Source organism: Achromobacter sp. T5-5 (genome assembly GCF_055397965.1).
Genome location: NZ_AP027919.1, coordinates 2,038,438 through 2,093,035, shown reverse-complemented (window position 1 = coordinate 2,093,035; position 54,598 = coordinate 2,038,438). Strand labels below are relative to the sequence as shown.

56 protein-coding genes (1 of these 56 cut by a window edge) are annotated in these 54,598 nt (G+C 66.7%); 32 read left to right on the top strand and 24 right to left on the bottom strand.

Features of this window, described 5'->3' with window-relative positions; translation table 11 throughout:
• Together ACZ50Q_RS09325 and azu are read right to left on the bottom strand one after the other, a co-directional pair.
• Positions 1-1,057, bottom strand: partial view of a TerC family protein gene (locus ACZ50Q_RS09325; protein WP_464081292.1) — the 5' portion only. Its footprint begins 530 nt before the window's first position; 1,057 of the gene's 1,587 nt are visible here — the first part of the coding sequence; it begins with the start codon at positions 1,055-1,057; its stop codon lies off the left edge, out of view.
• Positions 1,058-1,297: 240 nt separating this feature from the next.
• The gene (gene azu / locus ACZ50Q_RS09320; RefSeq protein ID WP_464081291.1) at positions 1,298-1,747 is read right to left on the bottom strand and encodes an azurin; all 450 of its coding nucleotides are present in this window, start codon (positions 1,745-1,747) and stop codon (positions 1,298-1,300) included.
• Between the two features lie 363 nt (positions 1,748-2,110).
• Here azu and ACZ50Q_RS09315 point away from each other — a divergent pair, with 363 nt between their 5' ends.
• The 7 genes from ACZ50Q_RS09315 to ACZ50Q_RS09285 are packed head-to-tail and all read left to right on the top strand — an operon-like array spanning position 2,111 to position 10,878.
• The gene (locus ACZ50Q_RS09315; RefSeq protein WP_464081290.1) at positions 2,111-4,321 is read left to right on the top strand and encodes a 4Fe-4S binding protein; all 2,211 of its coding nucleotides are present in this window, start codon (positions 2,111-2,113) and stop codon (positions 4,319-4,321) included.
• Between the two features lie 53 nt (positions 4,322-4,374).
• Complete coding sequence (gene nosZ, locus ACZ50Q_RS09310) at positions 4,375-6,291, top strand: TAT-dependent nitrous-oxide reductase (RefSeq protein ID WP_464081289.1); 1,917 nt, start codon at positions 4,375-4,377, stop codon at positions 6,289-6,291.
• Between the two features lie 6 nt (positions 6,292-6,297).
• The gene (locus ACZ50Q_RS09305) at positions 6,298-7,599 is read left to right on the top strand and encodes a nitrous oxide reductase family maturation protein NosD (protein WP_464081288.1); all 1,302 of its coding nucleotides are present in this window, start codon (positions 6,298-6,300) and stop codon (positions 7,597-7,599) included.
• On the top strand, positions 7,596-8,498 hold the full coding sequence (locus ACZ50Q_RS09300) for an ABC transporter ATP-binding protein (protein WP_464081287.1): 903 nt from the start codon (positions 7,596-7,598) through the stop codon (positions 8,496-8,498). Before ACZ50Q_RS09305 ends, ACZ50Q_RS09300 begins: the two co-directional genes overlap by 4 nt.
• The gene (locus ACZ50Q_RS09295) at positions 8,495-9,325 is read left to right on the top strand and encodes an ABC transporter permease (RefSeq protein WP_464081286.1); all 831 of its coding nucleotides are present in this window, start codon (positions 8,495-8,497) and stop codon (positions 9,323-9,325) included. The genes ACZ50Q_RS09300 and ACZ50Q_RS09295 overlap by 4 nt, the downstream gene beginning before the upstream one ends.
• Complete coding sequence (locus tag ACZ50Q_RS09290) at positions 9,322-9,822, top strand: nitrous oxide reductase accessory protein NosL (RefSeq protein ID WP_464081285.1); 501 nt, start codon at positions 9,322-9,324, stop codon at positions 9,820-9,822. The genes ACZ50Q_RS09295 and ACZ50Q_RS09290 overlap by 4 nt, the downstream gene beginning before the upstream one ends.
• A gap of 57 nt (positions 9,823-9,879) precedes the next feature.
• The gene (locus tag ACZ50Q_RS09285; RefSeq protein WP_464081284.1) at positions 9,880-10,878 is read left to right on the top strand and encodes an FAD:protein FMN transferase; all 999 of its coding nucleotides are present in this window, start codon (positions 9,880-9,882) and stop codon (positions 10,876-10,878) included.
• Positions 10,879-10,943: 65 nt separating this feature from the next.
• Here the strand turns inward: ACZ50Q_RS09285 and ACZ50Q_RS09280 are convergent, their stop codons facing one another.
• The gene (locus ACZ50Q_RS09280; RefSeq protein WP_076520042.1) at positions 10,944-11,729 is read right to left on the bottom strand and encodes an inositol monophosphatase family protein; all 786 of its coding nucleotides are present in this window, start codon (positions 11,727-11,729) and stop codon (positions 10,944-10,946) included.
• Between the two features lie 129 nt (positions 11,730-11,858).
• On the opposite strand from ACZ50Q_RS09280, the gene ACZ50Q_RS09275 reads away from it, so the two are divergent.
• On the top strand, positions 11,859-12,635 hold the full coding sequence (locus tag ACZ50Q_RS09275) for an RNA methyltransferase (protein WP_464081283.1): 777 nt from the start codon (positions 11,859-11,861) through the stop codon (positions 12,633-12,635).
• Between the two features lie 101 nt (positions 12,636-12,736).
• Here the strand turns inward: ACZ50Q_RS09275 and ACZ50Q_RS09270 are convergent, their stop codons facing one another.
• Positions 12,737-13,726 carry a tripartite tricarboxylate transporter substrate binding protein gene (locus ACZ50Q_RS09270; RefSeq protein WP_076520040.1) on the bottom strand — a complete coding sequence of 330 codons (990 nt, stop codon included), beginning with the start codon at positions 13,724-13,726 and terminating at the stop codon, positions 12,737-12,739.
• A 161-nt stretch (positions 13,727-13,887) separates the two neighbouring features.
• Here ACZ50Q_RS09270 and ACZ50Q_RS09265 point away from each other — a divergent pair, with 161 nt between their 5' ends.
• Entirely contained in the window at positions 13,888-14,649 is a 762-nt protein-coding gene (locus tag ACZ50Q_RS09265) for an IclR family transcriptional regulator (protein WP_464081282.1), read from the top strand.
• 106 nt (positions 14,650-14,755) lie between these two features.
• Here ACZ50Q_RS09265 and ACZ50Q_RS09260 read toward each other — a convergent pair whose 3' ends face one another.
• The 5 genes from ACZ50Q_RS09260 to ACZ50Q_RS09240 form a co-directional block, all read right to left on the bottom strand.
• Entirely contained in the window at positions 14,756-15,592 is an 837-nt protein-coding gene (locus tag ACZ50Q_RS09260; protein WP_464081281.1) for a mechanosensitive ion channel family protein, read from the bottom strand.
• A 203-nt stretch (positions 15,593-15,795) separates the two neighbouring features.
• Positions 15,796-16,905 (bottom strand): DUF1513 domain-containing protein, encoded by a 1,110-nt coding sequence (locus ACZ50Q_RS09255; RefSeq protein WP_464081280.1) that lies wholly within the window; start codon positions 16,903-16,905, stop codon positions 15,796-15,798.
• Complete coding sequence (locus tag ACZ50Q_RS09250; protein WP_464081279.1) at positions 16,895-17,983, bottom strand: imelysin family protein; 1,089 nt, start codon at positions 17,981-17,983, stop codon at positions 16,895-16,897. The genes ACZ50Q_RS09255 and ACZ50Q_RS09250 overlap by 11 nt, the downstream gene beginning before the upstream one ends.
• Positions 17,983-19,497, bottom strand: a complete 1,515-nt coding sequence (locus tag ACZ50Q_RS09245) for a di-heme oxidoreductase family protein (RefSeq protein WP_464081278.1) — start codon at positions 19,495-19,497, stop codon at positions 17,983-17,985. The genes ACZ50Q_RS09250 and ACZ50Q_RS09245 overlap by 1 nt, the downstream gene beginning before the upstream one ends.
• Positions 19,494-20,792 carry an imelysin family protein gene (locus tag ACZ50Q_RS09240; protein WP_464081277.1) on the bottom strand — a complete coding sequence of 433 codons (1,299 nt, stop codon included), beginning with the start codon at positions 20,790-20,792 and terminating at the stop codon, positions 19,494-19,496. The genes ACZ50Q_RS09245 and ACZ50Q_RS09240 overlap by 4 nt, the downstream gene beginning before the upstream one ends.
• Before the next feature lie 203 nt (positions 20,793-20,995).
• Here ACZ50Q_RS09240 and ACZ50Q_RS09235 point away from each other — a divergent pair, with 203 nt between their 5' ends.
• The 3 genes from ACZ50Q_RS09235 (at position 20,996) to ACZ50Q_RS09225 (ending at position 23,869) form a co-directional block, all read left to right on the top strand.
• Positions 20,996-21,922 carry a LysR family transcriptional regulator gene (locus ACZ50Q_RS09235; RefSeq protein ID WP_076520033.1) on the top strand — a complete coding sequence of 309 codons (927 nt, stop codon included), beginning with the start codon at positions 20,996-20,998 and terminating at the stop codon, positions 21,920-21,922.
• A gap of 106 nt (positions 21,923-22,028) precedes the next feature.
• Positions 22,029-22,829, top strand: a complete 801-nt coding sequence (locus ACZ50Q_RS09230) for a class II aldolase/adducin family protein (protein WP_076520032.1) — start codon at positions 22,029-22,031, stop codon at positions 22,827-22,829.
• A gap of 80 nt (positions 22,830-22,909) precedes the next feature.
• Positions 22,910-23,869, top strand: coding sequence for a Bug family tripartite tricarboxylate transporter substrate binding protein (locus ACZ50Q_RS09225; RefSeq protein ID WP_076520031.1), 960 nt, complete (start codon positions 22,910-22,912; stop codon positions 23,867-23,869).
• A gap of 33 nt (positions 23,870-23,902) precedes the next feature.
• On the opposite strand, the gene ACZ50Q_RS09220 is transcribed toward ACZ50Q_RS09225, so the two are convergent.
• On the bottom strand, positions 23,903-24,571 hold the full coding sequence (locus ACZ50Q_RS09220) for a hypothetical protein (RefSeq protein WP_464081276.1): 669 nt from the start codon (positions 24,569-24,571) through the stop codon (positions 23,903-23,905).
• Positions 24,572-24,695: 124 nt separating this feature from the next.
• Positions 24,696-25,607: a LysR family transcriptional regulator gene (locus ACZ50Q_RS09215; protein ID WP_464081275.1), complete on the bottom strand. Its 912-nt coding sequence runs from the start codon at positions 25,605-25,607 to the stop codon at positions 24,696-24,698.
• Between the two features lie 264 nt (positions 25,608-25,871).
• Here ACZ50Q_RS09215 and ACZ50Q_RS09210 point away from each other — a divergent pair, with 264 nt between their 5' ends.
• The 6 genes from ACZ50Q_RS09210 to ACZ50Q_RS09185 are packed head-to-tail and all read left to right on the top strand — an operon-like array spanning position 25,872 to position 30,897.
• A complete protein-coding gene (locus ACZ50Q_RS09210; RefSeq protein WP_092581998.1) occupies positions 25,872-26,879 on the top strand; it encodes an ABC transporter substrate-binding protein in 1,008 nt (335 codons plus the stop codon).
• Between the two features lie 2 nt (positions 26,880-26,881).
• Positions 26,882-27,730 carry an ABC transporter permease gene (locus tag ACZ50Q_RS09205; RefSeq protein WP_092581999.1) on the top strand — a complete coding sequence of 283 codons (849 nt, stop codon included), beginning with the start codon at positions 26,882-26,884 and terminating at the stop codon, positions 27,728-27,730.
• Positions 27,731-28,552: an ABC transporter ATP-binding protein gene (locus ACZ50Q_RS09200; protein ID WP_076520026.1), complete on the top strand. Its 822-nt coding sequence runs from the start codon at positions 27,731-27,733 to the stop codon at positions 28,550-28,552.
• A 28-nt stretch (positions 28,553-28,580) separates the two neighbouring features.
• On the top strand, positions 28,581-28,763 hold the full coding sequence (locus tag ACZ50Q_RS09195) for a DUF4089 domain-containing protein (protein ID WP_076520025.1): 183 nt from the start codon (positions 28,581-28,583) through the stop codon (positions 28,761-28,763).
• A complete protein-coding gene (locus tag ACZ50Q_RS09190) occupies positions 28,760-30,148 on the top strand; it encodes an AtzE family amidohydrolase (protein ID WP_464081274.1) in 1,389 nt (462 codons plus the stop codon). Before ACZ50Q_RS09195 ends, ACZ50Q_RS09190 begins: the two co-directional genes overlap by 4 nt.
• Before the next feature lie 41 nt (positions 30,149-30,189).
• Positions 30,190-30,897, top strand: a complete 708-nt coding sequence (locus tag ACZ50Q_RS09185; RefSeq protein ID WP_464081273.1) for a GntR family transcriptional regulator — start codon at positions 30,190-30,192, stop codon at positions 30,895-30,897.
• A gap of 33 nt (positions 30,898-30,930) precedes the next feature.
• Here ACZ50Q_RS09185 and ACZ50Q_RS09180 read toward each other — a convergent pair whose 3' ends face one another.
• Entirely contained in the window at positions 30,931-31,470 is a 540-nt protein-coding gene (locus ACZ50Q_RS09180) for an antibiotic biosynthesis monooxygenase (RefSeq protein WP_092582001.1), read from the bottom strand.
• Between the two features lie 203 nt (positions 31,471-31,673).
• Here ACZ50Q_RS09180 and hpxZ point away from each other — a divergent pair, with 203 nt between their 5' ends.
• Complete coding sequence (hpxZ, locus tag ACZ50Q_RS09175; protein ID WP_092582002.1) at positions 31,674-32,048, top strand: oxalurate catabolism protein HpxZ; 375 nt, start codon at positions 31,674-31,676, stop codon at positions 32,046-32,048.
• 93 nt (positions 32,049-32,141) lie between these two features.
• Positions 32,142-32,696: an NADPH-dependent FMN reductase gene (locus tag ACZ50Q_RS09170; protein ID WP_076520020.1), complete on the top strand. Its 555-nt coding sequence runs from the start codon at positions 32,142-32,144 to the stop codon at positions 32,694-32,696.
• Between the two features lie 149 nt (positions 32,697-32,845).
• Here ACZ50Q_RS09170 and ACZ50Q_RS09165 read toward each other — a convergent pair whose 3' ends face one another.
• A complete protein-coding gene (locus ACZ50Q_RS09165) occupies positions 32,846-33,676 on the bottom strand; it encodes an AraC family transcriptional regulator (RefSeq protein WP_464081272.1) in 831 nt (276 codons plus the stop codon).
• A gap of 279 nt (positions 33,677-33,955) precedes the next feature.
• Between ACZ50Q_RS09165 and ACZ50Q_RS09160 the strand changes: the two genes are divergently transcribed.
• Together ACZ50Q_RS09160 and ACZ50Q_RS09155 are read left to right on the top strand one after the other, a co-directional pair.
• Positions 33,956-35,629 (top strand): 2-isopropylmalate synthase, encoded by a 1,674-nt coding sequence (locus tag ACZ50Q_RS09160; protein WP_464081271.1) that lies wholly within the window; start codon positions 33,956-33,958, stop codon positions 35,627-35,629.
• A 66-nt stretch (positions 35,630-35,695) separates the two neighbouring features.
• A complete protein-coding gene (locus ACZ50Q_RS09155) occupies positions 35,696-36,295 on the top strand; it encodes a BPSL1445 family SYLF domain-containing lipoprotein (RefSeq protein ID WP_092582005.1) in 600 nt (199 codons plus the stop codon).
• A gap of 719 nt (positions 36,296-37,014) precedes the next feature.
• Here ACZ50Q_RS09155 and ACZ50Q_RS09150 read toward each other — a convergent pair.
• Together ACZ50Q_RS09150 and ACZ50Q_RS09145 are read right to left on the bottom strand one after the other, a co-directional pair.
• Positions 37,015-37,230, bottom strand: coding sequence for a dodecin (locus ACZ50Q_RS09150; RefSeq protein ID WP_076520016.1), 216 nt, complete (start codon positions 37,228-37,230; stop codon positions 37,015-37,017).
• A 167-nt stretch (positions 37,231-37,397) separates the two neighbouring features.
• Positions 37,398-38,300: a LysR family transcriptional regulator gene (locus tag ACZ50Q_RS09145; protein WP_464081270.1), complete on the bottom strand. Its 903-nt coding sequence runs from the start codon at positions 38,298-38,300 to the stop codon at positions 37,398-37,400.
• A gap of 120 nt (positions 38,301-38,420) precedes the next feature.
• On the opposite strand from ACZ50Q_RS09145, the gene ACZ50Q_RS09140 reads away from it, so the two are divergent.
• Positions 38,421-39,215 carry an SDR family NAD(P)-dependent oxidoreductase gene (locus ACZ50Q_RS09140; protein ID WP_464081269.1) on the top strand — a complete coding sequence of 265 codons (795 nt, stop codon included), beginning with the start codon at positions 38,421-38,423 and terminating at the stop codon, positions 39,213-39,215.
• A gap of 28 nt (positions 39,216-39,243) precedes the next feature.
• Positions 39,244-40,257: a zinc-binding alcohol dehydrogenase family protein gene (locus tag ACZ50Q_RS09135; RefSeq protein ID WP_464081268.1), complete on the top strand. Its 1,014-nt coding sequence runs from the start codon at positions 39,244-39,246 to the stop codon at positions 40,255-40,257.
• A 26-nt stretch (positions 40,258-40,283) separates the two neighbouring features.
• On the opposite strand, the gene ACZ50Q_RS09130 is transcribed toward ACZ50Q_RS09135, so the two are convergent.
• The 4 genes from ACZ50Q_RS09130 to ACZ50Q_RS09115 all read right to left on the bottom strand — a co-directional run bounded on the left by ACZ50Q_RS09130 (position 40,284) and on the right by ACZ50Q_RS09115 (position 42,427).
• A complete protein-coding gene (locus tag ACZ50Q_RS09130) occupies positions 40,284-40,640 on the bottom strand; it encodes a hypothetical protein (RefSeq protein WP_464081267.1) in 357 nt (118 codons plus the stop codon).
• A 75-nt stretch (positions 40,641-40,715) separates the two neighbouring features.
• Positions 40,716-41,618 carry an aldose epimerase family protein gene (locus tag ACZ50Q_RS09125; RefSeq protein WP_464081266.1) on the bottom strand — a complete coding sequence of 301 codons (903 nt, stop codon included), beginning with the start codon at positions 41,616-41,618 and terminating at the stop codon, positions 40,716-40,718.
• 70 nt (positions 41,619-41,688) lie between these two features.
• Positions 41,689-42,048 (bottom strand): STY0301 family protein, encoded by a 360-nt coding sequence (locus ACZ50Q_RS09120; RefSeq protein ID WP_464081265.1) that lies wholly within the window; start codon positions 42,046-42,048, stop codon positions 41,689-41,691.
• Between the two features lie 19 nt (positions 42,049-42,067).
• Positions 42,068-42,427 (bottom strand): BPSL0067 family protein, encoded by a 360-nt coding sequence (locus ACZ50Q_RS09115; RefSeq protein WP_464081264.1) that lies wholly within the window; start codon positions 42,425-42,427, stop codon positions 42,068-42,070.
• Between the two features lie 562 nt (positions 42,428-42,989).
• Between ACZ50Q_RS09115 and ACZ50Q_RS09110 the strand changes: the two genes are divergently transcribed.
• The 5 genes from ACZ50Q_RS09110 to ACZ50Q_RS09090 all read left to right on the top strand — a co-directional run bounded on the left by ACZ50Q_RS09110 (position 42,990) and on the right by ACZ50Q_RS09090 (position 48,054).
• Positions 42,990-43,244 carry a type II toxin-antitoxin system RelE family toxin gene (locus ACZ50Q_RS09110; RefSeq protein WP_464081263.1) on the top strand — a complete coding sequence of 85 codons (255 nt, stop codon included), beginning with the start codon at positions 42,990-42,992 and terminating at the stop codon, positions 43,242-43,244.
• Positions 43,245-43,256: 12 nt separating this feature from the next.
• On the top strand, positions 43,257-43,616 hold the full coding sequence (locus tag ACZ50Q_RS09105) for a helix-turn-helix domain-containing protein (protein WP_464081262.1): 360 nt from the start codon (positions 43,257-43,259) through the stop codon (positions 43,614-43,616).
• A gap of 156 nt (positions 43,617-43,772) precedes the next feature.
• Positions 43,773-46,427 carry a DNA mismatch repair protein MutS gene (gene mutS, locus ACZ50Q_RS09100; protein ID WP_464081261.1) on the top strand — a complete coding sequence of 885 codons (2,655 nt, stop codon included), beginning with the start codon at positions 43,773-43,775 and terminating at the stop codon, positions 46,425-46,427.
• Positions 46,424-47,617 carry a JmjC domain-containing protein gene (locus ACZ50Q_RS09095; protein ID WP_464081260.1) on the top strand — a complete coding sequence of 398 codons (1,194 nt, stop codon included), beginning with the start codon at positions 46,424-46,426 and terminating at the stop codon, positions 47,615-47,617. The genes mutS and ACZ50Q_RS09095 overlap by 4 nt, the downstream gene beginning before the upstream one ends.
• A gap of 218 nt (positions 47,618-47,835) precedes the next feature.
• Positions 47,836-48,054, top strand: coding sequence for an endopeptidase (locus ACZ50Q_RS09090; RefSeq protein WP_076519999.1), 219 nt, complete (start codon positions 47,836-47,838; stop codon positions 48,052-48,054).
• A 92-nt stretch (positions 48,055-48,146) separates the two neighbouring features.
• On the opposite strand, the gene bamC is transcribed toward ACZ50Q_RS09090, so the two are convergent.
• The 4 genes from bamC to ACZ50Q_RS09070 form a co-directional block, all read right to left on the bottom strand.
• Positions 48,147-49,271 (bottom strand): outer membrane protein assembly factor BamC, encoded by a 1,125-nt coding sequence (bamC, locus tag ACZ50Q_RS09085; RefSeq protein ID WP_464081259.1) that lies wholly within the window; start codon positions 49,269-49,271, stop codon positions 48,147-48,149.
• Positions 49,272-49,287: 16 nt separating this feature from the next.
• A complete protein-coding gene (gene dapA / locus ACZ50Q_RS09080) occupies positions 49,288-50,193 on the bottom strand; it encodes a 4-hydroxy-tetrahydrodipicolinate synthase (protein WP_076519997.1) in 906 nt (301 codons plus the stop codon).
• 88 nt (positions 50,194-50,281) lie between these two features.
• On the bottom strand, positions 50,282-50,929 hold the full coding sequence (locus ACZ50Q_RS09075) for a site-2 protease family protein (RefSeq protein WP_076519996.1): 648 nt from the start codon (positions 50,927-50,929) through the stop codon (positions 50,282-50,284).
• A gap of 69 nt (positions 50,930-50,998) precedes the next feature.
• Complete coding sequence (locus tag ACZ50Q_RS09070; RefSeq protein ID WP_076519995.1) at positions 50,999-51,625, bottom strand: L-threonylcarbamoyladenylate synthase; 627 nt, start codon at positions 51,623-51,625, stop codon at positions 50,999-51,001.
• 86 nt (positions 51,626-51,711) lie between these two features.
• Here ACZ50Q_RS09070 and ypfJ point away from each other — a divergent pair, with 86 nt between their 5' ends.
• The 3 genes from ypfJ (at position 51,712) to ACZ50Q_RS09055 (ending at position 54,106) form a co-directional block, all read left to right on the top strand.
• Positions 51,712-52,563, top strand: coding sequence for a KPN_02809 family neutral zinc metallopeptidase (ypfJ, locus tag ACZ50Q_RS09065; protein ID WP_092582014.1), 852 nt, complete (start codon positions 51,712-51,714; stop codon positions 52,561-52,563).
• Between the two features lie 245 nt (positions 52,564-52,808).
• Positions 52,809-53,345, top strand: a complete 537-nt coding sequence (locus ACZ50Q_RS09060) for a hypothetical protein (protein WP_464081970.1) — start codon at positions 52,809-52,811, stop codon at positions 53,343-53,345.
• Positions 53,342-54,106 carry a DUF1828 domain-containing protein gene (locus tag ACZ50Q_RS09055; RefSeq protein ID WP_464081258.1) on the top strand — a complete coding sequence of 255 codons (765 nt, stop codon included), beginning with the start codon at positions 53,342-53,344 and terminating at the stop codon, positions 54,104-54,106. The genes ACZ50Q_RS09060 and ACZ50Q_RS09055 overlap by 4 nt, the downstream gene beginning before the upstream one ends.
• A 43-nt stretch (positions 54,107-54,149) precedes the next feature.
• Here ACZ50Q_RS09055 and ACZ50Q_RS09050 read toward each other — a convergent pair whose 3' ends face one another.
• A complete protein-coding gene (locus ACZ50Q_RS09050) occupies positions 54,150-54,425 on the bottom strand; it encodes a hypothetical protein (protein WP_076519991.1) in 276 nt (91 codons plus the stop codon).
• Positions 54,426-54,598: the final 173 nt, after the last annotated feature.

The following is a 54,598-nucleotide window of genomic DNA, read 5'->3' as shown; positions in this document are numbered from 1 at the left end:
TCAGGTCCTTGGCCCGCCCGATGCCCACGACCTCATCCAGCGAACCGCGGCAGACCGGGAAGAAGCTGTGCGGCGCGTCGGTGAGCTGGCGGCGGATGGTGTCGGGATCGTCGTCGATGTTGATCCACGACACGTCCGTGCGCGGCGTCATGATGGACCGGATGGACCGTTCCGCCAGGGTCAGCACGCCGCTGACCATGTTGCGCTCTTCCACGCCGAAGGCCTGGACGGCCGGGCCGTCGGCATGGGGCAGGTCGGGCTCGTCGCTGGCGGGCGGGCGCTTGCCCAGCATGCGCAGCACGGCGGAGGCGGTGCGCTCGCGCATCGGGCGGCGGGCGTCCAGCTTGAGCAGGTTGCGGCGGGCCACCTGATTGAGCGCCTCGATGGCCACCGAGAAACCGATGGCGGCATACAGGTAGCCCTTGGGGACCTTGAAGCCGAAGGCTTCGGCCAGCAGCGAGAAGCCGATCATGAGCAAAAAGCCCAGGCACAGCACCACCACGGTGGGATGGGCGTTGACGAAGCGCGTCAGGGGCTTGGACGCCAGCAGCATGATGCCGATCGCGATCACGACCGCGATCATCATGATGGCCAGGTGATCCACCATGCCCACCGCCGTGATGACGGAGTCCAGCGAGAACACCGCGTCCAGCACCACGATCTGCGTGACGATGACCCAGAAGCTGGCATAGACGCGCGGGCCGGAAGAGCCCGCGTGCACGCCGCCTTCCAGGCGCTCATGCAGTTCCATGGTGCCCTTGAAGAGCAGGAACAGGCCGCCCACCATGAGGATCAGGTCGCGCCCAGACGGGGAAAGGGGTCCGATGTTGAACAGCGGCGTGGTCAGCGTGACCAGCCATGACATGACCGACAGCAGGCCCAGGCGCATGATGAGCGCCAGGCTCAGGCCCATGATGCGTGCGCGATCGCGCTGCGCGGGAGGCAGCTTGTCCGCCAGGATGGCGATGAAAATCAGGTTATCAATGCCCAGGACGATCTCAAGGACGACCAGGGTAAGCAAGCCGACCCACGCAGCGGGGTCCAGCAGCCACTCCATCAGGAGCTCCAGAAGTTACACGACCGGTAATCGTACATGGAAAATCCGTGACATGCCGGTGACGCATCCCGTCCGTAAGCCTGATGGACAGCCGCTTTGGGCCGTAAGGACTAAGACTTGCAAGCGCCTGAACACGAGCGGGGCGCGGCGGGTCGCGCAGGGTCCGCAGCGGGCGCGGTGGGCAAGAAAAAGCCGGCCGCCCGGCCGGCTTCTGCCCGTTTCAACAGACCAGTCGGGGAATCAGGCGCCGACTTTCAGCGTGCCCTTCATGATGGCCCAATGGCCGGGGAAGGAGCAGAAGAACGCATAATTTTCGCCTGCGGCGAGCTTGGACACATCCAGTTTGACGGTGTCGGATTCGCCGCCGCCGATGACCTTGGTGTGCGCGATGACGCGGGTGTCGCCCGCCTTGACGTAGTCCTGGGCCAGGCCCGCGCCCATGCCGTCCGTGGCGACGCCCTGCTTGTCGGCTTCCTTAGTGAGCACCCAGTTGTGGCCCATGGCGACCTTGGGCATCTTGCCCACGTGCTTCAGGTTGACGGTGAATTCCTTGCAGCTCTTGTCGACCACGATTTCCTTGACGTTGAACTGCATGGCGTCGTTGCTTTCGACGGTGGCTTCACATTGCGCGGCCAGCACGGGCAGGCTGGTGGCAGAAAGAAGGAGGGCGAGGGTGGCTTTTGCCAGCATGAATTTCTCCGATGACACAGCGGTCGTTGCACTTGCGCCAGCCATATGCAGACGCCGTTGCCGCCGCGGACCAGTGTAGGAGCGCCCTGCTTCGGCGCCCTTGACCTTCATCAAGCCTCCCCCCTCATTTCACTGGAAAATCCGGAACATCCCCTACGTTTTGTAGGGGTATTCGCCGTTGACATGGCGCGATTGACAAACCGCAATCCCCCGCCTGTTGCATGTTCGTAGGATGCCTGCACGCAAACACGACAAGCAGAGCTCAGCATGCGCGGCAGTACGGCAGCAACGGCAGCGGCAACATCCACAACAACAGCCATAAACAACCGGTTCGCACGATGCCTGCTGGCCGCGTTGCTTGCGATGTGGCTTTCCTGTCTGGCCGTCGCGCAGGACGCGCAAGCGCAGCGCCTGCCCGAGTTCCTGGCGGCCACGCCCATCGGCGAGGTGTTCCCCGGCGCCGACCGCACCGGCCCCGTTGAAGGCAAACCGGCGGCGGCGCGCGTCTACGCGGGCAACCGGCAACTGGGCCTGGTCTATCTCACCACCGACGTGGTCAACACCCGGGGCTATTCCAGCAAGCCGATCGACGTGCTGGTCGGCCTGGCGGCGGACGGGCGCATCGTGGGCGCCAAGCTCGTGGAGCATCACGAGCCCATCGTGCTGATCGGCATCCCGCAGTCCAAGGTCGACCATTTCATCCAGGGCTACGTGGGCCTGAACTTCGTCGACGCCCCGCCGCGCCACGGTGCGCCGCCGCCCGTGGATATCGTCAGCGGCGCCACCGTCACGCTGATGGTGATCGGCGACACCATCACCCGCTCGGCCATCGCGGTGGCGCGCGCCCATGGCATCGGCAAGGCGGGCGCGCCGCGCCAGACCGCACAGCCCGCTGCCGCGCGCGTCCTGGACGAAGACAGGAACGATGTGCAGAGCTGGCAGGCACTGCTCGATGCGGGCGCGGTCAAGAACCTGCGGCTCACGCCCGAAGACGTCAACCAGGCGTTCCTGCGCTCGGGACGCCAGGACGCGGCCGAGCACGGCGAAGGCGGCCCGGACGACACCTTCATCGACCTCTACGCCGCGCTGGTCAGCGCGCCGTCCATCGGCCGCAGCCTGCTGGGCGACAACGGCTGGCAGCGCCTGAAGGAACGGCTCAAGCCCGGACAGCAGGCGGTGCTGGTCGCGGGCAATGGCCTGTATTCGTTCAAGGGCTCGGGCTATGTGCGGGGCGGCATCTTCGATCGCATCGAGGTCGTCCAGGACGAAAGCGCCTTCCGCTTCCGCGATCGCAACCACCAGCGCCTGGCGGACGTGAGCGCCGCGGGCGCGCCGGCGCTGCGCGAGGTCGCCCTCTTCGTCGTGCCCGAAGACGCCGCGCTGGACCCCGTCAAGCCCTGGCGCCTGCAGCTCATGGTGCAGCGCGTGCTGAGCGTGTCCGACAAGGCGTTCGTCACGTTCGACCTGCCCTATGAACTGCCCGCGGCCTATACCCGCGCCGTCGCCGCAGGCCCCGCGCTGGCGCAGCCCGCGGCCGCCGATGCCCCCGCCGCCCCGCCGGCCGCGCAAGCGCAAGCCGAAGCCGAAGCCGCCCCGCCCGCCCTGTGGAAGCAGATCTGGCAAGGCAAGGCCGGCCAGATCGCCATCCTGACCGTCGCCCTGGCGGTGCTCGTCGGCATCTTCTTTTTCCAGGACCAGCTTGCCGCCCGCCCCCTGCTGCACGACCGGCTGCGCCTGGCGTTCCTGGCCTTCGCGCTGTTCTGGATCGGCTGGTATGGCCAGGCGCAACTGTCCATCGTCAACGTGCTGACGTTTTTCTCCGCGCTGCGCACCGACTTCCGGTGGGAATATTTCCTGATGGACCCGCTGGTGTTCATCCTCTGGTGCGCCACCGCCATCTCCATGGTGTTCTGGAACCGGGGCGCGTTCTGCGGCTGGCTCTGCCCGTTCGGCGCGCTGCAGGAATTGACCAATCGCATCGCGCGGCGCCTGGGCGTGCGCCAGTTGAAGATCCGCCATGGCGTGGCCCAGCGGCTGTCCACGCTCAAGTACGTGATCTTCCTCCTTCTTTTCGGGTTCTCACTGTATGACCTGGCGGTCGCCGAACAGCTCGCCGAAGTCGAGCCGTTCAAGACAGCGATCATCCTGCGCTTCGTGCGCCACTGGCCCTTCGTGCTGTTCGCCGTCGCGCTGCTGGCCGCGGGCCTGTTCATCGAGCGCTTCTTCTGCCGCTACCTCTGTCCGCTGGGCGCCGCGCTGGCCATTCCCGCCCGCCTGCGCATCTTCAACTGGCTCAAGCGCTACCGCGACTGCGGCAATCCCTGCCAACGCTGCAACATCGAATGCCCCGTGCAGGCCATCGACCCGTCCGGCGAGATCAATCCGAACGAGTGCATCCAATGCCTGCACTGCCAGATGCTTTACCACCACCAGGAGAAGTGCCCTCACCTGATCCAGAAACGGTCCAGGCGTGAGCGGCGCCCGGCTCCGCCTCCCGAGCCGGCGGTGCAGGAAGTCGTGCTGCACCGCATGCCCAGCTTGACCCCGGCGAATCGCCCCAACCCGGAATCGTGAAACACGGTTTCCGTACGGCGGCGCCCCGCGCCGTCACAAACCAGGAGTTATCCATGTCCGACAAGACCCCCGAAAAAGCCGGCCTCAGCCGCCGCAGCTTCCTGGGAACCGCCGCCATCACCGGCGCGGCCGGCCTCGTGGCCGGCGCGCAGATTCCCACCGCCCACGGCAAGGAGGGCAAGTCCGGCGGCGGCGCCGTGCTCGGACATGTCGCGCCGGGCGAGCTGGACGAGTACTACGCGTTCAACTCCAGCGGCCAGTCCGGAGAGGTCCGCGTGCTGGGCCTGCCCTCCATGCGCGAACTCGTGCGCATTCCGGTGTTCAACCAGTGCAGCGCCACCGGATGGGGCCGCACCAACGAAAGCCGCAAGATCCTGACCGAAGGCCTGACGCCTGAAACGCGCGAATTCCTGAAGGACAAGGGCGGCGTGTTTCCCAACGGCGATGCACACCACCCCCATCTGTCGTTCACCGACCAGACCTACGACGGGCGCTATCTCTTCATCAACGACAAGGCGAACAACCGCGTGGCGCGGATCCGCCTGGACGTGATGAAGACCGACAAGATCACCGAACTGCCCAACGTGTCGGGCGTGCACGGCCTGCGCCCGCAGCGCTACCCGCGCACCGGCTATGTGTTCGCCAACGGCGAGCACATCTCGCCGCTGCCCAACAATGGCAAGGTACTGGACGATCCCAAAAAGAACTTCTTCGCCGTCTACACGGCCCTCGACGGCGACACGATGAAGGTCGCCTGGCAGGTGCTGGTGGACGGCAACCTGGACAACGGCGACGCCGACTACCAGGGCAAGTACTCCTTCGCCACCTGCTACAACTCGGAAAAGGGCGTGACCGTCGAGGAAATGTCGGCCAACGAGCAGGACTGGGTCGTGGTCTTCAACCTCAAGCGCATCGAACAGGCGATCAAGGACGGCGACTTCAAGACGATGGGCGGCGTGCCGGTCGTGGACGGCCGCCACGGCTCCAAGTACACGCGCTACATCCCGGTGCCCAACTCGCCCCACGGCTGCAACGCCGCGCCCGACGGCATCCACCTCATGCTGAACGGCAAGCTGTCGCCCACCGTGACGGTGATCGACGTGCGCAAGCTGGACGACCTGTTCGCCGACAAGATCAAGCCGCGCGACTGCGTGGTGGCCGAACCGCAGCTTGGCCTGGGCCCGCTGCACACCGCCTTCGACGGCCGCGGCAACGCCTACACCACGCTGTTCATCGACAGCCAGATGGTCAAGTGGAACATCGACAAGGCCAAGCGCGCCTACCAGGGCGAAAAGGTCGACCCGATCATCCAGAAGCTGGACGTGCACTACCAGCCGGGCCACAACCATTCCACGATGGGCGAGACCAAGGAAGCCGACGGCAAGTGGCTGGTGTCGCTGAACAAGTTCTCGAAGGACCGGTTCCTGAACGTGGGCCCGCTCAAGCCCGAGAACGACCAGCTCATCGACATCTCGGGCGACGAGATGAAGCTCGTGCATGACGGCCCCAGCTTCGCCGAGCCGCACGACATGTGCCTGGTGCACCGTTCGAAGATCAACCCGGTCAGCGTCTGGAAGCGCGACGACCCCATGTGGGAAGACGCCCGCCAGATCGCCAAGAAAGACGGCGTGACGCTGGAAGACGCCGCCAAGGTGGTGCGCGACGGCAATAAGGTGCGCGTGTACATGATGGCCGTCGCGCCCATGTTCAGCCTGAAGCAGTTCGAGGTGAACCAGGGCGACGAGGTCACGGTGTTCGTGACCAACATGGAGGTGATCGAAGACCTGACGCACGGGTTCACGCTGGAAGGCCACGGCATCGCCATGGAAATCGGGCCCCAGGCCACCTCATCCGTCACGTTCAAGGCCGACCGGCCGGGCGTGTACTGGTACTACTGCCAGTGGTTCTGCCACGCGCTGCACATGGAAATGTCCGGCCAGATGATCGTGCATCCCAAGAAATCCGCGTAACGATCCATGGCTGTCATCGCAACCTTGCGAAGCGCGGTGCGGGCCGCGGCTGGCCTCGTGCTGTCCGGGCTTGCCCCGGCCCTGCCCGGCGCCGCCGCGGCGGCCACCGTGGACGTCGCGGCGGGCGCGGACCTGGCCCAGGCCATCGCTGCGGCGCAGCCCGGCGACACGCTGCGGCTGGCGCCAGGGTCCTACGCCGGCGCCATCGTCATCGATAAGCCCCTGACCCTGGAGGGACCGCGGGACCGCACCGCCATCATCGAGGGCACGCGCAACGGACGCACGCTGTGGGTGCAGGCCGCCGACGTGGCGCTGCGCAACCTGACCGTCACGCGCTCCGGCCTGGACCTGCCCGCGATGGACGCGGGCATCTTCCTGGACCGTACGGCGCACCGCGCCGTGGTGGAACGCAACGACATCCTGGACAACCTGTTCGGCGTCTACGTGTGGGGCCCGCAGGACGCGCTGGTGCGCGGCAACCGCATCGTGGGCAACCAGGAGTTGCGCGTGGCCGAGCGCGGCAATGGCGTGTCCTTGTGGAATACGCCGGGCAGCGCGGTGGTCGACAACGACATCTCCGCCGGCCGCGACGGCATCTTCGTGAACACCAGCAAGCAGAACCGGTTCATCGGCAACCGGCTCCATGACCTGCGCTATGGCGTGCATTACATGTACACCAACGACAGCGAGATCAGCGGCAACGTGGCCACGCGCAACGACATCGGCTACGCCATCATGTATTCGCACCGGCTCGTCGTCACCGGCAACGTGGCGATGGACAACGTCGAACAGGGCCTGATGATGAACTACGCCAACAACTCGGACATCTCGGGCAATACCGTGGATGGCGCCGGCAAGTGCGTATTCATCTACAACGCCAACAAGAACCGCTTTGCGGACAACCATTTCTCCAACTGCGACATCGGCATCCACTTCACGGCGGGCTCCGAGGGAAACCGGATCTCCGGCAACGCGTTCATCAACAACCGCAACCAGGTCAAGTACGTGGGCACGCGCGTGCTGGAGTGGTCGGACGAGGGACGCGGCAACTACTGGAGCGACAACACGGCCTTCGACCTGGATGGCGACGGCATCGCCGACACGGCCTACCGCCCGAACGACGTGGTCGACCAATTGCTGTGGCGCGCCCCGGCGGCGCGCATCCTGCTCAACAGCCCGGCCATCTCGGTGGTGCGCTGGGCGCAGTCGCAGTTCCCCGCGATATTGCCGGGAGGCGTCATCGACAGCGCGCCGCTGATGAAGCCCGCCCGGCAGAACGGCGCGAAACGCGCCGAGGTAATCCAATGAGCCATGCACTGGTAACGCTTTCCGGCGTCAGCAAACACTATGGCGCCCACCGCGCGGTCAGCGTCCTGGACCTGGACCTGCGCGAAGGCGAATGCGTGGCGCTGGCCGGTCATAACGGCGCGGGCAAGAGCACCCTGATCAAGCTGATCCTGGGCCTCATCCGTCCCACGCATGGCCGCGTCATGCTGTTCGGGCACGACGCCCACAGCCCCGCGGCCGCCCGGCAGCGCGCGCGCATCGGCTACCTGCCCGAAACAGTGGCCCTGCACCCGGCCATGACGGGCGCCGAGACGCTGGCGTTCTACGCGCGACTCAAGCGCCAGCCGCTGTCGCGCAATGCAAGGCTGCTCGAAAAAGTGGGCATTTCCAGCGCCGCGCACCGACGGGTCGGCGGGTACTCCAAAGGCATGCGCCAGCGGCTGGCGCTGGCGCAGGCGCTGCTGGGAGAACCCCGCATCCTCTTGTTCGACGAGCCCACGACGGGCCTGGACCCCGCGTCGCGGCTGACGTTCTACGAAATCGTGCACGAGCTGCGCGCCAGCGGCGCGACCATCCTGCTCAGCACCCACGCCCTGTCGGAACTGGCCGGCCACGCCGACCGCATCGTGGTCATGAAGGCCGGCGTGAAGATCGCCGACGGCGCCATGTCGGCGCTGCGGCGGGATACCGGCCTGCCCATCCGCATCAGCGTGTCGCTCTGCCAGCCGGGCGCTGCCGCCCCCTCCCCAGCATGGCGTCCGGTCGAACCCGGCCGCTACGAACTGCTATGCCACGAGGCGGACAAGGTGGACGCCATCCGCAGCATCGGGGCCATCGCCTCGCCCATCCGCGACCTGGACATCCAGGTGCCCGGCCTGGATGACATCTACGCCCACCTGCTTGAACGGGAGGACGCATGAACGCGGTAAGCACCATCATCGGCAAGGAAATCCGCGACGGCCTGCGCAACCGCTGGGTGCTGGCCACGTCGCTGCTGCTGGCCGCGCTGGCCCTGGCGCTGGGCTTGTTGGGCAGCGCGCCCACGGGCGCGGTCAAGGTCGACCCGCTGACCGTCACGGTGGTCAGCCTGTCCAGCCTGTCCATTTTCCTGGTGCCGCTCATTGCGATGCTGCTGGCGTACGACGCCATCGTCGGCGAGGTCGACCGCGGCACCATGGCGCTCCTGCTCAGCTACCCCGTGTCGCGCGGGCAGGTGATCATGGGCAAGTTCATCGGGCACCTGGCCATCCTGGCGATCGCCACCGGCGCGGGCTACGGGTCGGCCGGCCTGGCGCTGCAATGGGTCTATGGCGGCATGGACGCCGGCGCCTGGCGCCCCTTCGCCATGCTGATCGGCGCCAGCGTGCTGCTGGGCGCAAGCTTCCTGGCGATGGGCTACCTCATCAGCACGCTGGTGCGCGAGCGCGCCACGGCAGCGGGCATCGCCCTGGGCGTCTGGCTGTTCTTCGTCGTCATCTACGACATGGGCCTCCTGGGCGTGCTGGCCGCGGACCAGGGCCGCCATGTGACGCCCGGCATCCTCAATGCGTTGCTACTCGCCAACCCGTCGGACGTATACCGGCTGCTGAACTTGACCGGGTTCGAGAACATCTCCCTGTACGCGGGCATGGCCGGCGTCAGCGACCAGGCGCGGTTGCCCGTGCCGATGCTGGTGGCGGCGCAACTGCTGTGGATCGCGGTGCCCTTCGGGCTGGCCGCCTTCTGCTTCCGGAGGAAACAGCTATGACGCTGCAACGCTTGGCAGGTCTGCTGGTCCTGGCGGTGGCGCTATCGGCCTGCGGCGGCCAGGACACCGCCGCGCCGCCGCCCGCGCCGCAGGCCGTCAGCGCCGACGCCGTTGGCCATTACTGCGGCATGACACTGCAGGACCACGCCGGGCCCAAAGGCCAGATATTTGTGAAGGGACGCGCCGCGCCCGTGTGGTTCTCGTCCATCAAGCAGGTGTTCGCCTACACGCTGCTGCCGGAAGAACCCAAGGGACTGGCCGCCATCTACGTCAACGACATGGCTGCCGCGGGCCCCGACGGCGCCGCCGATCTGCGGGTCTGGGTGGACGCGCGCCAGGCCTTCTACGTGATCGGTTCGAGCTTCGTCGGCGGCATGGGCGCCGAGGACGCCATGCCGTTCTCGGACCCGGCCCGGGCGCAGGCCTTTGCCCAGACCCACGGCGGCCGCGTCGTGCGCTTTGCCGACGTGCCCGAGGACTACGTTTTCGCGCAGTAGGGCCATCGGCCTTCGCCGCGCCCATTGCGCCTTTCCCATCTTCCGATCGATAACGCCATGACCCATCCCAACCGCCGCCGCTTCATCGGCATCGTCGCCGCGTCCTCCGCGCTGGCGCTCGCCCCTTCCCTGCTGCGCCGCGCGCACGCCGCCATCGCGCCCACGCGCTGGCAGGGCGTGGCGCTGGGCGCGGACGCGGAACTGCGCCTGTACCATCCGGACCGCCGGGCCGCCGAACAGCTCATCGACCGGGCGCTGCGAGAGCTGCGCCGACTCGAGGGCGTGTTCAGCCTGTACCGCGAAGACAGCGCGCTGTCCGTCCTGAACCGTCAGGGGTTCCTGGCCGCCCCGCCCTCCGATCTGGTGCGGCTCCTGAGCGAAAGCCGGCACTACGCCCAGGTCACGGACGGTCTCTTCGACCCGTCCGTGCAGCCGCTGTGGCGCGTGTACGCCGACCACTTCGCACAGCCCGGCGCATCGCCAGACGGCCCCGCGCCGGCCGACGTGGCGCGCGCGCTGGCGCATGTGTCCTACCGGAACATCGACGTCGATCCGCAGCGCATCCGGCTGCGGTCCGGCATGGCCTTGACGCTCAACGGCATTGCGCAGGGCTACATCACGGACCGCGTGGCGGATCTGCTGCGCAGCGCCGGCCTGGAGCGGGCGCTGGTCGACCTGGGCGAAATTCGCGGCCTGGACGCGTCGGCCCGTGCCGAGGGTTGGCGGGTCGGCCTGGCGGACCCCCTGTCGCCGGACCGGATCCTGGCGCAGGTGCCGGTCAGCAACCAGGCGCTGGCCACGTCGGGCGGCTACGGCACGCCGCTGGACGCCGCGGGGCGCCATTCGCATCTCTTCGACCCGCACAGCGGCCGCGCGAGCCCGCGCTATCGAAGCGTGTCGGTCATGGCATCCACGGCGACCGCGGCCGATGCGCTGTCCACCGCATTCTCGAACATGCCGCTGGCGCGCATCGAGACGCTCGTGCGCGCGCTGGGCGTGCGCGCCTGGATGGTGCTGCCGGATGGAAAACTGATCGCGCAGGGCGGCGGCGCCTGAGGGCGGCGCGCCACTATCAAAAAAAAACCGGCCTCGCGGCCGGTTCTTGCACTGCGTGGCGCCGATCAGGCCGCCGACGGCGGATTCAGCGTGGCGAGCATCTGCGTAAAGATCTTCGGGCTGGCGGCCAGCACGTTGCCGCTGTCCATCCACCCTTGCTCGCCGTCGAAGTCGGCAACCAGGCCGCCGGCTTCCAGGACCATCAGGCTGCCCGCGGCCAGATCCCAGGGCTTGAGGCCCACGCCGCAGAAGCCGTCGAGGCGGCCGGTGGCCACGTAGGCCAGGTCCAGCACGGTGGAGCCCAGGCGGCGCACGCCGGTGGCGCCTTCGGCCATTTGGCGGAAACGCTGCGAGCCGGTTTCGGGATCGCCGGCGTTGGGCCAGTGGGCGCCCAGCAGCGCGTCATGGTAGCGGGTGCGGCCCGAGACGCGCACGCGGCGGTCGTTCAGGAAGGTGCCGCTGCCGCGGCTGGCGGTGAAGAGTTCGTTGCGCGAGGGGTCGTAAATGACGGCCTGCGTGACCTGTCCCCGCTGCGTCAGCGCGATCGACACGGCGTAGTTGGGCAGGCCGTGGATGAAGTTCGTGGTGCCGTCCAGCGGATCGATGATCCACTGGAATTCGGCCTGGTCGGGACCCTGCAGTCCGAATTCCTCGCCCAGCACGGCATGGTCCGGATAGGCGGCATGCAGCGTTTCGACGATGGACTCCTCGGCGGCGCGATCGACTTCCGTGACATAATCGCGCGGCCCCTTGCGTGCCACGCTGAGTCGTTCCAAATCCATGCTGGCACGGTTGATAATGGTGCCGGCACGCCGGGCCGCCTTGATGGCGATATTGAGCATCGGGTGCATAAAATTCCGTACGTATGCGATGAGTTGGCTTGATGGTAGGCCGCTTGCCGCCCCCCGGCGCGCCGTCGCCCCCACGGGGAAATCGACCCAAAAAACCAGGAAGGCACGAAGCCAAACGTGCCATTTTAAATGACTCAAGCATTTTCACGTGTTCGCTTCGTAATGGTGAACCCCAGCCACCCCGGAAACGTCGGCTCCGCGGCCCGCGCGATCAAGACGATGGGCTTCTCGGAACTCGTCCTGGTGGAGCCCAAATTCGCGGATGTAACAACCCAGCCGGAGGCGGTGGCGCTGGCCAGCGGCGCGCTGGACGTGCTGGAGAACGCCCGGATCTACCCGACGCTGGAAGAAGCGCTGGCGCCGGTCACCCTGGCCTTCGCGCTGACCGCGCGGGTCCGGGACCTGGGTCCTCCGCCCTGCGACATCCGCCAGGCGGCCGACCTGGCCTGCGAACACCTGGCCGGCACCGCCGAAGGCGTGGCCGCGGTGGTGCTGGGCACCGAGCGCGCGGGGCTCACGAACGCCCAGATCGCGCTGTGCCACCGCATCTGCCATATCCCCGCCAACCCCGAGTACAGCTCGCTGAACGTCGCCCAGGCGCTGCAATTGGCCGCCTGGGAGGTGCGTTATGCCCTGCTGGCGGATGCCGGGGCCGAATTGCTGCCGCGGTCCACCGCGCAGGAACCCGCGCGCGGCGCGGCGCCCGCCTCCAGCGAGGCCGTCCAGGCGTTTCTCGCGCACTGGGAAGAAGCGCTGGTCGGGGTGCAATTCCTGGATCCGGCCCACCCCAAAAAGCTGATGCCGCGCATGCGGCACCTGTATTCCCGGCTGTCGCTGACGCGCGACGAAGTGGACATGATGCGCGGCGTCTGCACGGCGATGCTGAACGCGGGCAAGAAGAAATAATCAGCCACGAGCCGCCGGCGCACAAATAAAAAGGGACAGGCTAATTGCCCGTCCCTTTTTATTTAGCCGTGCCGCCGGCGCTGGGCCGGCAGCGGCGTGTATCAGTCCACCTTGGCGCCCGAGGCCTTGACCACGGGGGCCCAGCCATCGACTTCCGACTTGATGAACTGGCCGAATTCGGCCGGCGTCGTCTTCACGCCCACGGCGCCCAGCTTTTCATAGCTGGTCTTGACGGCAGGATTGTCCAGCGCCTTCTGCATGGCGGCGTTGAGCTTGGTGATCACTTCCGGGGGCGTGCCGGCGGGAGCCAGCAGGCCGAACCAGGAGGACACGTCGAAGCCCTCGAAGCCCGATTCCTGCATCGTGGGCAGGTCCGGCGCGCTCGTGGAGCGTTCCTTGGTGGTCACAGCCAGGGCGCGCAGCTTGCCCGATTGGGCATGCGGCCATGCGGACGGCATGTTGTCGAACATGAACTGCACCTGGCCGCCGATCAGATCGGTCATGGCCGGGGCGCTGCCCTTGTAGGGCACGTGCAGCACGTCGATGCCCGCCTTCATCTTGAACAGCTCGCCCGCCATGTGGATGGAGGTGCCGCTGCCCGACGAGGCGAAAGCCAGCTTGCCCGGGTTCTTTTTGGCGTAGTCCACCAGTTCCTTGACGGACTTGACGGGAACCTGGGGATTGACGACCAGGATGTTCGGCACCTTGGCGCCCAGGGCGACAGGCGCGAAGTCCTTGGTCAGGTCGAACGAAACGTTCTTGTACAGCGTCTGGTTGATCGCGCTGGTGACGGCCACGAACAGCAGCGTGTAGCCGTCGGGCGCGGCGCGCTGGACGTAATCGGTGGCGATGTTGCTGCCGGCGCCCGGCTTGTTCTCGACCACGAAAGATTGGCCCAGGGTCTCGGTGAGTTCCTTGGCCATGATGCGGGCGATCACGTCCGTGGTGCCGCCAGCCGAGAAACCGACCACGATACGGACGGGCTTGTCGGGATAGGCTGCGTGGGCGGAACCCATTGCAAATGCGCTTGCGGCGGTGGCCAGAAGGGTGGCGGCGATACGCCGCAGGCCAGGCTTTTGACCTGTAGTCATAGAGTCTCCGTGCAGGTACTGTCCATTAAATGGACGATTTGAATTATTGGATGGACGCATTCTGCGCTATACACGCGGTTTGCATCAAGGTAGAGTCCACCCTACGGACGATGGTTTTCCCTTGTCCGTTCCTTGATAACCCTTAGTTTTCAGAGATTTGCATGCAAGACAGCGACACCGCGGCCGCGGGCCCACGCACGTTGCGGCGCGGTCTGGCGGTTCTGGCCGCCCTGCGAGACCAGGGGCCGGACGGCCTGAGCGTGACGGACATTGCCCGCCTGACGGGCATACAGCGTCCGACCATCTACCGCCTGCTGGCCGCCCTGCTCGATGCGGGCCTGGTGCTGCCGGTGGCGGGTACCAAGAAATATCGCGCCCAGCTTGCCGTCGATCCGGACACGCGTTCGCGCGATCCGCGCGTGCGGCAGCTCCTGCCCGTGCTGCGCCGCCTGGCCGACCGCACCGGTGACGCCGTGTTCCTGGTGGTGCGCGACGAGGACGATTCGATCAGCCTGCATCGCGAGATCGGCAGCTATCCCGTGCAGATCCTCGCCACCTACGCCGGCAAGCGCCAGCCGCTGGGCGTGGGCTCGGGCGGCATGGCGTTGCTGGCCGCGCTGCCCGACGACCTGGCGCGCGGTATCGTCGAGCGCAACTCGGGCAGGCTGGACGAATACGGCGGCATGACGCCGCAGGAGATGTTCCGCCTGATTGAAAACACCCGCGCGCGCGGCTATTCCGTGGTGGGCAACCACGCGGTGCGCGGCGCGCTGGGTGTGGGCTGCGCGCTGCTGGACGCGCAGGGCGCGCCGCTGCTGGCGGTCAGCGTCACCGCCATCATCGACCGCATGCCCGCGCAGCGACAGCGCGAGATCGCGGGCTGGATCAAATCGGAACTGACCCGGCTGGCCACGCCGGCCTGATTGCCGGATTGCCGGCAGGCTTCGCGGCGCGCACGCCGCGCGGCGAAGACGCAAGAAAATGGGCGCCGTAGCGCCCATTTTCGTGGCCATCGCGATGACGCCGCGATCAGCTTGCGGCCGCGCCGGCCTTGGGATTCTGGATCTCGCGCAGCGGGATCGGCGCCTGGAAACCGGCCTCTTCGAGCGAGCGGCGGATCTCCTGGTACAGGTCCCAGCGCAGGTCCCAGTACTTGCTCGACTCGGCCCACACGCGCACGTTCACCGTGACGCCGTTTTCCTTGTAATCGAACACCTTCACCTGCGGCGCCGGATCCTTCAAGGCATCGGAACGCGCATCCACGATCTGTTGCAGCTTCTTGACCACCGCGTCCAGGTCGTCGCCATAGCGGACCGGCACGGGGATGTCCAGGCGCCGCGTCTTGTTGCGGCTGTAGTTGGTGATGGTGGCGTTCCACACCGTGCTGTTGGGCAGCGTGAGATGGATGCCATCGCCCTGGATCAGGCGGGTCAGGAACAGGCCCACTTCCTCGACCGTGCCGTCGGCGCCCGAGCTGAGCGCGATGTATTCACCCGCCCGGATGGGACGCAGGATCAGCAGCATGATGCCGGCGGCGATGTTCTGCAGCGTGCCCTGCAACGCCAGGCCGACGGCAAGGCCGGCTGCGCCGAGCACCGCGATCAGGCTCGCCGTCTGCACCCCGAACCGCGCCAGCACCGCGATCACGGTGAAGATGCGCACCGCCCAGATCACCGTCGTGGCGAACATGGGCACGATGGTGGGATCGATCTTGGGGGACCGCGTGGCGGCCCGGCGGACCCAGCCGCCCAGCAGCGACGACACCCACCAGCCGATGCCCAGTATCAACAGGGCGACGAGCAGATTGATGCCCATATCCATCAGCCTGGGCGCCCAGACATAGAACTCTTTTACGGCCTCATCCATGGAACCTCCTGCAAAAAAAACGACGACGACTGTATCAGAAGCGGCCTGCGCGAAGGGGCGCGGCGCGCGGCTGGAATGTCAGGCTTTGTAAGGAGATGGCGCCCGGCACTCACGCAGCATAGGCCCTGCGGTGCCGGCTGGCAAAACGGTCGGCGGCGCGCGGCGCATTACGCGCATTACGCGCATTGCGCGCATTACGAGTATTACGCCGGCACGATGCGAAAGTGGTTGTCCCACGACACGTCGCGCGAGGGCGGCAGCACCGGCTGTTCGGCGCCTTGCGCATCGGTGCGCAGCATCGCGCCCAGACCGCTGCTGACCAGAAAGCCGCCTTGCGGAGCGGGCGCGACGCCGCAGCCGTCGGCGAGCGCCGTGACGCCCAGGCATTTGCCGCTGGCCGCGTCCCAGTAGATCACCTGACCGCCCACGGGGCTGGAGGTGGCGACTATCCCGCCCGCGGCGTCGACCGCCACCGATCCGACATAGTTGCGCATGTTGCGCAGCGTCTCGCTGGGCGCGTCGAAGAGTTCCAGCGCGGCGCCGCGGCGGTGCCGCCCGACCAGCGCGGGACGGTCGCCGGCCGGTCCCATGTACTGACAGCCGAACCACACCGCGCCGTCCGCCGCCACGGCCAGGTGCCGGATCGACAGCCGATGCAGCGCGGGCGCAAGTTCGACCTTTTCCAGCAGGTCCCCGGTCTTTGCGTCGATATAGGCGAGAGACGGCCGCATGGTGTCCAGATTGAGTTCCAGCTTGCCGTAGTCGGGATGCGTCAGGATGCCGCCATTGGCCACGCACAGCGTCCTGCCGTCGGGCATCAACACGACTTCGTGCGGTCCGATGCCGCCGCAATCGAATTCCCCCACGCGGCGGTAGCCGCCGCCGGGCGTCGCGTCGTACAGGCCCAGCACGCCGCGTCCCGCCTCGAAGTCGTTCTCCGTGGCGGCCAGCAGGCGGCCGCCCTGCACATAGGCGCCGTGGCCGAAGAAATGCCTGTCCTCGGGCAGCGGCAAGGCCACAGGCTCGCCGCCTGCCAGCGAAAAGCCCAGCGCGAAGAAACCCGGCTGGCGGCCGAAGACGACCGCGCGCTGCGCGGCCGCGTCGATCGCGAAACTATGGCCGCGCGCGGGCATGGGGATGGCGAGGCGATCATGGCCGGCCTCGTCCAGCAGCACCGCTTCGTCGCGCCCGCCGCGCTTGCGCGCGGCCAGGTACAGCGGTCCGCCCCCGGCCGCAAACGCGGCGCGGGCCGCGGCCGCGGACAGGCCCGCCGCCGCAGCCAGGGCCAGGAAGCGGCGCCGGTCAATCGCCATCGAGCGCGTTGAAGCCGATGGTGACGCCCAGGGCGGGCGCCAGGTTCTCGTCGACGATGGCCTTGGCGTTCTTGATGGTCAGGGACGCCAGGACCAGCAAGCGGCGACCTTCCTCGCCGGCCAGCGCCTGTTCCAGCGGAACAGGCACGGCGCGCAGCGCCTGCGCGGCACTGGACAATTCGCCGCGCACCGACGCATCCATCCAGGCTTCATCCGCGGGCAACGGGTAGCCGCCGGCGACATAGAACGCCTTGAGCGCATCCAGATTGGCCGCCAGCAGGCTCGTCGACAGTCCGCTGCGCCAGAACGCCGCGCGCTTGGGCCGCGCAGCCTGCGGTGAGTCGCCCAGCACCGGCTCGATCTTGACGTCGCGCGCGAACTGCAGGCCGGTGGACAAGGCCTTCATGGCTTCGGCCGCCACTTCCTGCGGGTCCCGATACAGGTCGTTGCCCGGCAGCGGCCGCGCGAACTGCCGCCCGAATTCGCCCTGCGCGCTCCAGGCCTGGCCCACGTCGCGCGAGATCGCCGCCACGTTGGCGGACACCGCGCGGGCGTAGCCGCAGGCGTAGGCAAAGCCGGGCGCGCCGGTCTGCTTGAGCAGGTCCGGCTCGCCGTACAGCACATATTCCAAGGCGGGCAGCCCCTGCACCGCCACGCTGCGGCCGGCCAGCGCGCCGGGCTTGAGCAGCGCGTCGTCCTTGGCCGCGATCAGCGCCTGGACCTGCCGCGGCATGACGCCGCGCGTGTCCGGCCAGAACGCCAGCCGCTCGAAGCGGTTGGCCTGCACCAGCGGGCCGAAGCGCAGGATCTCGACGCCCGACCACGCGTGCGCCAGCGCCGAAAAGGCATTGCCGACACGCGTGGCCCCGGCCGCATCGGGCGCGGCGCACCAGCCGCCCAGCGCGCTTTCCAGCGCGGCGGCGGCTTCCGCCATCTTCGCCACGGCGGGCCGGGCGTAGTCGCGCGCCAGGCGTTCGCCCAGGTCGGCGGGCAAGGCCGCCTGCGCGGCGAGCGGCGCCGCCAGCATCAGCGCCGTGGCCGCGGCGCGCGTGAACAGAAGGCGGATGGAATGCGCCATCACAGGGACTCCAGAAAACGGATCAGGTCCGCCCGCTCGTCGGGCGTCATGTCCACGACGCGGTCGCGCGCGGGCTTGGCCGCGCCGCCATGCCACAGCACGGCCTCCAGCAGCGTGCGGGCGCGCCCGTCATGCAGCCAGGTCGCGTTGGGATTGACGGTCTTGGTCAGGCCGATGCCCCAGAGCGGCGGCGTGCGCCATTCGCGGCCCGTGGCCAGGCCGTCGCTCACGCCGTCCGCCAGGTCTTCGCCCATGTCGTGCACCAGCATGTCGGTGTAGGGCCAGATGAGCTGGAAGCGGTGTTCCGGCTGCCTGGCGTTGCGGCTGGTCACGTATTTGGGCACGTGGCAGGCCACGCAATTGGCTTCGTAGAAGAGCTTTTTGCCCGCCAGCACGCGCGCGTCGTCCGCGTCGCGCCGTTGCGGCACGGCCAGGTTGGTCGAATAGGTGGTGACGAAGTCCATCAGCTTGGCCGGCACTTCCTCTGGTCCGAAGCGCGGCTGCGCGCCATGCGGCATGTCCAGGCACTGCGTCTGCGCGGCCGTGCATTCGCCCGAATGCCTGGGGAACAGCGGCGTGGACAGGCCCATGTCGTTGGAGAACGCCGCGGCGCTCTGCTGCTCGACCGTCGGTTGCCCGGCCTTCAGATTGAATCGCCCCAGCACGCGCTTGCCGGTGCGCGCGTCGGTGACCCAGTTGGCCTTGCCGACGATGCCGTCGCGCTTGTCGGCCCCCACGTTGGCCAGGATGTCGGACTCGTGGATCGATTCCAGCAGGCCCAGGCCGATCATCGGCGGCGCGAGCCGCGGCGAAATCTGGGTGTCCGCGCGCATGGGCCCGTAGCCCGGGTTTTCGATCCGGTAGGTGGGTTTCATCAGCGTCGCGGTCTCGCCGCCGCGCAGGGCCACGGGCACGGGCTCGTACTCGATCTCCATGCGCCCTTCCGCCGGCAGCCCGGCCACCGCGAAGTTCTGGAGCTGCAAGCCATAGACGGGCTCGGGCAGCGCCGCGATCTCATCGGCGCCCAGCTTGGGATGGCCGCGGTCGGGCCCCTCGGGGACGGCCAGCCGCAGCAGCAGCGCCACGGCGTCGGTGCGTTCCAGCGGATCGAACCCGGGCACCGTGCCGCGACCGTCCTTGGTGTGACAGGCCTGACAGGAGCGTGCGTTGAAGAGCGGTCCCAGTCCGTCCGACGCCTGCGTGGACGCGGGCGCGGAGACCCAGTCCTTGCGGAACAGGCCGTTGCCGACCTGGAACTCCTGGCGCCGTTCAAAGCTCATGTTGGCCGACGGCTGCGAAAAGATGTCGGCGTTGATGAGCTTGGTGGTGGTGGCGGCCCCGGCCTGCATGATCTCGAACGACTCGGTCTTCGAGAAATCCCGGGTGGGAGCGGTGATGGCGGTGACGCGCTGGCGGTCTTCGGGCGTCAGGTCGTCACGCCCGCCAGGGGCGGCGGGCTCGGCGGCGGCGGCGTGGGCCGACGCCGCCAGTACGGCGGCTAATACGAGTTTCACTTGAATACGGCGTCAGGTTTGTCCAGGCTGTCGGAACCTTCGATGGCGACCTTGCCCAGGTCCAGCAGCGTGATCACGCGCTCCAGGCTGCGGGTCTGCGCGACCAGGCTGTCGATGGCCGCCTGCACCACGGCATTGCCCTCCTTGTTGCCATCCGCGATCATCTGGTCATAGGTCTCGACCGTTTCGGCGCGCGTCTTCATGGCCTGCATGGCGGCGACCGTGGCGTCCAGCTTGGCGCGCACCTCGGCGTCCAGCTTCGGATCCCGGACCTTGACCAGGTCCGACAGGCTTGCGCCCGATACCGTCTTGCCGTCGATGCGCGTGTACGAGCCCAGGTAGACGTTGCGGATGCCGATCTGGTCGTAGTAGTGCGAGTTGTGCGTGTTGTCCGAGAAGCAATCGTGCTCTTCCTCGGGGTCGTGCAGCATCAGGCCCAGCTTCATGCGCTCGCCCGCCAGTTCGCCGTACGACAGGCTGCCCAGCCCGGTCAGCATGGCAATCAGGCCGGCCTTGGGGTCTTCTTCCACGGACTTGCGCGCCGCGCCGTCCTTCTTCCAGTTGCCCACCATTTCTTCCAGGTCGGTCACCAGCAGATCGGTCACGGCCTTCAGGAATTCGATGCGGCGTTCGCAATGGCCGCCGGTGCACTGCTTGGGGTCGAAGTCCGTGTGCGGACGGTTGCCCGAATGCCGCTCCTGCGGCGTGCCCTTGCGGTCCGCGGGCGCGGCGCCGGTGCCGTTCAGGTCCTGGCCCCACAGCAGGAATTCGATGGCGTGATAGCCGGTCGCCACGTTGGCTTCGTTGCCATCGGCCTCGTGCAGCATCTCGGACAGCAGTTCGGGCGTGATCTTGCTGACGTCCACCGTCTTGCCGCCCACCGAGATCTTGGAATTGGCGATGACGTTGACCGCGTAGAACGCGTTCTGGTCGTTCTCGGTGCCGTACGAGGCATCGACGTAGTCGATCAGGCCTTCGTCCAGCGGCCATGCGTTCACGCGGCCTTCCCAGTCATCGACGATGGGGTTGCCGAACCGCCAGGCCTCGGTCTGCTGGTAGGGTACGCGCGCCACGATCCATGCCTCGCGCGCGGCCTTCAACGTGGCGGCGCTGGGCTTTGCGATCAGCGCATCGATGGCCTCGCGCAGCGTCTTGGCAGCCTTCAGCGAATCCTCGTACCCGGCCAGCGCCAGATCAGAATAGGTGGCGACGACGGCCTTGGGTTCGACGGCGGCGTGCGCCGTTCCGCCAAATACCGCGGTGGCCAGCACCGCACCCAAAAGCAACTTGCGCATCGACTTTCTCCCGTAATGCGGACAGCCCGCCCCCGTGGCGGGCCGTTCCGGCTTGGCTTTGTTTGTGGATGCGAGTGTAAACAATTTTCGTTTGATGTTCAGGCAGGATTCAGATAGCTGACGTTCTTTTGAACGGAAAAAGTATGCTGCGGCAAGTCACGAACGCCCTGCCGCCCTCCCCTCATTGCCTGGAAGCCCGCCTCATGGAACTGCGCCAACTCCGTTACTTCGTCCGCGTCGCGGAACTGGGCAGCATCGGCCGCGCCGCGCGCGATCTGGGCGTGGTCGCATCGGCGCTGAGCCAGCAGATCAGCCGGCTGGAAAGCGAACTGGCCACGCGGCTGCTGACGCGCAGCCCCACCGGCGTGACCACCACGCCCGCCGGCGCGGCGTTTTTGCGCCAGGCCCAGTTGACGCTGCGGCACGCGGAAAGCGCCGTGGCGGCCGCGCGCGAGGCGCGGCTGGCCGGAACGGTGAGCGTCGGCTTCGCGCCCACCACCGCCTCGCTCCTGGCCCGTCCCTTCTACGCGGCCATGACCGAACGCTATCCGAACGTGCGCCTGCATCTGGTCGAGGGCCTGTCCGGCAACCTGGGCGACCTGCTGAACGCCCGGCGGCTGGACCTGGCGGTGCTATTCCAGAACGACAGTGCGCAGGGCCGCAGCGTGGTGCCCGTGCTGGACGAACGGCTGTTCCTGCTGGCCCCGCGCGGCATGATCGAACAATCGGATGGCGAACCCGTCGGCATGGCCGATCTGGCAGGCCTGCCGCTGGCCGTTACCAGCAAGGCGCACGGGCTGCGCGCCTGGGTCGAGGCGGCCTTCGAGCGGGCCGGCATCGAACCCTGGATCGGCGTCGAGGTGGACGGCCTGACCACGTTGATGGACCTGGTGCAGGCCCATCGCATCGCCACGATCCAGCCGGGCGCGGCCGTCGCGCGGGTCGAGACCGGCGTGCTCAGCATGCACCCCATCGACGACCCCTATCTCTTTCGCCGCAACCAGATCTATTGCATCAGCGACGACGAACTGTCGCCCGCCGCCCTGGCGGCGCGCGTGGTGCTCCGCGATGCCATGCGCGGATTAGTCCGGCACGGCGGCTGGCCCGGCGCCACCCTTCTCGATTCGTGATGCCCCCATCCGCCCGGGATGCCTAGGCGGTCGGATTTTCTGAAGATAGATTGATCCTCATCAAGTCGCGGCATGGTGCGGCGGCGATCTACCTTCACGAAATCCGATGACAACTTCCACGCCACGTCCAGGTCGCCTGGGCATTTCCTCCATGCGGCCGCATTGTTCCGACGCGGAATGGCAGGCCCGGGTGGACCTTGCGGCCTGTTATCGCCTGGTCGAGCTCTACGGCATGGCCGACATGATGGCCAACCATATCTCGGCCCGCGTGCCGGGCGAGGACAACGCCTTTCTCATCAATCCGTACGGCATGATGTACGAGGAGATCACGGCGTCCAGCCTGATCAAGGTCGACGTGGACGGCACCATCCTGTCCAAGCCCGATTTCGGCGAACTGGACTACGGCATCAACAAGGCCGGCTACGTGATCCACAGCGCCGTGCATGCCCACCGGCACGAGGTGGATTGCGTCATCCACACGCACAGCTGGGCCTCGATGGCGGTGTCCTCGCTGGAATGCGGCCTGCTGCCGCTGACGCAGACGGCGATGCGTTTCCTGAAGATCGGCTATCACGACTACCAGGGCGTGGTGCTGGGCGTGGAGGAACAGGCCTCCCTGCTCGCCGACCTGGGCCAGGGCGAGGCCCTGATCCTGCGCAACCACGGCGCGCTGACCGTAGGCCGCACCGTGGGCGAAGCCTTCAACTGGATGCATCGCCTGGAGCTGGCCTGCCGCTCGCAACTGGCGGCCATGGCGACGGGCGCCCGCCTGCAGGACGTGCCCCAGCCGGTCCTGGAGGCCACCTGGAACAACTACCAGCCCGGGACCCGCCGCCCGTATGGCGTCATGGAGTGGCCCGCGCTGCTGCGCAAGCTGGACCGGATCGATCCCGGCTTCCGCGACTGAATCCCCCCGATTTCGAACGCGCCAGCCGGCGTGGCGGCACGGCGCCCCATCACACGACAACAACCACGCGAGGAGACATCATGAATACTGCCCAAGCCTTGCTCGCTTGCGCGGCGCTGGCGGGCGCCTGTATCGCCCCGCCCGCCCGCGCCGCCGACTATCCCGACCGGCCGGTCAAGGTCATCGTGGCCTTCTCGCCCGGCGGCACTACGGACACGCTCACGCGCAGCGTCACGAACACGCTGACGCAGAAGCTGGGCCAGCCCTTCGTGGTGGAGAACAAGCCCGGCGCCGGCGGCAATATCGGCACCGAATACGTGGTGCGCGCCGCGCCCGACGGCCACACGCTGATCGTGAACTCCGTCGGTCCCATCGCCGTCAATCCTTCCCTGAACAAGCTGCCCTATGACCCACTGACCGATCTGGTTCCCATGGTGCAGATCGCCACGGTGCCGAACGTGCTGGTGGTTCCGCCGTCCTCGCCCGCCAAGGACATCCAGGGCTTTCTGAAATACGTCAAGACGGCGCGCAACCTGAACTACAGCTCCACGGGCGTGGGCACGTCCTCGCACCTGTCCAGCTACATGCTGATGGACGAGCTGAAGGTGAACGCCACGCACGTGCCCTACAAAGGCGCGGACGCGGTCAACGACCTGCTGGCCGGCCGCATCGATTTCATGTTTGCGACCATCCCGTCGGTGATCGGGCACATCCGGGCCGGCAAGCTGCGCGCGCTGGCGGTCAGCACCGCGCAGCGGTCCGCCACCCTGCCCGAACTGCCGACCATCGCCGAGTCCGGCTATCCGGGTTTCGACGCCGGTTCGTGGTTCGGCTTCTTCGCGCCCAAAGGCACGCCGCAACAGGTGGTGGACCTCGTCAACCGCGAGGTCAACGCCACCCTGCCCGCGCTGAACGCGCAGATGCTGCGCGAGGGCGCCGAGCCGGTCGGCGGCACGCCGGCCCAGTTCGCCTCCTTCATCAAGGGCGAGCACGACAAATGGGCGGTGCTGGTGAAGAAGTTCGACCCGCAGGCGCAGTGACCCTGGACCGCGCCTGGCGCGGCCTGGCGCGGCCTAGCTAAGCGCCGAGGCCTCCAGCGCCCACCCCAGCTCGTAGAGCCAGGCCGATGCGGGATCGGCATCGAAAGCGGCCGCAGCCCCTGCCCGCAGGGCCTGCGCAGCCGCCCGCGTGCTGGCCTCGACCACGAACATCGGCGTCAGCGCGCGGCCCTCGGTGGATTCGCGCGGCAGCGGGGTGCTGAGCGCCGCATCCGGCACCAGCAGGAAGGACCGCACGAAGCCGTCCACCGCCTGCAGTTCGGCCCCCGCGTTGCGCGCCCTGGCCAGCGGCGCGCCGGCGCAACTGGCCGGCAGGGGCAGCACCACGAGCTGGCTTCCGGTGCCCATGCCGGTCACGGCTTCCACCGCGCACACGCGGCGCATCGGATCCCGCATGCGGTCCAGGTTGGTCACGGACCATGCCGTCTGGCGTTCGAATGCGGCGCGGTAGGCAACCGTACCGAACGCCGCCAGCGACTGCGTGCGGTACAGGCCCAGATACTTGCGCCCGCCCTGCACCGACATGTAGCGCGCGCCCGACAGGAAGCCGGGGATGCGCACGCGTTCCTCGATGTGCTCGCGGTCGTACCAGCGGTTGAAGTCGGGCTCATCGGCGGGGTCCACGTCGGTCGCGACGAAAAGCATTCCATTGGTGGCGGACGGGAACACGGGATCGAATGTCATGGCGCAAGAATGGTCGGGATGGCGGAAGGCCCCATCTTCGGCCGCCGTCCTGCCGGCGACAAATCAATAATTCTTGGGCCAGCCAACAGAATTACTGAAAGCCGCCCCCGGGATAACACCGTTGCTAGTGCGCGGAGCCCACGTTCGGCACCACGACCGCCGCGGTGAACCGATCCGATGCGCGGCAGGCCAGTTCGGCCACCAGCCGGATTGCGTCCGAACCGCCGCTTTCCAGATAGCTCACAACCAATAGCTGCGGCGGCACGGGCAGGTCGCTGCGGACCACCTGGATCTCGCCGCGCGCGACATACTCGTAGATGGGCGGCAGCGGCACCAGCGCGTGGCCGAAGCCGCTGCGCACCAGCCGCGCCAGCGCCGAGATCGAGCTGACGAAGTGCACCTTGCCCTGCGGCATGCCGACTTCGCGGTACAGGGCCTTGAGCGCCTCGTGCGGCTGCGAACCCGGACTCATGGTGAGCACCGGCTCGCTGAGCAGCTCGTGCGTGGTCATGGCGTCCTCGCCGCCCGCCGGGCCGACCCAACCCATGTCCATCGGCAGGCACGGCATGCTGATGATGCCCGTGTCGTTCAGCACGTCGGTCTGGAACGCGATGTCCAGCGTGCCTTCGCGCAACCCGCGGTGCAGGGCGCGGGTGGTCTCTGACGTGAGCTGGACTTCGATGCCCGGATACGTGGACCGCAGATTGGTCAGAAAACCGATCAACCAGGTATGCACGACGGTTTCGATGGCGCCGATCCGCACCAGCCCCGCGACCTCGTCGCCGCGCTTGCCCAGCGACAGGATCTGCTGGCGGATCTCGAGCAGGCGCTCGCCGTAGTCCAGGAGGCGCGTGCCGACGGCGGTGAGCTTCAGTTCCTTGGCATCGCGCTCGAACAGGCGCGCGCCGATATCCTCTTCCAGCGATGCGATGCGGTTCGCCACGGCCGCCTGCGTGATGTGCAGGCGGTCGCTGGCCGCCCGGAAACTGCCCAGGCGGGCGGACCATAGAAAGGCTTCGACAAAGCGCGTGTTCATGGGCAGATGCTAACGCCATACGGGACGGGAAGGGACCGGGGGGACCGGCGCGGCGGCGGGATGGGCGGCGCGGCCCCCCGCCCTGTCCCCTTATCTGGTGCGCCATGCACCAAGATGGTTCACAAGGAGCACCAGCCTGAGGCCCTCCGAGCGCGTCCCCCGGGGAACCCCGCACTGCACAAAAGCTGGCACGGAGATTGCTTGATGACTGGTATGCAAGCTTGTCTACAAGCGCACCCCACTCAAGCCGACCAGGAGCCTCACATGATTCATCGCAACGCGCCCTTCGCCTTCAACGCCACCCGCCGCCGCCTGATCCAGGGCGCCGCCATGGGGGCCGCGACGCTCGCCGCCCCGGCGCTGGTGCGTGCGCAATCGGGCCCGGTCATCCGGATCGGCTTCTGGCCCGTCGCGGCCGGCCTGCCCTTTTACGCAGCCGTCGAAAAAGGCTATTTCAAGGAAGCCGGCCTGAACGTCGAGCCGCTCAAGTTCGCCGGTGCGCAGCAGGTCATGGAAGCCATGCTGGCCGGCCGCGCCGACGGCAGCGCCAACGGCACGGGCTCGGCCAACCTGGCCATCGGCGAAATCGCCTCGCCCGGCCTGTTCAAGATTTTTGCGTCCAACCCCAGCAACGTTAAGAACGTGCTGGATGAGTTCATCGTCGCGAAAGACAGTCCCATCAAATCCATCGCAGACCTCAAGGGGAAAAAGGTCGGTTCTGGTCCCGGCATCCAGAATTCCACGCTGGCCAAGGCAGTACTGGAGCGCGCCGGCGCAACCGGAGCAACCGTGGTCGAGTTGGCGATCAGCCAGCACGTGGCCGCGGTTGCCGCCGGCCAGTTGGATGCGTGCTACACGCTGGAACCCACGGGCACCGTCGGCCGCCTGAACGGCACGACCCGCGTGCTGGAGACCGGCGTCATCGCCAAGTACGTGCTGGGCGACCCCATGGCGCCGTGGTTCGGCGGCTCGGCGTCCCTCACCACCGCATTCCTGAAGAAGCACCCCGAGGAAAGCAAGAAATTCATCGCCGCCTATGCGCGCGGCATCGAACTGATCCGCACCAAGCCCGCCGAGGCCCGCCCCTTCCTGAAGGGCTACACCGCCATCGAAGGGCCGATGACCGAGGAAGTGCCGCTGGCCGCCTACACGCTGCATAACGAGTTCACGCCCAGCGACGTGCAGTACTTCCAGAAGTTCTTCGACCTCTTCACCGACAAGGGCGTCTTCGCGCAAAAGGTCGACGTCTCGACCATGCTTTACAAGGGCTGACCATGACCGTATCCACGGCAACGGGCGCCGCGCCCGCCTCCTCCCCGGCCTCCACGGCCGCCCCGCCGCAGGCGGGGATGTCCAAGCCGCCGCGCAAGTTCGACGCCTCGCGCCTGCTGCCGCTCGTCGGCCCGCTCGCGCTCTTCGTGGTGTGGGACCTGGTGGTCCGCCTGCAACTGGTCAGCCCCGTGCTGCTGCCCACCCCCAGCGCCACCATCGTGGCGCTGGTCAAGGGCATGGCCGGCGGCGCGCTGCTGGGCGACTTCCTGTCCTCGCTGAACCGCACCGTGCAGGCCTTCCTGATCGCCGGCATCATCGGCGTGCCGCTGGGCGTGCTGCTGGGCAGCAACGAAAAGGCCTACCGCAGCGTGGAGTTCCTGGTGGACTTCTTCCGGTCCACGCCCTCTTCCGCGCTGATCCCGCTGTTCCTGATGATCTTCGGCGTGACCGACATGAACAAGATCGCCATCGCCGCCTTCGCGGCCGTGCTGGTGATCCTGTTCAACAGCGCCTACGGCGTCATCAACGCCCGCAAGCAGCGCGTGATGGCGGCGCGCGTCATGGGCGCATCGCGCTGGCAGATCTTCAAGGACGTGCTGATCTGGGAAAGCCTGCAACCCACCTTCGTCGGCCTGCGCAGCGGCGTGTCGATGGCGCTGGTCATCGTGATCGTGGCCGAGATGTTCATCGGCTCGGACAGCGGCCTGGGCAATCGCATCATCAATTCGCAGCAGGTGCTGAACGTGCGCGAGATGTACGCCTCCATCCTGGCCGCAGGCGCGCTGGGCTATGTGCTCAACATTCTCTTTCTCGTGCTGGAAAAGCGCGTGGTTCATTGGAGCGGCCGATAAATGTCCACCGTCATCAATCCCGTCATCGCCCCCACGCCGGCCGCCGCGCCGTTCCAACCCGGCCCGCTGGGCACGCACATCACGATCCGCGGCCTGACCAAGTATTTCGCGGGCTGGCCGCTGTATGAAGACTTCAACCTGGACATCCCCAAGGGCAAGATCGTCTCGGTCTTCGGGCCCAACGGCTGCGGCAAGTCCACGCTGATCAACATGATCGCGGGCCTGATCCCCATCGATTCCGGCGAGATCCTGTTCGACGGCAAGTCGCTGGCGCAGACCAAGATCGGCTACGTGTTCCAGAACTACCGCGAAGCCATGTTCCCGTGGTTGCGCACCATCGACAACATCGCCTATCCCTTGCGCCTGGAAGGCCGCAGCAAGGCCGAGGTGGACGCCCGGGTCGAGGAACTGGTCGCCTCGTTCGACGTGAAGTTCGACCTCAAGCGCTATCCCTATGAACTGTCGGGCGGACAGCAGCAGACCGCATCCATCATGCGCGCGCTGGCCCCGGGACCCGAAGTGCTTTTCCTGGACGAGCCCTTTTCCGCCCTGGATTTCGAGATGACGCTGTTCATCCGCGAAAAGCTGCAGGAGGTCTTCATGCAGACCGGCACCACCATGCTGCTGGTCTCGCATGACCTGGAAGAAGCCGTGTACCTGGCCGACCAGGTGCTGCTGCTGACCAAGCGCCCCACGCGCGTCGCCGAGATCCTCGACTACACCGACGCGCGGCCGCGCACGGTCGACACGCTGTCCGAACCCAGCTTCATCCAGATGAAGAAACTGAGCCTGGAAATCTTCCAGCGCGAAGTGCGCAAGTAATCCAACGCCGCCCACGGGAGCATCCGCCATGACACAGGAAACCATCGACCAATACGTGCGCAGCGCGCTGGCGCTGTCGGGGTATGCCTTGCGCGATTCCGCCACCGAGCAGGTCGTGCAGCAGTTCTCGCGCATCCACGACATCGCGGCGTCCTTCGCGGACGAGCCGCTGCCGGTGGAACTCGAATCCGCTTCGGTGTTCCGTCCGTGAGCGGCCCCGCCCACGACATCGCCCGCCAGGTCCGCAGCGGCGAACGCAGCGCCACCGCGGTGCTGGACGCCACGCTGGCCCGCGTGCGCGAGCGCGACCCCCGCTACAACTGCTTCACCGCCATCACGGAAAGCCGCGCGCGGCAGGAGGCCTCGGCCATCGATGCGCGCCGGGCACGGGGCGAAACGCTGCCGCCGCTGGCGGGCGTTCCCTATGCGGTGAAAAACCTGTTCGACATCGCCGACGAGGTCACGCTGTCGGGCGGACGCGTCAATGCGTCCAACCCGCCGGCGCGCGGCGACGCGCGGCTGGTGGAGCGGATGCGCGACGCCGGCGCGGTGCTGATCGGCGCGCTCAACATGGATGAGCATGCCTACGGCTTCACCACCGAGAACACGCATTACGGCGCCTGCCGCAACCCGCACGACACGTCGCGCATCGCGGGCGGGTCGTCGGGCGGCAGCGCCGCCGCCGTGGCGGGCGGGCTCGTGCCGCTGACGCTGGGTTCGGACACGAACGGCTCGATCCGCGTGCCCGCCTCGCTGTGCGGCGTCTTCGGACTGAAGCCCACCTTTGGCCGCCTGCCGCGCACGGGCTCCTATCCGTTCGTGGGCAGCCTGGATCATCTGGGTCCGTTCGCGGCCAGCGCGAGCGACCTGGCCGCGGCCTACGACACGCTGCAGGGACCCGACCCGGCAGACGTCGCGTGCGCGCAGCATCCGCCCGAGCCTGCCTTGGCGGGCCTCGCCGAGGGCGTGGGCAACCTGCGCATCGCGGTGCTGGGCGGCTATTTTTCTGAATGGGCGAGCCCGCAGGCGCGCCGCGCCGTGGAGATTGCCGCGCGCGCCCTGGGCGCCGTCGACGTGGTCGAGATGCCCGCCGCGGCGCAGGCCCGCGCGGCCGCCTTCATCATCACCGCGGCCGAAGGCGGGGCCTTGCATCGCCGCCGGCTCGTCACGCACTACGACTACTACGAGCCGCACTCGCGCGACCGCCTGGTGGCGGGCAGCCTGGTGCCCGCGGCCTGGGTGCAGCAGGCGCAGCGCGTGCGCCACCGCGCCTACCTCGAGGCGCTGGCCCTCTTCGACCAGTACGACGTGCTCATCGCCCCCGCCACCCCCGTCAGCGCCACGCCGATCGGCGCGGACTGGCTGACCCTGGCGGGCAAGCAGTTGCCGGCCCGCGCCAGCATGGGCCTGCTGACGCAGCCCATTTCGGCCATTGGGTTGCCTGTCTGCACCGCGCCGACGTGGCCCGAACTGGACGAGGACGGCCACCTGCCGCTGGGGGTGCAACTGATTGCCGCGCCCTGGCGCGAGTCCGCCTGCCTGCGCGCCGCCTACGCGCTGGAACAGGCCGGCGCGGCGCGTGTCCGGCCGGTCTGATCCCCTCAACAGTTCCCATCGCAACGCCTGGAGGTCCAGACATGGAATCCGCTTTTGCCGCCATCGACATGCCGCGCACGCTGGCCGACTCCGCGTACAGTTCGCTCAAGCGCGACATTCTGGACTTCCGGCTGGCCCCGGGCGACCGCTTCACCGAAACCGAGATCGCGGACCGGCTGCAGGTCAGCCGCACGCCCGTGCGCGAAGCCCTGTTCCGCCTGGAGCGCGAGGGCTACCTGGAGGTGCGGCAACGCAACGGATGGCTGGTCAAGCCGCTGGATTTCGAGACGCTGGACCACTTCTATGAACTGCGCAGCGTGCTGGAATTGGCGGCGGTGCACGCGCTGTGCGCCCCCGATTCCTCGCCCGGTCCGCAGCACGCCCTGCGCTCGCTCGCGCAGACGTGGCTGGTGGACGAAAGCGAGCGGTCCAACGATTGCGAATGGCTGGCGGACCTGGACGAACGCTTTCATGTCGATCTGGTGGCGGCCGCGGGCAACCCCGAAATCGCCCGCGTGCACCGCGCCGCCACCGAGCGCATCCGCATCGTGCGCCGCCTGGACTTCACGCAGCCGGACCGCATCCCCACGACGTATGAAGAGCATGGCGCCATCCTGTCCGCGCTGCTGGCGCGCGACGCGGACGGCGCAGCCCGGCTGCTGCGGGCGCATATCCAGGATAGCCAGGATGCCGTGCGCAAGATCACGCTGCACCGGCTGTACGCCACGCGCCGCGCCAAGGCCGCATAGCGGCGGCCGCGTGCCGCGCGGGGCCGCCCGGCCCTAACCGGCGCGCAGCCAGCGCTGCAGCAGGCGAGAGATGACGGGGATGCAGACAAACACCATGATGGGCGTCAGAATCACGCTGGTGATCAGCACGCGCCAGAAAACCGGCAGGATGCTCAAGTGCTCGCTGACCAGCATCGAAAACACCAGCAGCACCGGAAAATAGGCCAGCCAGATGCTGACCGCCTGCTTCCAGCGCGGCGGCGTGCTGGCCTTGGGCGCGAACCAGCCTTCCGTGCCGCTCACGCGGTGTTCGCGGCTCGCGCGCACCAGGGTGGCTCCGCGTTCCAGCCACATGCGGCGCGGCAGCGAATTTTCCCAACGGTTCAGGCTGGCTTCGTCGGTAAAACGCAGCACGATCTGGTATTCGTCGCCGCCCTCGGGCGGCTGCAGCACGCCCGACCCCAGAAAACCGGGGAAGCCCGCCGCCAGGATTTCGCCCTGGCGCATCCAGGACAGGAAATCGCTGTAGCGCTCGGGCGCGATGTGCCGCGTCACCAGCATGGTGACCGGAACGGAAATGGCGGAACTGGACATGGCGGAACTCCTGGGGCAGCGTGCAGCGTGTTATGCATGGTTAACCCTAGCAAGCCGTGTGCCAGCTTTGCAGCGCAACATGTCCCTATGGAGAGTCATGCCGCGCCGGCGACGCGAAGGAAATTGCGCACCGCAACACACCCCATATTGGTGATTACCCCTACATGACGCACCAACCTGGTGCATTACGGAGATGAAAAGCGATGGACATCAATCTGCCCGACGTCGTGGCCGAAGTGACGGCGGCCCTTGAACGCTACGAAACCGCGCTGGTGTCGAATGACGTCCAGGAGCTGGACACCCTGTTCTGGAACAGCCCCCATACCCTGCGCTACGGCGCCGGCGAAAACCTGTACGGCTACGACGCGATCCGCGCCTTCCGGGCGCAACGTTCGCCGCAAGGCCTGGCCCGGCGCGTGCTGCGCACCGCCATCACGACCTATGGCCGCGACTTCGCCACGGCCAACCTGGAGTTCCAGCGGGACGGCAGCGAGCGCATCGGACGCCAGAGCCAGACCTGGATGCGCACCCCGCAAGGCTGGCGCGTGGTGGCCGCCCACGTCAGCCTGATGGCCTGAGGCTTGAGGCCTTGGCCCCGTAACCGGGATTGAGCGCCGGGTTATGCAGGTCTACACTGACTGTTCCTTTTTTCCCCTTTGGAGCACCCGTCCATGAGCACATACAAGATTGCAGTTTTCGTCGGAAGCCTGCGCGCCGCCTCGATCAACCTGCGTTTGGCACGTGCGCTGGAAAAGCTGGTTCCGGCCGACTTCAAGTTCGAGTATGTGAGTCTGGGCGACGTGCCGCTCTACAACCAGGACAACGAAAACAATCTGCCCGCCCCGGCGGCCAAGCTCAAGCAGCAGATCGCCGACGCGCAAGGCATCCTGTTCGTCTCGCCGGAGCACAACCGCTCCGTGCCCGCCGCCATCAAGAACGCCATCGACTGGGGTTCGCGTCCGTGGGGCCAGAACTCGTGGACCGGCAAGGCCGTGGGCATCCTGGGCGCGTCGCCCAGCGCCGCGGGCACCGCGATGATGCAGCAGCACCTGCGCAATATCCTGGCCGCCGAAGGCGCCAATGCGCTGACCACGCCGGAGGTCTTCCTGCAGTACGCCGAAGGCCTGGTCGACGACCAGTTCAACATCACCAACGAAGGCACCCGCAAGTTCCTGCAGGGCTGGGTGGACCGTTACGTCGACTGGATCAAGAAAATGCACGCCTGATCTGCCGCCGACGCCGGCCCGGCCCCAAAGCCAAGCCGGCGCGCATCGCCCGACCTACCTCCGGGCGATCAAGCCCCTCGATTCGTCGAGGGGCTTTTTTGTTGCACGATGACGCCTGGGCCGGGATGACGGTCGCGCCTTTGCCTGTGCTACGTATTCGCGGCAAACGCGGAAGGGGGCTGTCCGAATTGCTTGCTGAACGCCGTGGTGTAGGCGCTATGACTATCGTAGCCACTGGCCAGCGCCACCTGCGTGATCGGGATTCCCTGCATCAATGGCGTCAGCGACGACATGAGCCGCAGTTGCTGACGCCACTTCCCGAAGGTCATGCCGGTCGATTGCAGAAAGCGCCGGTGGAAAGTCTTGCCGCCCATTGCCAGCCTGCCGGCCCACTCGGCGGCGGTAGCCGCATCGCCCGGATTGTCCAACAGCGCCTGGCACACGTGCCGCACCAGGCTGTCCGCGCCGCTTGGCGGCCACGGCAGATGGAGCGGAAGAACCGGCGGAGCCCGCAATTCGTCGATCAAGAGCGCGCCGAGCAAACGCATGCGCCTGGAGGATGCGGCCTTGTTGTTGGCCTTGTCGTCAGCCTTGTCGTCGGCCCGGGCCAGCGCCATGATCAGCTCGCGCAGCAGACCGGACACATGCACGACGCAATCAGTCGCTGGCAGGCGGGCGCACACATCCTCGCGCACGAACAGGCCGTGTGCTTGCAGCGCCACGGGCGCCGTCAACTGGTGCGGCACGCCCGATCGAAGCCAGACGGCGGCCGTGGGCGGCACCAGCCACTGCCCGCTTTCGGCTTCCACGCGCAACAAGCCGCGATCCGCATAAATCAGATGGCCATACGGATGCTGATGCCGGGGCACGACGTGGCCCGCCGGGTAGCGCAGAGCCACACCGAACACCGGCAGGCCCCGGGATGCTCCCGCACTCAGATCGAGCGCATGGCCGCCATCTTCGGGAGAGGAAAAGCCCATGTCCGCGCGTTTTGTCCAAATAGGTAAAGAATTTGTCCATTTTTATGTAGATGGACTATTCCCGCAAGCCTAATATCCCAGGCAACGCAATCTGCTGGATCCATGTCGCTCATGTCCACCCTCGGTCTTTCGCAACGGCTACTACCGCTGACTCCCGGTCGGGGTCTGCGCGCGTCCGTTCGTGCCATGACCCATCCTGATTCCCCCTGACCCCGACCGTCGTCAGCTTGTTCCAAGCCAGGGGACTCGGGTGCCAACGATTCCCCTGGAGTGAGCTTCATGCTGACCGATCCTTCCCAGAAATACCGCCCCATTGCCCCGGTCGATCTTGCCGACCGCCAATGGCCGTCACGCACCTTGACGCAGGCCCCGGTCTGGCTGTCCACCGACTTGCGCGACGGCAATCAGGCGCTGTTCGAGCCGATGAACCGCGAGCGCAAGCTGCGCCTGTTCCACGAGCTGGTGCGCATTGGTTTCAAGGAAATCGAGGTCGGTTTTCCCGCGGCGTCGCGCACCGACTTCCAGATCGTGCGCCACCTCATCGACGCGGGACAGATCCCCGACGACGTCACCCCCATGGTCATGACGCAATTGCGCGATGACCTGATAACCGAAACCGTGCGCGCCGTGGCGGGTGCGCGGCGTGTGATCGTGCATTTCTATAACGCCATCGCGCCCGCCTGGCGCGACATCGTGTTCGGCATGAGCGTGCCGCAGATCATCGACATGGTGGAGCATCACATTGCGCGGTTCAGACGGCTGACGGCAGCGCACCCGGAAACCGAATGGGTGCTGCAATACTCGCCCGAGACGTTCTGCATGGCCGAGCTGGATGTGTCGTTGACCGTGTGCAATGCCGCCATTCAAGCCTGGGATGCCGGGCCGCAGCGGCCGATGATCATCAACCTGCCGACCACGGTGGAGGTGTCCACGCCCAACGTCTTCGCCGACCAGATCGAATGGATGGATCGGCGGCTGGCGCGGCGCGAGCACATCGTCCTGTCCGTGCATCCGCACAATGACCGAGGCACGGGCGTGGCATGCGCCGAACAGGCCATGCTGGCCGGTGCGCAACGTGTCGAAGGCTGCCTGTTCGGCAATGGTGAGCGCAGCGGCAACGTCGATGTGGTGACGCTGGCGTTGAACCTGTATACGCAGGGCATCGCGCCGGGGCTGGACTTCTCGGACATCGTGGCGGTTGCCCGCGTGGCCGAGGAATGCACCGCGTTGCCGATCCACCCGCGTCACCCGTATGTGGGCGATCTGGTCTTCACGGCTTTTTCCGGCTCGCACCAGGATGCCATCGCCAAGGGCTTTTCCGCGCAGCAGGCCGATGCGCCCTGGCGCGTGCCGTACCTGCCCATCGACCCGAAAGACCTGGGCCGCACCTACGACAGCATCGTGCGCGTCAATAGTCAGTCGGGCAAGGGAGGCATCGCCTTCTTGCTCAACCGCGACCACGGCATCGTCATGCCGCGCCGCATGCAGGTGGAGTTCAGCGCCATCGTCCAGGCGCTGGCCGACGCCAGCGAAACGGAGCTGGCCAGCGAGCAGATCTGGGCCGTGTTTGAGCGCACGTACCTTGCCCCGGTACGCGACCAGCCCGGCTTCATGTACCGCGGCCACCGCCTGTTCGAGCACGCGGACGGTCAAGGCATCGCGCTGGAACTGGCCGATGCCAACGGCAACGTAACGACCTTCGATGGGACAGGCAACGGCCCGATCGCCGCGACCGTGGCGGCAATCGGCCTGCCGCTGCGCATCGACAGCTATGAGGAACGCAGCTTGGGCGCAGGCTCCGATGCCGTGGCACTGGCCATTGTGGAGGCCGCCATGCCCGGCGTGCCCGGCTCGCGCTTTGGCGTAGGCCGACATGCAAACATCGCTTGCGCGTCGGTCCTGGCCGTGCTGAGTGCGGCGGCCCGCCTGTCTCTGGCTGTGTCATCACATTGATGTGTCCCGCGCCCGGATTGTGCCGTACAGTACCTGAGGGAAGACACACCCAAAAAGGAGAGTTCCATGTTCGACACTTTTCCTGCACTGCGCCGTACCGGTATGGCCGCCATCGCGATCAGTGCCGCCGGCCTGCTGCTGGCGGGCTGTACCACCACCCCTCCGTCCAAGCCGTCTGCCGCGGCCAAAACCGATACACGGCAGGCCCTGGACAGCGCGGCCAGCGCCACCCTGGCCAAGCTCTACGAAGCCGCCCCGTCATCCAGGGAGCTTGTCGCTCGCGCGAGGGGCGTGCTGGTTTTCCCCGATGTGCTCAGCGGGAGCTTCATCGTCGGCGCCGAACACGGCAAGGGCGTGCTGCGCGTGGGCAACTCGGCCGCCGGTTATTACCAAACCACGTCCGGTTCAGTCGGCTTTCAGGCAGGCGCGCAATCGAAGGCCATGGTCCTGCTGTTCATGACCGATGACGCCTTGAACAAGTTTCGCAACAGTAGCGGCTGGACCGTAGGCGCCGATGCCACCGTGGCTATCGTCAATGTCGGCGTCAACGGACGCATCGATACCAACACGGCCAAGCAGCCGATCGTCGGCTTCGTCATGAACAATGGCGGGTTGATGGCGGGCGTGTCGCTCGAAGGCACCAAGATCTCGAAGTACGAGCCCTGACCGCGCCTCGGGCATGCAGAACGCCGCGGTGTGCCGCGGCGTTTTGCTGCCCGGTCGGGACGGCGCCGGACATCGGGCGCCACTTATCCCCGCCAACTGTGGAGAAAGGTGAGGACAGCCTTGGGGCAGGTCCAAAATCCCCATTCGCGCCAAGCACTTGCGAGGCACGAGCAATCATTGCTCAATCCTCCGTATGGGCGGTTTGCGGCGCAGTTATCCACGTTTTGCAGGGCTGCCGGAGGGGGATCGACCGCGCCAGCCGCCGCCATGTGGATTTGTCCCCGTCTTCTGTGGAAAAGGATGAGGACAGTATGAGGGCAGCTTGAAAATCCTGTTGCATATCAAGGCCCTGCAAGCGGTGGTCAAGAAAGGCCCAAACGCTGTTCGCGCGGGCCTGTGTTGTCCCCCGCAAATGTGGATAAGCCTGAGGACAGCCTGCGGGAAGCCTGCAAAAACCCTTACCCAGCAAGGACTTGCAGGGTGCGGGCAAGAAAGGCGCAGCGCCCCGGCCGGGCGGCGTCGCGCCAGCGCACCGCGCGGCGTTGGGGAAAAGCGGGCGGGCTTGTCCCCACGGAATGTGGACAAGCCTATGAACAGTCGGACAACAAGTCCTGAAAGTCCTTATCCGACAGTCACTTGCGAGGCGCGGTCAAGGATTGACCAGGGCCGCGCGCTCACGCGGCCCCCGATCCCCCACCGCCCGATCACGCATTGCCTGGTCAGCTATTGCCTTCAAGGCGCATGCCGATCTTCAACCCCACCTGCCAATGCGCCACTTTTCCGTCCTTGATGTGGCCGCGCACTTCGGTGACCTCGAACCAATCGAGATTGCGCAAGGTCTCGGACGCGCGCGCGATGGCCTGGGCGATGGCATCGTCGGTGGACTTGGTGGAAGAACCCACCAACTCGATCTGCTTGTAGACATGATTCGACATAGCTTGTCTCCGCTCTGGGGGTGAGTCGCGAATCGTCGGTGCGCTGGCCGTGTTCCGGCGCTGATGACCGGCAATCCATTCGAACACACAGGATACCCGCGCAGCGAAGGCGGGGTGTTACCAGTTCCGTCGCGCGGTCTCGACCGGCGACGGGCCAAGGCCGCGCGCTATCCCGCGTCGAAAGTCCTGAAGCGATCATGCAGGAACTCGCGCAGCCGCTTGACGGCCGGCGACAGCAGCATGCGGTGTACGCACAGCAGATACAGCGGCGAGGGCTCGCTGACGTACCCGGAGAGCAGCTCCACCAGCCGGCCGGCGCGCAGGTCCGCCAGCACGTCGTAGCGCGACTTGTACGCCACGCCGTGCCCCGCCAAGGCCCAGCGGCGCACCAGGTCGCCGTCGTCGGCGACGCGGTCGCCCTTGACCGGCACCACGATGCTCGACCCCTCGCGCTCGAACGTCCAACGGTCATGCAGCGTCTCGCCCAGCACGAAGGACAGGCAGTTGTGGCGGCGCAGGTCGGCGGGCACCTGCGGCACGCCGTGCCGCGCCAGGTACGCGGGCGCGGCGCAGACCACGCGGCGGTTGTGCTCGGCCAGGGGCAGCGCCACCAGGGCCGAATCGTTGGGCGAGCCGTAGCGCACGGCGATGTCGACGGGCTGACGGTACAGGTCGGCCAACCGGTCGCTGATGCGCAACTGGAATCCGACGCGCGGGTGCTGGCGCTGGAATTCGTCCAGCCAGGGCAGCAGCACGTGGCGGCCCAGATCCGACGGGACCGACACCGACAGCGTGCCGGCGATATCGGTCTTGTCGCGCGCCATCGCATTTCGGCCCGCCTCCAGCGAGGCCAGGGCCGAGCGCGCATGTTCCAGATAGCGCTCGCCGTCGCTGGTCAGGCGCAGGCTGCGTGTGGACCGGACGAACAACCGCGTGTCGAGCGCCTGCTCCAGCCGTTTGAGGGCGGCGCTGGCCACGGCCGGCGTCAGGTCCAGTTCACGCGCAGCCGCCGAAAAGCTGCCCAGGTCGGCCGCCGCGATAAAGATTCTCAAATCCTCGAACCGCACCATGCCCGCCTCATTTTCAAAAATTTATTGAAACTGACTGCGATGCTAGCCGGTTTTTCAACGTCCGGGACTGGGTAATCATGCATGCATACCCCGCCCATCCGACACGCAAGGAGTCACCACATGAAAATCGAATTGAAGGGCAAGAAGGCGCTGGTCACCGGATCGTCCGGCGGCATCGGCCTGGCCATCGCCACCGGGCTGGCCGAAGCCGGTGCCCAGGTGGTGCTGCACGGGCGCAATGCCGGCAAGCTGGCGCAGGCAGCGCAGACCCTCACGCAGAAGTTCGCTGGCGTGCAGGTCTCCACGGTGCAGGCGGACCTGGCCACCGCGGACGGCGCGGCTTCGGTCTGCGCCGCGCATCCGGACGTGGACATCCTCGTCAACAACGCCGGCACGTTCACGCCAAAGTCCTTTACGGAAATCACCGACGACGACTGGCAGTCCATGATGGACACCAACGTCATGAGCGGCATCCGCCTGTCGCGCTACTACCTGCCGCGGATGCTGGCCGCCAACTGGGGCAGGATCGTGTTCATTTCCAGCGAATCCGCGGTGCAGATTCCCGCCGAGATGATCCATTACGGCGTGAGCAAGACCGCGCAACTGGCCGTCTCGCGCGGACTGGCCGAACTGACCGCCGGTACCGGGGTCACGGTCAACGCCGTGCTGCCCGGCCCCACGCGGTCCGAAGGCGTGGCCGACTTCTTCGCGGAAATGGCCAAAGAACAAGGGGTGTCGCAGGCGCAGATGGAGCAGGACTTCATCGCCCAGCACCGCCCCACCTCGCTGCTGCGGCGGCTGGCCACCGTGGATGAAGTGGCCAACATGGTGGTCTACACCTGCTCGACCCAGGCGTCGGCCACCAACGGCGCCGCGCTGCGCGTGGACGGCGGCGTGGTCCGCTCCATCCTCTGACAACCCTTATCCCTGTGAATCCCGCACCATGAAAGCCATTGCCTACTTCAAGAACCTGCCTGCCGACAACGCCGACGCCTTGCAGGACATCACCGTGCCCGAACCCGTTCCGGGCGACCACGACCTGCTGGTGGACGTGCATGCCATCTCGGTCAACCCCGTGGACGTGAAGATCCGCGCCAACCGCAAGCCCCGCGACGGCCAGCCCGAAATCATCGGCTGGGACGCCGCCGGCATCGTGCGCGCGGTGGGCGCGCGGACCAGTCTCTTCAAACCGGGCGATCGTGTCTGGTATGCCGGCGCCCTGACCCGGCCGGGCGCCAACAGCGAACGCCACGTCGTGGACGAGCGCATCGTCGGCCACATGCCCAAGAGCCTGGATTTCGCGCAGGCCGCCGCCCTGCCGCTCACCACCATCACCGCGTGGGAATTGCTGTTCGACCGCCTGCGGGTGCTGGACAATGCCGCCCCCAGCCAGCACAGCCTGCTCGTGATCGGCGCGGCGGGCGGCGTGGGCTCGATCCTCGTGCAACTGGCGCGCCAGCTCACCGGCCTGACCGTCATCGGCACGGCCTCGCGTCCCGAGACCCAGTCCTGGGTGCGCGAACTGGGCGCGCATCACGTCATCGACCACACCAAGCCGCTGACCGATGAACTCAAGCGCATCGGCTTCGAGAATGTGAGCTATATCGCCGGCCTGACCCACACCGACAAGCATTTCCCGCAAATGGCCGAGGCCATCGCGCCGCAAGGCAAGATCGCCCTGATCGACGACCCCGCGGCCATCGACGTGCGGCTGCTCAAGGGCAAATCGGCGTCGCTGCACTGGGAATTCATGTTCGCGCGGCCCCTGCACAACACGCCCGACCTCATCGCCCAGCACGAGCTGCTGAACCAGGCCGCCCGCCTCATCGACAACGGCACGCTGCGCACCACGCTGGGCGAACACTACGGCACGATCAACGCCGAAAACCTGCGGCGCGCCCACGCCTTCATCGAAAGCGGCAAGGCGCGGGGCAAGATCGTGCTGGAGGGGTTCTAGGAAGGCGGCGCGGGGCCGCGGCGTCCTTAGCCGCGCCCTTCGCGCTTGGCGCGGGCGTGCGGGTCGTTGATTTCGGCTTCCAGTTCCGAGATCAGCCACTCGAACCAGCCGTTCTCGGTGCGGGCATAGACGACGGCCGCCGGCGTCTTGCCTTCGCGCCAGCCCGGCTGGTGCGTGTCCATCCAGGACGACAGGCTCTTGTGCGGCGCCAGCAGGCCGGACAGCCAGGACCACACGTAATCAGGCACGTTGCGGCGAAAGCCCTTGGCGCTGGCGTAAATGGTCGGTTCCAACGGCAGGTTGCCCGCGCGAGCCAGCTTGGCCTGGGTCCGGCGCAGCGTCTCGACGGCGGCCTGCAGTTGTTCGGTGCTGAGCTTTTTCACGTAACGACTCCTGGTTCCTGGTTTGCAGCGGATTATCGCCGCAGGCCTCGGCGCTTACCAAGCCCTGTGCGTCCCTCAGGGTTTCCGCGCCGGCGCCAGGGCCAGCAGCAGCGTCGCGCTGAAGCGCTCGCCGGGTTCCAGCACCTGCATGCCGGTACGGGTCTCGCCGGCCGCCGCCAGGTTGAAGGCGTCGGCCACGTTCGTGACCGGCTCCACGCACAGAAAATCAGCCCCCGGCGCCGTGTACACCACCAGATGCGCGAATGCCGGATCGGCATGCAGCGCCAGCTCGTGGCCGTCGGGCCAATGCAGCGTCGCGCGGCCCTGCCACTGCGACAGATAGGTATCGCAGCCCTCGGCGGACTGGCGCAACGCGCGCACATTCGCCGCCTGGCTGCCGGTCGGCAGGCCGTCGGCGTCCGATGGCCAGAGGCGGCGCGCATGCAGCGTCACCCGCTCGGCGGTGAAATACGGATGAATGCCCAGCCCGCACGGCATCGGCGTGTCGCCCCGGTTGGTGATGGCCAGCTTCAAACTGAGCCCCCGGCTGTCCAGCCGCCAGCGCTGCTCGCATTCGAACGGCCAGGGCCAGCCCAGGACGCCCGCGGCTTGGTCCAGCACCAGATCGACACTGTCCGCCGCCAGGTTGCGGACCTGCCAGGCTTGAAACAGCCCCGCGCCATGAATGGCTTGCGGGCGGTTGGGCACGGACTGCAGCGCGTACCGTGCGCCATTGAACGTGAACACGCCATCGCGGATGCGGTTGGAATACGGCGCCAGCGGATACGAGCCGGCGCGCGGCCATTTTCCGGCAGGCCATTCGGTGGCCGTCAGCGGGACGATCCAGTCATGCCCGCCGGTGGACAACCGCGTCAGCCGCCCGCCCCCGCCCGGCGCGAACTCGGCGTGGTGATCGCCACTGGCGATGTAAACGCGCTCGCTGGCGTCAAGCGGGTCGGCAAAAGGAAAATCCGGCACGGGCTGCTCCCGCGGCATGAACAAGGGCCGCGCGGTGCGATTGTGCCGTCCGCGCCGCGCACCGGCAAGTTCAGGAGCACGATGCCTGGAAGGGCCGCTCGCCGTCGGCTGCCTTGGCGATACAGAGCCTGGCGCCCTCGGCCACCATGACCAGGTAATGCCGCGAGCCCTGGTAACGGCATTTCATGTAAGGCGTCGCGCCGGGGTCGACCTGCCAACGCATCGTGCCGGGCTCGCCGGAGGAAGTCTCAGGCACCAGGGCGACCCGGTTCTCGATCGGCCCCTCGAAGACGTTTAGGCCGGACAAGGACAGTGGCGTGCCATCCACCTGGATCTGCGCCGGGCACTGAAACACGCGGGAATCCGCCAAGGCGATCTGGCTATGGAAAAGCGACAGCAGCAGCGTGACCGAGGCGAACCCGGCCGTCATTACCCGCCTCGATGATTGATCATTCAACGACATAAAACGCGTCTCCATCGTTTGATACATAACCGCTGCCTCGGAACAGGATCACCCGGGGCTGGAATTCGCGGCCGCTCCACTGATCGTAGACATTCAGGCCAACGCTGGTCTGCCCGTCATAGATAGCGGCATGTCCCTTGTACTTTCCGTCGGCATCGAACGTGGCGATAACGGTGCCCGGGGAGACACTCGTATTGCCTTTCACCTGCGCGCCCCGTTTCCAAAACTTCGCTGCGGGCGTACGTCCGAAATACTTCGCCGCCGCGACGCATTCAGTCGACTCTCCAAAATACCTGCTTCCGTCCCCTTGGCTTCGGACGGTCGCTATGGTTGCAATGTAGGCCATATTGCTCCTGATCTCCGTGCTGGCGCCGCAAGGACCTTGCGGCAGGAAGCCGGCTGGCGGTCAGCCAAGCGCGCAGCGATGCGAGCAAACACTGTGCGCCACCGGTTTATGACATCCAGTCTTCCGGATCTTCCCCAACAGGACTATCAGTCTTGTCCGAACTGGCCAACAAGGCTGAACACCGGCCTCCTATACCGCGATCGGCGGGGTGGCGCCGATCAGTCTGGCTTGCTGGCGCGCCATTGATCGAAATCCCCCCTGCGCGCGGCGGCATTCCGTCCGCCCCGAAACGATTACGGGCATGCATTCATGCAATACAAAACACCGCCGCCGACGCTCTTCGCCGCACTTCCATGATGCATAGGAGCCGTTCTAAGGCACATCTCACGCCCGACGTTCCAACCTACGCCAAAATCTCCTCCACTTCGGCAACACCTTGAGCAAGTAACTGGGTGAGCCGCTGGGCGCGTAGCCCCTTGATAGCGAAAATCTGGAAATCTATAGAACCTTTTTAAGCTATATAGGTTTAGCTATAATTCATTCATGCCAGACGGAGTGCGGGATGTTCAAGATCAACTGGAACAAGAAGGCTGTGAAGCAACTGGCGAAAATTGACGGGCAAGACCGCAGCCGCATCGCCAACGCGGTCACCGCCTTGGCTGATCTGCCGAATGCCCAAAACGTGAAGGCCCTGACGAATTACGAATACGGCTACCGCCTCCGGGTTGGCAATTACCGAGTGCTGTTCGATGCCGATACCGTCATCCGCATCGTCGAAATCCAAGAAGTGAAGAAGCGCGACGGCAACACTTACTAGAAGGAACCAGCCATGAACCTGCATCCCACCATCGTGGAGGCCGACGGAAAACCGGCCTTTGTCGTGCTGCCCTACGCCGAGTATCTTGAACTGACGCGCGCGCATGATGCGCCAGTCCGCTCCGATGCGCGTATCCCCGCCGATGGCAGCATCCCGCATGAGGTCGTACTACGAATGACCGAAAATGACTGGAGCATCATCCGTGCGTGGCGCGAGTACCTAGGCGTGACGCAAACTGAGATGGCGGCTCGGCTGGATATCCGTCAACCCAGCTATGCGGCCATGGAGGCAAACGATGCGCGCCCGCGCAAAGCCACGCGCGAGCGGATTGCGGCCGCGCTTGGCCTTCAGTTCGATCAACTTGATGTCTGATCTTGGAAGTGCAAAGCCCCTGACGGGATGACCGCGCCGCTAGGCGGGCGACACCCTGGAACGCCGGGTGGAGCAACGAGGCTCGCTAACGCACCGTTGATCGAATTCTCCCCCCGCGCAAGGCGACCTTTCGCCCGCCCCGATACAATCACGGGCATGAATTCAGCAACACAAAACACCGCCGCCGACGCCCACGCGGGCCACACCCCCATGATGCAGCAATACCTGCGCCTCAAAGCCGAGGCCGGGCCGTTGCTGCTGTTCTATCGCATGGGCGACTTCTATGAAATGTTCTACGAAGACGCGGAGCGCGGCGCGCGTCTGCTCAATCTGACGTTGACCAAGCGGGGTTCGTCCAACGGGGTGCCGATCCCCATGGCCGGCCTGCCCGTGCATGCCATGGAGCAATACCTGGCGCGTCTCGTGGCCATGGGGGAGTCCATCGCCATCTGCGAACAGATCGGCGATCCGGCCGCCTCCAAGGGGCCGGTCGAGCGCCGTATCGTGCGCATCGTGACGCCCGGCACGTTGACCGATGACGCCCTCTTGCCCGCCAAGGCGGACCGCGCGCTGGCGGCGGCCTTCGTGGGCGGCAGCGCCCGCGCGCCGCGCGCGGGCCTGGCGTGGCTGAATCTCGCCAGCGGCGAGTTCCGCGTGACCGAATGCGCGCCCGCGCAGTTGGAATCGGAATTGCACCGCATTGCGCCGGCCGAGATCGTGTGCGCCGACAGCGCCGAGTTCGATTTCCCGATCGAGGGCGCCCGCTCCCGCGTGCCGGACTGGCACTTCGAAAGCGACGGCGCGCGGGCGCACCTGCTGGCGCACTTCAAGACCGATACGCTGGCGGGCTTCGATATCGAGGACATGCCGGCGGGCATCTGCGCGGCTGGCGCCCTGCTGCGCTATGCCGCGCGCACGCAGTCGCAGGCGCTGGCGCACGTGCAAAGCCTGTCGGCCGAGCGGCCCGGCCAGTTCGTGCTGCTGGACCCGGTCACGCGCCGCAACCTGGAACTCACGCAGACGCTGTCGGGCGAAGACTCGCCCACGCTGTTCTCGCTGCTGGACGGCTGCCGCACGCCGATGGGCAGCCGCCTGCTGCGCCGCTGGCTGCATCACCCCTTGCGTGAAAACGAGCAGGCGCTGGCGCGTCAGCAGGCCATTTCGGCGCTGCTGGCGGGCCGCATGGACGTGGAGCAGACGTTCGGGTCCGCCGGGCTGCTCGAGTCCCTGCGCGCCGCGCTGAACGCGTTTCCCGACATCGAGCGCATCGCCGCGCGGCTGGCGCTGCGGTCGGTGCGCCCGCGCGAACTGGCCAGCCTGCGCGACGCGCTGCAGGCGTTGCCGGCGCTGGCGGACCTGGTTGAACCCATGTCGGCCTCGCCACGCATCGGCGAGTTGGTCGCCCATCTGTCCGTGGATCCCGCGCTGGCCGCGCTGCTGATGCGCGCCATCGCGCCCGAGCCCGCCGTGGCCATCCGCGACGGCGGCGTGCTCGCCACGGGATTCGACGCGGAACTGGACGAACTGCGCGCGCTGGCGGCCGACGGCGGCGACTTCCTGGTGCAACTGGAAGCGCGCGAGCGCGAGCGCACGGGTATCAGCAACCTGCGCGTGGAGTTCAACCGCGTGCATGGCTTCTACATCGAGGTCACCAAGGGCCAGACCGCCAAGGTGCCCGAGGACTACCGGCGCCGCCAGACGCTCAAGAACGCCGAACGCTACATCACGCCCGAGCTCAAGACCTGGGAGGACAAGGTGTTGTCGGCGCAGGACCGGTCGCTGGCGCGGGAAAAATGGCTGTTCGAGCAATTGCTCGATGTCCTGGCCGAGCACGTGCGCCCGCTGTCGGACTGCGCCGCCGCGCTGGCCGAACTGGACACGCTGGCCGCCCTGGCCGAGCACGCGCAGCGCCATGACTGGATCGCGCCCGAGCTGTCCGAGCAGGCCGACATCGACATCGAGGCCGGTCGCCATCCGGTGGTCGAGCGCGCCATCGAACGCTTCACGCCCAATGGCTGCCGCCTGGATCCGGCGCGGCGCATGCTGCTGATCACCGGCCCGAACATGGGCGGTAAATCGACGTATATGCGGCAGGTGGCGCTGATCGTGCTGCTGGCGCGCATCGGCAGCTTTGTGCCCGCCTCGCGCGCCCGGATCGGCAAGATCGACCGCATCTTCACCCGGATCGGCGCCGCCGACGACCTGGCGGGGGGGCGCTCGACCTTCATGATGGAAATGACGGAGGCTGCCGCCATCCTGTCTGCCAGCACGCCCAACAGCCTGGTGCTCATGGACGAGATCGGCCGCGGCACGTCCACCTACGACGGCCTGGCGCTTGCCTGGGCCATCGCCTGCCGCCTGCTGGCGCACAACCGCGCGCTGACGCTCTTTGCCACGCACTACTTTGAATTGACGCGCCTGCCGGCCGAGCAGCCCACGGCGGCCAATGTCCACCTGGCCGCCGCCGAATCGGCCGGCGGCATCGTCTTCCTGCACGAAGTGCGCGAAGGCCCCGCCAGCCGCAGCTACGGGATCCAGGTGGCCCAGCGCGCGGGCGTGCCCGCGGCGGTCATCCGCCAGGCGACGCGCGAGCTCGAACGCCTGGAAGCCCAGGGCGCGCCCACCCCGCAGCTCGGCCTGTTCTCGGCCGCGGCCGAGGCGGACGCCCAGGCCTATGCGCAGGCCGAGCGCTCCGACGCCATCGAGGCGCTGGACGCCCTGCGCGAAGAACTCTCCGCCATCGACCCCGACAGCCTCACCCCGCGCGAAGCGCTGGATGCCCTTTACCGCTTGAAGAAGCACCTCCAATGAACCTCGATCACCCCCTGCCGCTCCTGGACAACCAGAGCCCCAACGACTTCATGCGCCGCTATTGGCAGAAGAAGCCGCTGCTGATCCGCCAGGCCATCCCCGCCTTCAAGCCGCCGGTCACCATCGCGGCGGTCAAGAAGCTGGCGCGGCGCGACGACGTGGAGTCGCGGCTCATCTGGCGCGAGAACGGCGAATGGCAGATGGAAAACGGCCCCTTCGCACGCCTGCCCAAGGACAACGAGGGCGACTGGACGCTGCTGGTGCAGAGCGTGGACCTGCACAGCGACGCGGCCGCCGAGCTGATGGCCCTGTTCCGCTTCATTCCGGATGCCCGCCTGGACGACGTGATGATCAGCATCGCGAGCCACGGCGGCGGCGTGGGCCCGCACTTCGACAGCTATGACGTGTTCCTGCTGCAGGCTGCCGGCGAGCGCGAATGGCGTTACGGGCGTCAGAAGGACCTGTCGCTCGAGCCGGACCTGCCGCTCAAGATCCTGAGCAACTTCCAGCCCGAGGAAAAGGCGGTGCTGGCGCCGGGCGACATGCTGTATCTTCCGCCGCAGGCCGCCCACGACGGCGTCGCCATGGGCGACGGCTGCATGACGATATCCATCGGTTTTCGCGCGCCCACCCAGGCGACCCTGGCGCGTGGCCTGCTGGAAGCGGCCGCCGACCAGGTCATGGCCCGCGTGGGCCTTTTGGGCGGCCCGTATGGCGAACCGCCCCTGCCCGGCCCGAAGCTGTCGGCCGTCTATCGCGACCCGGCCCAGCCGGCGGTGGACACGCCTGCGGCGCTGCCCGACGCGCTGGTCGCCGCCACGCTGGAAACCGTGGAAAAGCTGCGCTTTGACGATGCCCTGGCCTCTCGCTTCCTGGGCTGCTGGCTGACCGAGCCGAGCAACCTCAGCGTGTTCGACGCGCCCGAGGACGTGGACGTGGACCTGGAAGAGGATTGGCCCGCCACCGGCCGTCTGGTGCTGGATCGCCGCAGCCGCATGCTGTATCGCGGCAAACAGCTCTTCATCAACGGAGAAACCGCCATGGCGCCCGCGGACGCGGCGTTGCGGATGTTGGCGGATATGCGTACCCTGGACTGCGGCCACCCCGCCTGCGCTCGCCTGTCTGACGAAGCGCGTTCCTGCCTGGCGGACTGGCTGGATTCGGGGTGGATCCATTACCGCGCTGCGTAGTAACTGGAAACGCCCGCGTATCCGTGTCGCACAGAAAGAAATCAGGTCTGTAATCCGGGTCACATCAAGAAAGACATAACACGAAGCTGAAAGGTTTGTTGCCTTTGGGATGCGACCTATTTAACTTTCATACGCGATGCGGCCGAGCCTTCCTGTAGCCTGACTTCTGGTTTCCCCTAACGGGGTTTCAAGAGTCGTCATCTACAGGAGTCCAAATAATGATGAGCAAAACCTTGATTATTGCCTCGGTGCTGGCCGTTTCGCTCAGCGCTTGCAACAAGAAGGAAGATGCCGCGGCGCCGGCGACCAGCCCCGCTCCCGCCACGACCACGCCCGCCCCGAGCAGCACGCCGCCGGCGGCGCCCGCCCCGACCCCGGGCACCACGCCGGGTTCCGGTTCCACCACCCCGGGCGGCTCGACCACCCCGGCGTCGTAATCATTCAGGCACGAACCCCCGCACTGAAGACGCAAAAAAAAACCCTGGCATCGAAAATGCCAGGGTTTTTTTGCGTCTTGCGGCGCGGGTGATTACATCTTGTCCTTCAGGACGCTCAGCAGACGCTGCGCCGTGGCGGTGTTGTCGGGCGCGCCATTCGCGTCCAGCACCGAGACCGTGGTCTGGTCGCCGCTGCCCGCGAGGTGGATGCGGTACTGCGGCGCCTGGGCCTGCTTGTCGCCGGAGAACATGCGGCTGAAGAAGCCCGGTTGTTCCATCTTTTCGCCGGTGTCGGTGTCGACATAGCGGACGAAGTAGTCGCCGGCGGAACGGTCGCGGTCTTCGACGGCAAAGCCGCCGCCATCCAGCGCCACGCCGACGCGGCGCCACGCACGGTCGAAGGATTCGCTGATGATGAGCGTTGCGCCCTGGGCACGGACAACCTGCTGCACGGCGGGCTTTTGCGGCGAGGCTTCGGCCTGCTGCACCAGCTTGCGCGCGTTGTCGACGTCGGTACCCAGGTAGACCATCATGCGCGCCAGCATGGCCGCGTTCAGGCCGGGATCTTCCTTGCCGTTCTGCCACTGCACCTGCGCGCCGTCGTAGCCCACGCGCTTTTCAAGCATCTGGCGATGGCTGACGTAGATTTCGGTGTGGCCGTTGACGCGTTCGACGCGGGTGCGGAATTTCTCGCGCTCGCCGCTATCCCAGGCGGTTTCCAGGACGGCGCCCAGCGCCTGGCGCAGCCAGCTTTCGGGGATCTTGGCGCGGTTTTCGGCCCAGTCCGTTTCGATCAGGCCGGCGCCGGGATTGTTGGTGGCGACGGTGAATCCGTTTTCGGTCCAGAAGTCGACCAGACGGGGGAACACCTGCTCGGGCGGACGTTCCACGACCAGCCAGCGCAGGTCGCCGTCGCGCTCGACGCGCATGTCCTGGCGGTTGGGCAGCACGTTGCTCGTCTTAGGAGCGCTGGCCTGGGCCACGCCCTGCTGCTGGAACTCGGAGAAGGTGGTCGAGCCGGAAGCGGGCGCGCGATAGCGCGGGTCGCTGTTGGCCTGGGTCAGGTCGGGCGGGATGCTAAGGGGCTCTCCGCGTTGAGTGACTGCGCTCTTGTAATCGACCGATTCTTCATTGCCCAGGAATTGATTGACCTCGGAGCATCCGGCCAGCAACACCAGAGACATCAATGCCGACAAACCGGCATGACGTTTGTTCATACGTTTCCTCACGATATTAGAGCAGTCCCGTTTCCTGGAGCGCAGCGCGCACCGTTGCGTGATGCTGCGAGCCCAGTTCAACCAGCGGCAGCCGGTAGCCGAGGGCGCTGCGGCCCATTTCGGCCAACGCCCACTTGACGGGGATGGGGTTGGCTTCAACGAACAAAGCCTTGTTCAGACGCGCCAGGAACGCATTAAGTTCACGAACCTTGGGCACGTTGCCAGCCAGGGCGGCGGCACAGAGATCGCGCATGAGCCTGGGCGCCACGTTGGCCGTGACCGAAATGTTGCCGCGCGCGCCCAGCAGGATCAGGGCCGCGGCGGTGGGATCGTCCCCGCTGAAGACCTGGAAGCTGGCGGGCGCCTCGCGCAGCAGCAGGCCGCCGCGAGCGATGTCGCCGGTGGCGTCCTTGATGCCGATGATGCCCGGCACCTGCGCCAGGCGCAGGACGGTTTCGTTGCTCATGTCGGCAACGGTGCGGCCCGGCACGTTGTACAGAATGGTGGGCAGGTCAACAGCTTCCGCGATGGTGCGGAAGTGGCGGTACAGGCCTTCCTGCGAAGGCTTGTTGTAGTACGGGACGACGGACAGCCCGGCCTGCGCGCCCACGGCCTTGGCGTGGCGGGTCAGGTGGATGGCTTCGTCGGTGGAGTTGGCGCCCACGCCAGCAATGACCGGAATGCGGCCGGCGGCATGTTCGACGGCAACGCGGATCAGTTCCGCGTGTTCTTCCATGGAGACCGTGGGCGACTCCCCGGTGGTGCCCACCACCACCAGCGCATCGGTACCTTCCTGGACGTGCCAGTCGATCAGCGACCGGTAGGCAGCGTAGTCCAGGCTGCCATCGGGTTGCATTGGGGTGACCAGGGCCACCATGCTGCCCTGGAAATTAACGCCTGCGGCGGTAGCAGGGGATGCCATAGATGAAGGGCTCCAAAACCCCGCAGCGGGATTGCCCCGGGGCCAAATTCAGTGAAACAGCTGAGTTTAACGGATATTGGCTGGAATCTTACAGAAACCACTGAACGATTGTCGTTCCCAACCCGAGCACTGGCTGCATCAATAACCAGAGCACATCGGTGACGAGCAGGACGATGACGATTACCAGTCCGTAGGGCTCGATTTTGGAGTATTGCCAGGCCAGCCGGTTGGGCAGCAGGCTGAACAGAACGCGTCCGCCGTCCAGCGGCAGGATGGGCAGCAGGTTCAGCGCCATCAGCACGAGGTTGACGTTCACGCCCGCCACGGCCATCTCGAACCAGAAGCTTTCGTGCAGGCCGCTTTCCATGAACAGCCGCAGGGACAGCGCCCACAGGATGGCCATGAACAGGTTGGCGGCCGGGCCGGCCAGCGCGACCCAGGCCATGTCCTTCTTCGGGCGGCGCAGGCGACCGAAGTCCACCGGAACCGGCTTGGCCCAGCCGAAGAGCAGGCCGGGGCTGCCCATGAGCTTGGACGCCAGCAGGATGGCGACCGGCACCAGCAAGGTGCCGACGGGGTCGATGTGGCGCGCCGGGTTCAGGCTGACCCGTCCGGCCTCGTAGGCGGTCGGATCGCCCAGCATGCGCGCCACGTAGCCGTGCGCGGCTTCGTGCAGGGTGATGGCGAAGATGACCGGTATCGCGTAGACCGCAATGGTTTGGATGATGTCATTCATGGCGAACCGGATTGTAGATGAGCCGCGCGCCGGCGCGGCGTGTCTCGCATGACGAGGCGATGGACGGGATCAGACTAGACCCAGGGTGGCGGGATCGCCGCGACCCACGCGCACCACGACCGGGTCGTCGCCGGTCAGGTCAATGACGGTGGTGGGCGATTGCGGGCAGGCGCCCGCGTCGATGATGGCGGCCAGGTCGTGGTCGTAGCGCGCCCGGATTTCCTCGGCGTCATTGAGCGCGTCGGTTTCGTCCTTGGGGATCAGCGTGGTGGACAGCAGGGGCGATCCCGCCTGCTCCAGCAGGCCCAGCAGGACGGCGTGGTCCGGCACGCGGATGCCGATGGTCTTGCGAGACGGGTGCGAAACGCGCCGCGGCACTTCCTTGGTGGCCTCCAGGATGAAAGTCCAGGGGCCGGGCGTCGCGGCTTTCAGCAGGCGGTATTGCTTGTTGTCGACGCGTGCGAAATGGCCGATTTCAGCCAGGTCGCGGCACAGCAAGGTCAGATGGTGGCGTTCGTCCAGCCCGCGCAGGCGGCGCAGCCCGTCGGCGGCGGCCTTGTCGTCCAGCCGCGCCACGACGGCGTAACTGGAGTCGGTGGGCACGGCCACCAGGCCCCCGTCGTTGAGCCATTGGGCGGCTTGCTTGAGCAGCCGCGGCTGGGGATTTGCGGGGTGGACGGAGAAGTACAAAGCCATGGGTTTATCCTAACATCCTTGAAGGCCGCTCAAAATAGCGCGGCGATGCAAAATGGCGGTAACGCCGAACCGCCCGGAGAACCAGTATGCGCCTCGATCGATCGCGCCAGAGCGAAAATGTGGAAGACCGCCGTTCCAGCGGCCCCCGAATCGGCGGACGCGGCACCATCGGCATAGGCACGATAGTACTTGCCCTGGTCGCCATGTATTTCGGCGTGGACCCCAGCGTGGTCCTGCAGATGGCCGAAGGCCCGCCCACGCAGCAGGAAGCGCCCGCCTCGCGCCCCCCGGCCAATGATCCGCAAGCCGTCTTCGTGTCCAAGGTCCTGGGCGAAACCGAGGACGTCTGGACGGCCATTTTCCAGAATGAACTGAATCGCCAGTATGTCGAGCCCAAGCTGGTGCTGTTCCGCGGCGCCACGCCCACGGCCTGCGGCACCGGCCAGTCCGCCATGGGCCCCTTCTACTGCCCTGGCGACAGCAAGGTGTACATCGACCTGTCGTTCTTTGACGAACTGCAGAGCCGTTTCAAGGCGCCGGGCGATTTCGCGCAGGCTTACGTGATCGCCCATGAAGTGGGACACCACGTGCAGCACCTGCTGGGCATTTCGGATCAGGTGGACAATCTGCGCCGCCGCAATCCGGCGCAGGCCAATGCACTGTCCGTGCGCATGGAGCTGCAGGCTGACTGCTTTGCCGGCCTGTGGGCACAGCGCGCCGATGCGGCGCGCAACATCCTTGAAGGCGGCGATGTGGAAGAAGCCCTGGCGGCCGCGACCGCCATCGGCGACGACCGTCTGCAGAAGCAGACCCAGGGTTACGTGGTGCCGGACGCCTTCACCCACGGCACGTCCGCGCAGCGCGTGCGCTGGTTCAAGCGCGGCCTGGAAAGCGGCAGCCTCAAGCAATGCGACACCTTCGGCGCGTCGTCTCTGTGACGTCCGGGGTGAAGTCCTGCACGAAGTCCTGCATGAAGTCTGGCATCCCCCCCAGCATGTGCTTTCCCGGACCGCGACATTGACTGTATATCCATACAGCAAGCCAACCCGCCCGGTCTTCATCTTGTAAGATTACGCCCCCTCGCAATGCTGCGCGCGCGTGTCTGTCCCGCGGCGCGGCGGGGCGCAGCGCATGCATGGCGCAAGACGTCACCGCGCAGTCCCAAGACCCTAACTCTGTTTCCATGGCCAACAAGTTCGAACCGCTGATCACCGTTGATGAGGTGCAAGAGATCCTTGCCGAACCCAAGGAAACCGCCAAGCCGATCCTCTGGACGCCGAAGCCCGGCGCGGGCAACATCCAATGGATGGAATTCAGCAGCCCCTGCAAGGTCAAGGGCGACGTGCGCGAGGATGTGATCTTCCGCACCTTCTACCGGGGCGCGCGCACGGCGGTGCATGGCCAGGCCACCATTTTCCTGACGGAAGCGTTCTGTGCCAGCCTGTTCGTGGGTCCGCACCGGGTATACGGCGTGGACACCGACGATTCCTTCCACACCAGCCTGGTGGGCTCGGACCGGCCCCATTACCGCAAGCCGCTCGCCGACCGCAGCCATGAACACATCTGGGTCGAAGAAGGCGAAGGCTATGCCGAACCCGTCGTGCCCGCCCTGGACACCATCGGCGCCCTGATGCAGTATTTCCTGCCGCGAGCGAACCTGACGCTGGCCGGCGGCTTTGCGCATCCCCTCAAAGGCCGCCAAATCGAACTGATCCTATGAGCAATTTCCTGGAAGCCTCCGGCTGGACTGTCCTGCCGGCGGGCGAACACGCCATCCGCGCCGTGTCTCCCATGACGCTGGGCCTGGATGGCCAACATGCCGCGTTCTTCATCGCGCATCCCGACGAGTCCTCGTTCTACCTGACCGACGCCGGTGAGACGGCGATGCACGCGTCCAGCTTCGGCATCGAGGTGGCGGCCAAGCGCATCGATATCCTGAACGAGACGCCGGGCGTCACCCTGGCGCAATTCGACCGGTCCGGCGCCATCGTCGCGTCGGGGCCCAACGAACAACTGCAGGAAGCCCTGTGGGACGCCGTCAAGCTGGCGATGGCCCTGTCGTTCCAGTGCGCGAAATGGATGCCCCGCTTCAGCCAGTTGCGCTTTCGCGCCCAGGTGGGCCGCGCGCTGGCGGAAGGGGTGGGCGTGAACCGCATGGTCAAGGGCGCGCGCGCCAAGGGCAGCAGCGGCCACACCGCCGACTTCGCGTATGCGGTGCGCGCCTCGGGTAGCACGGCGCTGACGTACATCGAGCCCATCGCCCTGAAGGCCGGCAAGAAAATGGATTGGACGCAGGTCTACCAGACCCACGGCAAGATGTCCGACGTGAAGATGGCCGATGCGCGCAACTCGCGCATGGTGATACTGGAAGACGGCGCGTCGGCCGAGGAATTCAAGAAGGCCGTGACGATTCTGGAACAGTCCGCCACCGTGCAGACGCTGGCCAAGACCCGCGACTGGCGGGAAGTCTTTTCCGCGTAACGGCGAATAGGCGAAAGGCAAAAAGCGCCAGGCGGCGCGTCCGTCAGGACGGCACGTTCGTCAGGCCGTCCACGATCTCCCGTCCGTGCAGGATGGCTGCATGGACGGCCTCGCGCGGGCTGTAGACGAAACCGCCCTCGGCGAATTGCGGAACCGGGTATTCGTCGCCGCCTTCGAGGATGGCGCCTGCCTGTACGACCATCACCGAGGCGGTAAAGACGGGGCCGCTGGCTTGGGCCTGAAGCTCGATAGTGCCGTCGCCCCGGGAAACCTTGGCCGTAAGGCGGTATCCCTTGTAGATCAAGTTGTTTTGATGCACTTCGGTAGTCCTCTATCTACCGTCGAGCATACTCCGCGATTTCATGACAATCCGGATAAGTTTTGTAACTCCAGCAGAAACTGGAAACACTGTTGCGCCCAATTGGTGGCGTCCCCGTTTCTCATATATTGAGAAGCGCCGCTGGGCAGCGGCGCGATATTCAGTGTTGGCGC

Excerpts from the sequence above, each read along its gene's own strand:
- azu (WP_464081291.1), bottom strand. The coding sequence starts at position 1,747 with ATGCTGGCAAAAGCCACCCTCGCCCTCCTTCTTTCTGCCACCAGCCTG.
- ACZ50Q_RS09315 (WP_464081290.1), top strand. The coding sequence starts at position 2,111 with ATGTGGCTTTCCTGTCTGGCCGTCGCGCAGGACGCGCAAGCGCAGCGC.
- nosZ (WP_464081289.1), top strand. The coding sequence starts at position 4,375 with ATGTCCGACAAGACCCCCGAAAAAGCCGGCCTCAGCCGCCGCAGCTTC.
- ACZ50Q_RS09305 (WP_464081288.1), top strand. The coding sequence starts at position 6,298 with ATGGCTGTCATCGCAACCTTGCGAAGCGCGGTGCGGGCCGCGGCTGGC.
- ACZ50Q_RS09300 (WP_464081287.1), top strand. The coding sequence starts at position 7,596 with ATGAGCCATGCACTGGTAACGCTTTCCGGCGTCAGCAAACACTATGGC.
- ACZ50Q_RS09295 (WP_464081286.1), top strand. The coding sequence starts at position 8,495 with ATGAACGCGGTAAGCACCATCATCGGCAAGGAAATCCGCGACGGCCTG.
- ACZ50Q_RS09290 (WP_464081285.1), top strand. The coding sequence starts at position 9,322 with ATGACGCTGCAACGCTTGGCAGGTCTGCTGGTCCTGGCGGTGGCGCTA.
- ACZ50Q_RS09285 (WP_464081284.1), top strand. The coding sequence starts at position 9,880 with ATGACCCATCCCAACCGCCGCCGCTTCATCGGCATCGTCGCCGCGTCC.
- ACZ50Q_RS09280 (WP_076520042.1), bottom strand. The coding sequence starts at position 11,729 with ATGCACCCGATGCTCAATATCGCCATCAAGGCGGCCCGGCGTGCCGGC.
- ACZ50Q_RS09275 (WP_464081283.1), top strand. The coding sequence starts at position 11,859 with ATGACTCAAGCATTTTCACGTGTTCGCTTCGTAATGGTGAACCCCAGC.
- ACZ50Q_RS09270 (WP_076520040.1), bottom strand. The coding sequence starts at position 13,726 with ATGACTACAGGTCAAAAGCCTGGCCTGCGGCGTATCGCCGCCACCCTT.
- ACZ50Q_RS09265 (WP_464081282.1), top strand. The coding sequence starts at position 13,888 with ATGCAAGACAGCGACACCGCGGCCGCGGGCCCACGCACGTTGCGGCGC.
- ACZ50Q_RS09260 (WP_464081281.1), bottom strand. The coding sequence starts at position 15,592 with ATGGATGAGGCCGTAAAAGAGTTCTATGTCTGGGCGCCCAGGCTGATG.
- ACZ50Q_RS09255 (WP_464081280.1), bottom strand. The coding sequence starts at position 16,905 with ATGGCGATTGACCGGCGCCGCTTCCTGGCCCTGGCTGCGGCGGCGGGC.
- ACZ50Q_RS09250 (WP_464081279.1), bottom strand. The coding sequence starts at position 17,983 with ATGGCGCATTCCATCCGCCTTCTGTTCACGCGCGCCGCGGCCACGGCG.
- ACZ50Q_RS09240 (WP_464081277.1), bottom strand. The coding sequence starts at position 20,792 with ATGCGCAAGTTGCTTTTGGGTGCGGTGCTGGCCACCGCGGTATTTGGC.
- ACZ50Q_RS09235 (WP_076520033.1), top strand. The coding sequence starts at position 20,996 with ATGGAACTGCGCCAACTCCGTTACTTCGTCCGCGTCGCGGAACTGGGC.
- ACZ50Q_RS09230 (WP_076520032.1), top strand. The coding sequence starts at position 22,029 with ATGACAACTTCCACGCCACGTCCAGGTCGCCTGGGCATTTCCTCCATG.
- ACZ50Q_RS09225 (WP_076520031.1), top strand. The coding sequence starts at position 22,910 with ATGAATACTGCCCAAGCCTTGCTCGCTTGCGCGGCGCTGGCGGGCGCC.
- ACZ50Q_RS09220 (WP_464081276.1), bottom strand. The coding sequence starts at position 24,571 with ATGACATTCGATCCCGTGTTCCCGTCCGCCACCAATGGAATGCTTTTC.
- ACZ50Q_RS09215 (WP_464081275.1), bottom strand. The coding sequence starts at position 25,607 with ATGAACACGCGCTTTGTCGAAGCCTTTCTATGGTCCGCCCGCCTGGGC.
- ACZ50Q_RS09210 (WP_092581998.1), top strand. The coding sequence starts at position 25,872 with ATGATTCATCGCAACGCGCCCTTCGCCTTCAACGCCACCCGCCGCCGC.
- ACZ50Q_RS09205 (WP_092581999.1), top strand. The coding sequence starts at position 26,882 with ATGACCGTATCCACGGCAACGGGCGCCGCGCCCGCCTCCTCCCCGGCC.
- ACZ50Q_RS09200 (WP_076520026.1), top strand. The coding sequence starts at position 27,731 with ATGTCCACCGTCATCAATCCCGTCATCGCCCCCACGCCGGCCGCCGCG.
- ACZ50Q_RS09195 (WP_076520025.1), top strand. The coding sequence starts at position 28,581 with ATGACACAGGAAACCATCGACCAATACGTGCGCAGCGCGCTGGCGCTG.
- ACZ50Q_RS09185 (WP_464081273.1), top strand. The coding sequence starts at position 30,190 with ATGGAATCCGCTTTTGCCGCCATCGACATGCCGCGCACGCTGGCCGAC.
- ACZ50Q_RS09180 (WP_092582001.1), bottom strand. The coding sequence starts at position 31,470 with ATGTCCAGTTCCGCCATTTCCGTTCCGGTCACCATGCTGGTGACGCGG.
- hpxZ (WP_092582002.1), top strand. The coding sequence starts at position 31,674 with ATGGACATCAATCTGCCCGACGTCGTGGCCGAAGTGACGGCGGCCCTT.
- ACZ50Q_RS09170 (WP_076520020.1), top strand. The coding sequence starts at position 32,142 with ATGAGCACATACAAGATTGCAGTTTTCGTCGGAAGCCTGCGCGCCGCC.
- ACZ50Q_RS09165 (WP_464081272.1), bottom strand. The coding sequence starts at position 33,676 with ATGGGCTTTTCCTCTCCCGAAGATGGCGGCCATGCGCTCGATCTGAGT.
- ACZ50Q_RS09160 (WP_464081271.1), top strand. The coding sequence starts at position 33,956 with ATGCTGACCGATCCTTCCCAGAAATACCGCCCCATTGCCCCGGTCGAT.
- ACZ50Q_RS09155 (WP_092582005.1), top strand. The coding sequence starts at position 35,696 with ATGTTCGACACTTTTCCTGCACTGCGCCGTACCGGTATGGCCGCCATC.
- ACZ50Q_RS09150 (WP_076520016.1), bottom strand. The coding sequence starts at position 37,230 with ATGTCGAATCATGTCTACAAGCAGATCGAGTTGGTGGGTTCTTCCACC.
- ACZ50Q_RS09145 (WP_464081270.1), bottom strand. The coding sequence starts at position 38,300 with ATGGTGCGGTTCGAGGATTTGAGAATCTTTATCGCGGCGGCCGACCTG.
- ACZ50Q_RS09140 (WP_464081269.1), top strand. The coding sequence starts at position 38,421 with ATGAAAATCGAATTGAAGGGCAAGAAGGCGCTGGTCACCGGATCGTCC.
- ACZ50Q_RS09135 (WP_464081268.1), top strand. The coding sequence starts at position 39,244 with ATGAAAGCCATTGCCTACTTCAAGAACCTGCCTGCCGACAACGCCGAC.
- ACZ50Q_RS09120 (WP_464081265.1), bottom strand. The coding sequence starts at position 42,048 with ATGACGGCCGGGTTCGCCTCGGTCACGCTGCTGCTGTCGCTTTTCCAT.
- ACZ50Q_RS09115 (WP_464081264.1), bottom strand. The coding sequence starts at position 42,427 with ATGGCCTACATTGCAACCATAGCGACCGTCCGAAGCCAAGGGGACGGA.
- ACZ50Q_RS09110 (WP_464081263.1), top strand. The coding sequence starts at position 42,990 with ATGTTCAAGATCAACTGGAACAAGAAGGCTGTGAAGCAACTGGCGAAA.
- ACZ50Q_RS09105 (WP_464081262.1), top strand. The coding sequence starts at position 43,257 with ATGAACCTGCATCCCACCATCGTGGAGGCCGACGGAAAACCGGCCTTT.
- mutS (WP_464081261.1), top strand. The coding sequence starts at position 43,773 with ATGAATTCAGCAACACAAAACACCGCCGCCGACGCCCACGCGGGCCAC.
- ACZ50Q_RS09095 (WP_464081260.1), top strand. The coding sequence starts at position 46,424 with ATGAACCTCGATCACCCCCTGCCGCTCCTGGACAACCAGAGCCCCAAC.
- ACZ50Q_RS09090 (WP_076519999.1), top strand. The coding sequence starts at position 47,836 with ATGATGAGCAAAACCTTGATTATTGCCTCGGTGCTGGCCGTTTCGCTC.
- bamC (WP_464081259.1), bottom strand. The coding sequence starts at position 49,271 with ATGAACAAACGTCATGCCGGTTTGTCGGCATTGATGTCTCTGGTGTTG.
- dapA (WP_076519997.1), bottom strand. The coding sequence starts at position 50,193 with ATGGCATCCCCTGCTACCGCCGCAGGCGTTAATTTCCAGGGCAGCATG.
- ACZ50Q_RS09075 (WP_076519996.1), bottom strand. The coding sequence starts at position 50,929 with ATGAATGACATCATCCAAACCATTGCGGTCTACGCGATACCGGTCATC.
- ACZ50Q_RS09070 (WP_076519995.1), bottom strand. The coding sequence starts at position 51,625 with ATGGCTTTGTACTTCTCCGTCCACCCCGCAAATCCCCAGCCGCGGCTG.
- ypfJ (WP_092582014.1), top strand. The coding sequence starts at position 51,712 with ATGCGCCTCGATCGATCGCGCCAGAGCGAAAATGTGGAAGACCGCCGT.
- ACZ50Q_RS09060 (WP_464081970.1), top strand. The coding sequence starts at position 52,809 with ATGGCCAACAAGTTCGAACCGCTGATCACCGTTGATGAGGTGCAAGAG.
- ACZ50Q_RS09055 (WP_464081258.1), top strand. The coding sequence starts at position 53,342 with ATGAGCAATTTCCTGGAAGCCTCCGGCTGGACTGTCCTGCCGGCGGGC.